Raw genomic sequence first — 57092 nt, forward strand, 5'->3', positions numbered from 1 at the left:
GGCAGCTCGCCGTCGAGCCACGCGCTCAGCGCGTCGTCGCGCTCGTCGGGGGTGGAGAAGGGAGGGGCAGCCATCATCGACATCCAGTTCAGGGGGTCCCGTTCAGACCACGCGCCGCAGCGCCTGCACCGCCGGCGCCGGTGCGTGGCCGTCGAGCAGCGCGCGCAGCGCGGCCCGCCCGCGCGAGATGCGCGACATCACGGTGCCGATCGGGATGCGCAGCACCTCGGCGCATTCGGCGTACGACAGCTCCTCGACCGACACCAGCAGCAGCGGCTCGCGCTGCTCGACCGGCAGCCGCCGCAGCGCGGCGACCAGGTCCATGCGCAGCCCGACATCGGCCCCGGGGTCGCTGCCGCGCAGGTCCTGTTCGACCTGCAGCTCGTGCGGGTCGACGATGGCCAGCCGCCCGCCGCGGCGCAGCGTGTCCATGTGGGCGTTGTGCGCGATGCTGATCACCCAGACCAGGATGTCGCGCTGCTGGTCGAACTGGTGCCAGTGCGACAGCGCGCGCTCCAGCGCGGTCTGCACCAGGTCGTCGGCCGCCGCCGCATCGATCAGCAGCGAACGCGCATAGCGGCGCAGCCGCGGGATCGTGCCGAGGAGCTGCTGGCGGAAGCTGGCGGGGACGCTCACCTGATGTCTACGCGGGGCATGGCGCGGCTATTCCCGCTCAGCCCTGCCAGATCGCGGCTTCCGTCACGCCCAGCGCGCGGAAATCGTCCTCGCGCCGCTCCAGGTCGTTGACGCAGAAGAACTCGTCGAGTTGCGGCGGTGCCACCGAGGTGCCGGACAGCATCGAATGCACCTGGCCGCGGTGGTGCACCTGGTGCTGGTAAAGGTGGGCCAGCAGCCGGTGCAGCGGCTCGCGGTCGATGCGCCGCGTGCGCGGCACCGCAATCACCCGCTCGAGCAACGCGACATCGGCCAGCAGCGCGTGAGCGATCGCGAGCAGGCACTGGTCCATGCGCTGCTGGGCCGCGGCGAGTTCCGCGCAGGTCGCGCACGGCTCCTCGGGGTCGAAGAACGAGCGCGGCTCGGGGTGCGGCGCATCGCCGCGCAGGCTGCGCTCGATCGCGTCGAGGTAGTAGTCGTCGACCGTCAAGGTGTGGTTGAGCGTCGCGCGGATCGACGGGAAGAAGCCGGTGCGCGGCGCGGTGAACTCATCTGGCGTCAAGCGCCCGCAGGCCTGCAGCAGCCGGTGGTTGGCCCAGGCGTTGTTGTGGGCGCTGGCGTACAGGTGGCGGGCGAGCGAGGTCATGCGGCGGGCTCCGGTCCGGGACTATCGATGTTCGCGCAGCGCCAGGCGCTCGTCCAGCCAGCGCAGCAGGTCGATCCACATCTGCCGCATCTCGGCGTCGGTCGGCGTGCGGATCGCGCTCGGCAGCTCGATCGTCACGACCGGCACGCCCTTGTGCACACCGCCATAGTGACCGAGCGAGCCGGGGAAGATGCCGACGCGGTCGAGGTAGAGGCGGCCGAGCCGCTGCGGCGGCACGCTCGGGCCGTCGAAGTCGAGCACGCCGTAGGGCGCGTGCACGGTGACGATCACGTCCGGCTTCCAGGCCTCGATCGTGTCGGTCACGAAGCGGCTCTCCGGCTCCGACAGCGGGCTCGGACCGGGCCAGCGGCGCGGGTCCTTCTTCGTGCGCTTCACCCAGTAGACCGGCGCGTCGCGGTCCCAGTGCGGCGTCGGGAAGTTGCGGTTCAGGTCGACGCCGTGCGCGTTGGTGCGCGTCGGCCGCGCCAGCAGCAGGCCGTCGGGATTCAGCACCGGCACGAAGCGCCAGTCCAGGCCGGCGCCGGTGTCGCCGGCCTGCGCGATCCAGTGGAAGGCGAGCGCGCTCGACGACAGCTCGTCGCCATGGATGCCACCCAGCACCAGCACGCGGCGCGGCGCCGGCGGCGGCTTGTCGTCGGGCAGCAGCAGCGGCTGCGGGGCCGGCACGTCGCGCAGGTACAGCGGCACGCCCTTCACCGACGCGGCGCCCGACGGCTTCAGCGCGGCGCGTTCGCACAGCGCGAGGCCCAGGTTCGGCAGGCGGCGCGCCAGCTCGGCGCACGGCCCGGCGGCCTGCGCCGCTGACGCGAACGCGACCAGCAGCGCCGCTGGAATCATCGAGAATCGTGTCATGCTGCACGAGTGTAGAAGCTGCCGGACCCCCTCAAATGGGAGTTGGCGGCACCTGCTGTCGCCCTCCACAATTCCGGCATGAATGCAATGCTGCGCCCCATGGCACCCAGTTTCTCGGCCCAGGAGTTCCGCGTTGCGCTCGGGATGTTCGCCACCGGCGTCACGATCGTCACCGCGCTCGACCTGCACGGCAACCCGGTCGGCCTGACCGCCAATTCGTTCAATTCGGTGTCGCTGTCGCCGCCGCTGGTGCTGTGGAGCCTGTCGCGGCGCGCCGGGTCGATGCCGGCGTTCACGCGCGGCTCGCACTACGCGATCAACATCCTCGCGGCCGACCAGCGCCCGCTGGCCGAGCGTTTCGCGTCGAAGGACATCGACCGCTTCGCCGGGCTGCGCTTTCGCGAAGGGGTCGGCGGCGCGCCGGTGCTCGAAGGGGTCGCGGCGGTGTTCGAATGCTTCAACCGCAGCCAGTACGAAGAGGGCGACCACGTGATCTTCGTCGGCGAGGTCGAGCGCTGCGAGCGGCGCGAGGGCGCGCAGCCGTTGATCTACCACGGCGGGCGTTATTTCACCGAGCTGCCCCTCTAGTCTGCGTTGCGTCGCCGCGCGAACTCGGCGAACCACGCGACGCTCGCTGCATTCGCCATCGCATCGAGCTTGAACACCTGATCGGCCGGCGTGCCCATCAGCAGCTTCTTGACCGGCAGCTCCATCTTCTTGCCCGACAGCGTGCGCGGGATCGCCTCGACCTGGAAGATCTCGTTCGGCACATGCCGCGCCGACAGCGCGCTGCGGATCTCCTGCTTCAGCCGCGCGACCAGCGCAGCGTCGAGCAGCCGGCCTTCGCGCAGCACGACGAACAGCGGCATCCAGCTCTCGCGGCCCAGGTACTCCAGGTCGACGACCAGGCTGTCGAGCACCTCGGGCAGCGCCTCGACCGCCCGGTACAGCTCGGCCGTGCCCATGCGGATGCCGTGGCGGTTGATCGTCGCGTCGCTGCGGCCGTAGATCACCGCACCGCCGCGCGGCGTGATGCGCAGCCAGTCGCCATGGCGCCAGACACCGGGGTACATGTCGAAGTAGCTCTCGCGGTAGCGCCGCCCGTCCGCATCGCCCCAGAAGTACAGCGGCATCGACGGCATCGGCCGCGTGCACACCAGTTCGCCCACCTCGTCGACCAGCGCCTGGCCACGCCCGGTCGCCGGGTCGGGCTCGCTCCAGGCCTCGACCGCCGCGCCCAGGCAACGGCATTGCATCTCGCCCTCGACCACCGGCAGCGTCGGCAGCCCGGCCACGAAGGCGCCGGCGAAGTCGGTGCCGCCCGACAGCGAGGTCAGCCACATCGGCCGGTCGTCGACGCGCGGCAGGTGCTGCGCCGCCCAGCGGTACACGTCGGCCGACAGCGGCGAGCCAGTGCTGCCGAGCGCGCGCAGACGCGCCAGTCCCGGCAGGCGCGCCGGCTCGACGCCGGCCTTCATGCAGCTGGCGAAGAACGCCGCGCCGGCGCCGAAGAAGGTGCTGCCCGAATCGGCGACGAAACGCCACAGCGTGCTCCAGTCCGGCTGCCCGCTGCGCCCGGACGGGCTGCCGTCGTACAGGCAGATCGTCGTGCCGTTCAGCAGCCCGGCGATCTGGCAGTTCCACATGATCCAGCCGGTCGCGCTGTACCAGTGGAAGCGGTCGCCGCCGCCGGCGCTCGGGCCGAGGTCGTTGTGCAGCCCCATGAACTTCAGGTGCTCCAGCACGACGCCGCCGTGGCCGTGCACGATCGGCTTCGGCAGCCCGGTCGTGCCGCTCGAATAGACGATCCACAGCGGGTGGTCGAACGGCAGCGGGTCGGCCTGCAGCGGCGGGTCGTCGCACAGCAGCCCGTCGAAGTCGAGCCAACCGGCCGGCAGCGTACCGCCGAGGTTGCGCCACAGCAGCACCTGCTTCAGCGTCGGCAACTCGCCGACCAGCCCCTGCAGCAGCGCGAGCCGGTCGTGCGTGCTGCCGCCGTGCACATAGCCGTCGCAGCCGACCAGCAGCGTCGGCTCGATCTGGCGGAAGCGGTCGAGCACCGCGACCGGCCCCATGTCGGGCGAACAGACCGACCAGACCGCGCCGAGGCTCGCGGCCGCGAGGAAGGCCACCAGCGTCTGCGGCGTGTTCGGCATGAAGGCGCAGACGCGGTCGCCGCGCACCACGCCGAGCCGCCGGTAGTGCGCCGCCAGCGAGGCGACCTGCCGGCGCAGCTTCGGCCAGCTCCATTCGAGCAGGCTCGCACAGTCGCGCAGCCGCTCGTCCTGGAACACCACCGCCGGGTGGCCGGCCGCATGGGCCGCATCGGCATGGCGGAACACCTGCTGCGCGTAGTTCAGCTGCGCGCCGTCGAACCAGCGCGCGCCGGGCATGCGCCCGTCGGCCAGCACCTGCGTGAACGGGGTCGGCGACTGCAGGCCGTAGAAGTCCCAGATCGAGCGCCAGAACGCATCGAGCTCGGTGACCGACCAGCGCCACAGCGCGTCGTAGCCGGCGTGCGTCGTCGCGTCGAAGCGCAGCCCGCGCTCGCGGGCCAGCCAGTCGGTGTAGTGCAGGATCTGCGGACGCGGGACAGCCATGGTCGACCTCACGAGATTCCGATTCCGATGTACTGCCAGGTGTCGCGCATGAACGGATGCCGCAGGTGCCCGATCACGCGCCGCTGCAGCACGTCGCTGACGACGGTGTGCACATGCGCCTTGTACGGCATGTACGCCACCAGCATGTTCTTCGCCTCGCGCATCAGCGCGGCACGCTCCGGCCCGTCGGGCAGCACGTTCTGTCGCTCGAACAGCCGATCGTAGGCCGGCAGCGCGAAATGCGCGTCGTTCGATTCGTTCGCGTTCGGGCCATAGCCGATGCCGAGGAAGAAGCCGTCGTCGGGCGTGCCGGCCACCCAGCTGAAGCCCCACATCATCAGCTTGCCGGCGCGCCCCATCTTCAGCAGGTCGGGCCAGCTCGCGATGTCGAACTGGATGCGCAAGCCCACCGCCGTCATGCACTTGTGCCACAGTTCGTTGAACTGGCGCTGCCGCTGCTCCGGCCGCGACGCGAGCCGCAGCACCAGCGGCCGGCCGTCGGGCAGCTCGCGCCAGCCGTCGCCGTCGCGGTCGACGTACCCGTAGAGGTCGAGCAGCGCCATCGCGCGCGCAATGCTGGTCTCGCTCATCGTGCTGCGGTAGTCCTCCTCGTAGCCGGAGGTGAAGGGCGCGACCACCGACTGCGCCGGGATGCCCTGGCCGTGGCGCAACTCCTCCAGGTCCTGCCGGTTGTCGTAGGCCAGGCAGATCGCGCGGCGCAGCGCCACCTTCCCGGGGGCGTTGCCGCCGACCACCGGGTCGTCCATGTTGAAGTAGGTCACCGCCATGTCGGCCTTCGCGCTGCGCTGCAGCCGCACGCCGTGGCGCGCGAGGTGCGGCGCGATGCGGTTGCCCGGCGCGGCGATCGGCGTGAACTCCACCGGCAGCTCCAGCACGTCGAGCGCGCCGTTGACGAACGCAAGCCAGCGCGGCTGCGACTCGGTGATCACGCTGACCTCGATGCGCTCGGCCAGCGGCAGGCGCCGGCCGGCCAGCTCGCGCGCGACCTGCTGCGCCTGCGCATCGTCGGGCGCCGGCTCGGCCTCGAAGTGCTGTACGCGGAAACGCGGGTTGCGCACCAGCTCGATGCGCGACGCGCGGCGCCAGGCCGCCAGCATGAACGGGCCGGTGCCCACCGGGTGCGCGGCGATCTCGGCGCCGTAGTGGTCGACCACCTCGCGCGCGACCGCGCCGACCAGCGCCCCCTGCGCGAACCAGTGGTGGAAGCGCGGGCTCGGCTCGGCCAGCCGGATGCGGAAGGTGTAGCGGTCGAGCGCGCGGATGCCGTCGACCTCGCGGTCGTAGTCGAACGGCTTGCCGCTGCGGCGGGCCTGCGCGCGCAGCTCGCTCAGGTCGCGCAGCTTCGCGTTCTCGAACACGTAGAGGTTCTCGCAGTTCAGCCGCGGGTCGTAGTAGCGCTTGACGCTGTAGACGTAGTCCTGCGCGACCAGCTCGCGCGGCGCGCCGCCGAAGACCGGGTCGTCGGCGAAGAAGATGCCGGGACGCAGGCGGAACGTGAAGGTCCTGAAGTCGTCGCCGATCTCCGGCAGCGCCGCGGTGTTCGGGCGCAGCTTCACCGGGCGCGCGAGGTAGTCGTAGCGCAGCGGCGGCTCGAAGATCGCGGACGCCACCTGCGCCGAGTTGACGTCCGAGATCTGGCACGGGTCGAAGCCGGTCTCGGCAGCGTCGAAGGCCAGGCGCAGCGTGGTGTCGGCCGCGCCCGCGCTGCCCGGTGCCGTGCACGACAGCGCCGCCGACGCGGCGATCCAGGCGCGGCGGGTCAGCTCCATGCCTGCCGCGCCGTGCCGCTCAATGCCCGACCCGGCGACTCTCGTCGATGTCGAGGTACTGCCAGAAACGGCTGACGAAGACCGGCCGCCGGTAGCCGATCACCCACGGCTGCGCCAGGTCGGTGATGATGCGGTGCACGTTGTACTTGTGCGGCGCGAGCGCCGTCGCGATGCGGTTCGCCTCGTCGAGCAGCGCGAGCCGCTCGGGGCCGTCGCCGATGCGCTGCATGCGCTCGTAGATCGCGTCGAAGCGCTCGTTCTTGAAGCGCCCGAGGTTCTGGCCGCCCGATGCCGGGCCGTACAGCAGCTGCAGCGCGTCCTGCACATCGGGCGTCGACGCGGTGTAGCCGAGCTGCCACACCATCAGCTGCCCGGCGCGGGCCGCCTTCAGGTTCTCCGGCCACTGCGCGGGCTTGATCTCGATGCGCACGCCGATCGCATCCATGTTCTTCTTCCACAGCTCATCGAACTGGCGCGACAGGCTGTCGGGCAAGGTGGCATAGCGGATCAGCAGCGGGCTGCCGTCGGGCATCTCGCGCCAGCCGTCGCCGTTGCGGTCGACATAGCCGTACATGTCGAGCAGCGCCTTCGCGCGGCCGACGTCGTAGTCGCTGTTCTCGGTCTTGTAGTTCGGGTCGTAGCCGAAGGTGCCGGGCGCCACCATGGTCTGCGCCGGGATCGCCTGGCCGCGGCGCACGCCGTTGATCTCGCGCTTGACGTCGGTGGCCAGCCGGATCGCGCGGCGCAGCGCGACCTTGTCGGCCGTGTAGCCGCCGACCGTCGGGTCTTCCATGTTGAAGTAATAGAGCGTGCGGTCAGGGTTGACGAAGCGCTCCATCTGGAGGCCGCGCTTCGCCAGGTTCGGCGCCAGCTTGCCGTTCGGCACCGCCTGGTTCGCAAACTCCAGCGGCACCGTGACGAGGTCGATCTCGCGGTTCAGGAAGGCCAGCCAGCGGGGCTGGCTCTCCTCGATGATCGCGATCTCGACGCGGTCGATCATCGGCAGGCGGCGGCCCTTGAAGCGCTGCAGCAGCGCCTGGCCTTCGGCATCGTCGGCATTCGGCTCGGCGTCGTAGAAGGCCTCGTGGAAGCCGGGGTTGCGCTCCAGCACGATCTGCGAGCTGCGCCGCCACGTGCCGAGCTTGAACGGCCCGGTGCCCACCGGGTGCTCCATCGTCTTGTCGCCGTACAGCTCGATGACCTCGCGCGCGACCGCGCCGTACAGGCTGCTGTCGGCCAGCGTGAACAGCAGCCGCGGGCGCGGGGTGTCCAGCTTGATCTGCAGCGTGTAGCGGTCGAGCGCCTTCAGGCCCTCGACCGGCTTGTCGTAGTCGAACGGCGCCTTCTTCGCGAGCGCCTGCTCGCGCAGCTCTTCCAGCCCGATGAAGCCCTGGTCCTTCATGTCGGAGTAGGCCGGGCTCTGGTTGGCCGGGTCGAAGAAGCGCTTGATCGAGAACACGAAATCCTGCGCGACCAGCTCGCGGCGCTGGCCCTTGAACGCCGGGTCGTCCTGGAAGTAGACGCCGGGGCGGATGCGGAAGGTGTAGGTCCGGAAGTCGTCCGACACCTCCGGCATCGCGGCCGCCGCCTCGGGCCGCAGCTTGAACGGGCGGGCCAGGTAGTCGTAGCGGACCAGCGCCTCGAACAGGTGCGTCGTGACGTAGCGCGAGTACAGGTCGCTGATCTTCACCGGGTCGAAGCCGGTCTCGGCGGCGACGAAGGCCCAGCGGAAGGTCTTCGCGACCGGCGCGCCGGCGGCGGGCGACGACGCGGCCGGCTGCGCCTGGGCGCCGCCCGCGAGGGACAGCAGCAGCGCGGCGCCGGCGGCGAGGAATCGGTGTCGTGGGGGCATCATGGAGCGGCAGGTCATGGCGAAGTGCGCGCGGCTTCGAGCGCGGTGTCGATGTCGAGGAATTTCCAGAACTCGCGGATGAACGGATTGCGCCGGTAGCCGATCACCCACGGCTGCATCAGGTCGGTCGCGATGCGGTGCGCGCTGATCTTGTACGGCAGGTAGGCCACCATCAGCTTGCTCGCTTCGCGCAGCACCGCTTCGCGCTCCGGCCCGTCGGGCAGGCGGCCCTGCTTCTCGAACAGCAGGTTGAAGGCCGGCAGGTCGAAGCGCGAATGGTTGGCGCCACCCTTGTTGGGGCCGTAGGCGAGCGCGAGGAAGGTGTCGGCGTCCGGCGTCGTCGCGCTCCACGCCACGCCCCACATCATCAGCTTGCCCGCCCGCGAGGCCTTCAGGTTCTCCGGCCATTTCGCGGCCTTGAACACCATGCGGATGCCGACCGCGCGCATGCTCTTGTCCCACAGCTCGACGAGTTGCCGGCTCAGCTGGTCGGGCTGCGTCGCGTACTCGATGACGAGCGGGCTGCCGTCGGGCAACTCGCGCCAGCCGTCGCCGTCGCGGTCGACATACCCGTAGGTGTCCAGCAGCGCGCGCGCCCGGTCGGGGTCGTAGTCGCTCATCTCGGTCTTCACGGTCGGGTCGTAGCCGTACACCGCCGGCGCGATCGCGGTCTGCGCCGGCACCGCCTGGTTCTTGCGCGCCAGCTGCAGCTCGGCCGGCGTGTTGTAGGCCAGCGAGATTGCCCGCCGCAGCGCGACCTTCTCGGGCGTGTAGCCGCCGACCACCGGGTTCTCGTGGTTGAAGAAGCCCGCGATCACCGCATCGACCAGCGGCGCCTGTTCCATCTGGATGCCGCGCTTCGCGAGGTTCGGCGCGAGCCGGTTGCGCGGGATCGCGATGCCCGAGAACTCGGCCGGCAGGCGGTCCAGGAAATCGTTCTGGCCGTTCAGGAAGCTCAGCCAGCGCGGCTGCGCCTCTTCGATGATCGAGATCTCGACGCGGTCGAGCATCGGGATGCGCTTGCCCTTCATCGAGCGGGCGATGGCCTGCGAGCGCGGATCGTCGGCCGGTGCTTCCTCGTCGTAGAACTGCTCGCGGTAGCCGGGGTTGCGCTCCAGCACGATCAGCGAACTGCGGCGCCAGTCGGCGAGCCGGAACGGCCCGGTGCCGACCGGGTGCGCCATGATCTTGTCGCCGTAGAACTCGACCGCCTCGCGCGCCACCGCGCCGAAGGCGCCGGCGTCGGTCAGGATCTGCTGGTGGAAGCGCGGCGACGGCTCGGCCAGCTTGATCTGGAAGGTGTAGCGGTCGAGCGCGCGCAGGCCGTCGACCTCGCGGTCGTACGGGAACGGCTGCTTCGACGCCAGCACCTGCCGGCGCAGTTCCGACAGGCCGAGCAGCTTCGCGTTCTCCAGCAGGTACAGGTTCGGGCTTTTCCACTGCGGGTCGTAGTGGCGCTTCAGCGTGTAGACGTAGTCCTGCGCGACCAGCTCGCGGCGCTGGCCCTTGAAGGCCGGGTCGTCCTGGAAGTAGGTGCCGGGCTTCAGGCGGAACGTGAAGGTCTTGAAGTCGGCCGAGATCTCGGGCATCGCCGCCGCGGTGTTCGGCTTCATGCGGATCGGGCGCGCGAGGAAGTCGAAGGTCAGCGGCGTCTCGAAGATGCCGGCGGTGACGGTGCGCGAATAGAGGTCGCTGAGCTGCACCGGGTCGAAGCCGGTTTCGGCGACCGGGAAGGCATAGCGCAGCACCTTCAGCGGGGCCGCAGGCTGGGCGGCAGGCGCCGGCCCGGCAAGCGCCGGCAGCGCGGCCGCCATCAGCACGAGGAAGGCGAGCAGCCCGGCTGCACCGCGTCGGATCATGGTCACGAACTCCTGGTGGGAGGGCACGCTGCCGGCGCTCGTGGCGCGGCGGCATGCCGAAGGCGCGAAGTCTAGGGCCTGCCCGGGGCGCTCGGCCTCCGGGCTTGCCCCGGCCCGTGCGCGGGAACTTTCGGGACCGGCATGCAAGTTGCGTGCGCTGCCGGTTCCTGAGGGCAAACGTGGGGCGGGGGCTGTCGGGCCGGGCCTTAGACTCGCGCCTGCCCAGATTCCGGCAACCGCGCCTCCCGACCCGGGCCGGCGGGGCGTGCCGGTCCTCTTTCTCGACCCGAGACGCTCACGACGATATGGCGGCCTACCTGATACGGCGCCTGTGGCAAATGATCCCGACCTTGATCGGGGTGGTGCTGCTGGTGTTCTTCCTCTTCAAGTACTTCGGCGGCGACCCGGCCGAAATCCTCGGCGGCCTGAACGCCACCCCGCAGCAGATCGACGCGATCCGCGAGCAGCTCGGGCTGAACAAGCCGGTGTGGCAGCAGCTGCTGATCTACTTCCGCAGCATCGCGACGCTGGACTGGGGCCACAGCTGGGCCACCCAGGAAGCGGTGAGCAGCATCTTCGCGACCCGCGCGCCGGCCACGCTGACGGTGATGCTGCCGATCCTCGCGCTCGACACGCTGCTCGCGCTGCCGATCGCGATGTGGGTGGCCTACCGCCGCGGCTCGCTGGCCGACCGCAGCATCATGGTGATCTCGACCGTCGCGCTGTCGATCTCGTTCCTGGTCTACATCATCGTCGGCCAGTACGTGTTCGGCTTCCAGCTCGGCTGGTTCCCGGTGCAGGGCTGGAGCGACAGCACCTGGACCAACCTCGCGGTCTTCGTGCCGCTGCCGGTGCTGCTGGCGCTGCTGGTGGGCCTGGCGCCGCAGACGCGGCTGTACCGCACCTTCTTCCTCGACGAGCTCGGCCACGACTACGTGCGCACCGCGCGCGCGAAGGGCATGACCGAGCGCACGGTGCTGTTCAAGCACGTGCTGCGCAACGCGATGATCCCGATCGTCACCAACATCGCGCTGGCGCTGCCCGGCGTGTTCGTCGGCTCGTTCCTGATCGAGGTGTTCTTCTCGATCCCGGGGCTTGGCCGCGAGATCATCCTCGCGGTGAACCGCAGCGACTACCCGGTGATCCAGGCGGTCACCGTCTACCTGGCGATGCTGACGATGCTGGTGAACCTGGGTGCGGACATCCTCTACAAGCTGATCGACCCGCGGGTGGTCCTCAAATGAGCGCCGTGCTTTCTCCTGCAGCAGTGCCTGCGCGGCAATCCTTGGGCGTCTGGCACGCCGCGTGGAAGCGGCTGCGCGCCGACCGCGTCGGCATGGTGGCGATGGTGGTGGTGGCCGCGTTCGCGCTGCTGGTGCTGCTGGGTTCGGTCGGCCTGCTGGCGCGCGGCTGGCAGAAGGAGGTCGGCGTGCCGAACGCACCGCCGACGTTCATGGGCCCGGCCCCGGCCGCCGAGCAGAGCGCGATTCCGGTGCCGAAGGGCCCGAACGTCGACCTGTCGGCGGTGGACCCGCTGGCGCCGCGCTACAAGGAATGGGACGAGCGCGCCGCCAAGTTCAAGACCGAGGACAGCGTGAAGCGCGAGACGCTGCCGTTCGGCGGCGACCGCATCGGGCGCGACGTGCTGACCAAGGCGCTGAAGGGCACGCAGACCTCGGTGTTCGTCGGGTTGCTGGCGGCCATCGCGGCCAGCGTGATCGGCACGCTGCTCGGCGCGCTGGCCGGCTTCTTCGGCGGCAGGGTCGGCGACTTCCTCGAGTGGCTGTACAGCGTGTTCACGTCGATCCCCGACATCCTGCTGATCCTGTCGTTCGCGGTGATCTTCGGGCGCGGCATTTCCAGCGTGGCGATCATCCTCGCGCTGGTCGGCTGGACCGGCATGTACCGCCAGGTGCGCGCCGAGTTCCTGAAGCATTCGGTGCGCGAGTACGTGCGCTCGGCCGAGGCGATCGGTGCATCGGCGGCGTCGCGCATGTTCCGCCACATCCTGCCGAACATCAGCCACGTGATCCTGGTGCGCATGTCGCTGCTGGTGGTCGGCTTCATCAAGTTCGAGGTGATCCTGTCGTACCTCGGTCTCGGCGTCGGCGTCGACGACGTGTCGTGGGGCACGATGCTGGCCGAGGCGCAGAGCGAGCTGATCCTCGGCTACTGGTGGCAGCTGGTGGCGGCGACCGCGTTCATGGCGGTGTTCGTGACGGCGTTCTCGCTGTTTGCCGATGCGCTGCGCGATGCGCTGGATCCGAAGCTGCGGGGACTGGAATGAGCTTGTTGACGATCAAGGACCTGCGCGTGTCGTTCCGCGTGGGCAACGACGGGGGCGTGGTGCAGCGCACGCAGGCGGTGGGCCGCGACATCGACGGAAAGCCGGTCGGCGTCAGCTTCGACGTGCCGGAGAACACCACGGTGGCGCTGGTCGGCGAATCGGGCTCGGGCAAGAGCGTGACCGCGATGTCGATCCTGAACCTGCTGCCGAGCAATGCCGAGCGGCAGGGTGCGATCAGCTTCCAGGGCCGCGACCTGCTGGCCGCGACGCTGCCCGAGCTGCAGGCGCTGCGCGGCAAGGACATCGCCTGCGTGTTCCAGGACCCGATGAGCTCGCTGAACCCGGTGTTCACCGTCGGGCAGCAGATGGTGGAACCGCTGGTGCGCCACCTGGGCATGACGCGCAGGCAGGCGCTGGCGCGCGCCGAGGCCTTGCTGGTCGAGGTGGGGCTGCCGGAGCCGAAGCGGCGGCTCAGTGCGTACCCGCACGAGCTGTCGGGCGGGCAGCAGCAGCGCGTGATGATCGCGATGGCGCTGTCATGCGAGCCGAAGCTCTTGATCGCCGACGAGCCGACGACCGCGCTCGACGTGACCATCCAGCGGCAGATCCTGGAGCTGCTCGCGAAGCTGAAGACGCAGCACCGCATGAGCATGCTGTTCATCACGCACGACCTGGGCGTGGTCGGCGAGATTGCCGACCAGGTGGTGGTGATGCGCCAGGGCACGGTGCGCGAGCACGGCCCGGTGGCGCAGATCTTCAGCGCGCCGCACGACGCGTACACGAAGGCGCTGCTGGCCTGCCGTCCGACGCTGGACCAGCGCGGCGCGCGGCTGATGGTGATCGACGACCACATCGCCGGGCGCGCGGCGGCCGCACCGCCGGCACCGAAGGATGCGCTGGCGCCGATCGTGATCGACGCCAGCAACCTGACGAAGAGCTTCTGGCTGCGCAGCGGCGTGTTCGGCCGCAAGGAATTCCGCGCGGTGAAGGGTGCGAGCTTCACGCTGCGGCGCGGGCACACGCTGGGCGTGGTCGGCGAATCCGGCTCGGGCAAGACCACGATGGGGCTGACGCTGCTGCGCCTGCACGAGGTGAACGGCGGGCCGGTCGGCGGCAAGGTGATGTTCGACGGCCAGGACCTGCTGGCGCTGAGCCGGCGCGAGCTGCTGCCGATGCGCCGGCGCATCCAGGTGGTGTTCCAGAACCCGTATGCGTCGCTGAACCCGCGCTTCACGATCGGCCAGACGCTGACCGAGCCGATGGCGATCCACGGCATCGGCGGCGACACCGCGGCGCGCGAGCAGCGGGCGCGGGCGCTGCTGACGAAGGTGGGGCTGGACGACAGCGCGATGCACAAGTACCCGCACGAGTTCTCGGGCGGGCAGCGTCAGCGCGTCGCGATCGCGCGCTGCCTGACGCTGGACCCGGAGGTGCTGGTGCTCGACGAGGCGGTGAGTGCACTCGACGTGTCGGTGCAGGCGCAGGTGCTGAACCTGCTGAAGGACCTGCAGGACGAGCTGGGGCTGGCCTACATCTTCATCAGCCACGACCTGGCGGTGGTGCGCTTCATGGCCGACGAGGTGCTGGTGATGAAGGACGGCGAGGTGGTCGAGCAGGCGAGCGTCGCGCAGATATTGGAGCAGCCGCAGCAGGAGTACACGAAGCGCTTGCTGGGGGCGATTCCGCGGGGGTATCGGGAGGGCGCCGCGCTGCAGGGCTGAGCTTGTCCTTGCACGCCGCAAGCTTCATCGCCCTTCCAGCGCGGCCTCCCGCCGCTTCACCCGCGCCAGCGGCAAGCCCACCCGCACCCGCGTCCCGCGGCCCGGCTCGCTCTCGACGTGCATCGCCGCGCCCATGCGCTGCAGCAATTGCTGCGTGATCACCAGGCCGAGTCCGCTGCCCGGCACCTGCGAGTTCTCCGCGCCCAATCGGTTGAACGGCTGGTACAACTGCGCGAGCTTGCCGGCTTCGATGCCGACGCCGTCGTCATGCACCGTCACCACCGCCTGCGTGCCGTCCTTCTCGCACTGCACCCAGGCCCGGCCGCCCGCGCGGTTGTACTTGACCGCGTTCGACAGCAGGTTCGTGAACACCTGCTCCAGCCGCCGTGGGTCGGCGTGCACCGCGAGCGCCTGCACGCCGTCGATCGACAGCGTGACGCGCATCGACGACGCGAGCGGCTCCACCTGCCGCAGGCTCGCGCCGAGCACCGCCGCGAGCGGGATGTCGCGGCTCGACAACGCGAGCGCGCCGTCCTCGATGCTGGTCAGGTCGAGCAGCTCGTTGATCAGCTCCAGCAGGTGCTGGCCGCTGTCGAGCACATGCTGCAGCCTCTCGGCCTGCCGCCGCGTCAGCGGTTCGCGGCCATCGGTCTGCAGCAGCTGCGCGAAGCCCAGCACCGCGTTCAGCGGCGTGCGCAGCTCATGGCTGACGCGTGACAGGAACTGCGTCTTGGCCTGGTTCGCGCGTTCGGCGGCCTGCTTGTCCAGGCGGAGCTGCTCGGCCTCGACGTCGTCGCTCACATCCCACAGCAGGCCGACCACGCGTCGGCCGCTGGCCTGTTCGCGACGCCGCGCATTCATCTCGAGGTGGCGCACGCTGCCGTCGGGCAGCCGCACGCGGTAGCGCAACGCGACCAGTTCGTCGGCCTGCGCCGCCCGTGCCAGCGCGGCGCGCAACGCCGGCACATCCTCGGGGTCGATCCGTTCGCCCGACAGCTGTGCACCGTCGCGCGGGCCCGACGCGTCGGCCAGCCCGTGGTGCGCCGCCGCGCGCGCATCGAGCTGCACCCGGTCGTGGTCGACGTCCCAGTCGAAGACGCCGATGTGCGCGCCCTCGGCCGCCGTCGCGAGCCGCTCGTTGCTCTCGCGCAGCGCCTGCTCGGCGCGCCGCTGGGCCTGGTGCATGCGCATCGTCAGCCACACGCCGACGCCGGCCAGCAAAGCGCCGAGCACCAGCGTCGCGGTGGTCACCAGCCGCCGCGTGATGCGCGATGCCTCGCCCAGCGAGTCCGAGAAGCGCATGCCGAGTTCGGTCAGCCGCTCGCTCAGCGGCGCGATCCGCCCCACCAGCAGGCGCAGCTCCGGCGAGTCGGTGTCGCCGGCCTGGAGGCGAGCATGCACGTTGCGCCCCAGCGCGCTCAGCTCGTCGATCTGCGCATCGCCTTCGACCCAGGTGCGGATCGCGTCCGCCATGAAGCCGACGTGGCGGAAACGGCGGTACAGGCGGGCCATCGCGTCGATGTCGTCGGGATGGTTGCCGCCCTGCAGGAAGCCCCGACGCACCACCGCCATGTCGGGCACCGGCTTGTCGAGTTCGAGCCGCGCGAGCCGGTCGCCCTGCGACACCGCGAGCGCCGCCAGGTGGCGCTGGTAGTCGGCCTCGGCGTGCGATTCGGTGTAGCGGAACAGGTGGTAGATCGCGTCCTTCTGGCCCTTCGACCAGTGGCTCTCGCCGCCGACATAGGCACGGGCGGCCGACAGCGTGTCGGCGCTGAAGGCGCTCAGCCCGGCCAGCAGCGCGACCACGACCAGCCACAGGCTGACCACCAGCCAGCGAATGCGCGATCCGTCGTCGGGCCTGGCCATCGATCGGTTCCTCTCCCTCGGTCGGTGCCTCATCGCCTCGGCGTGCACCGCCACGCGGTGTACCACGGCCTCGCAACACCTGTCGACGGGGACTTGACACTTCGCACGACCGTGCTAAATTTGCGCAATGGAAACCAAGACGGAGCGCAGCGGGTTGACCCTCGCGGCCATCCTCGACACCGCGCTCGGCATGGCCGCCTCCGACGGGCTCGACAGCCTGACGATCGGCGAGGTCGCCAAGCGCCTCGGGCTGTCGAAGAGCGGCGTGTTCTCGCGCGTCGGTTCGCGCGAGGCGCTGCAGATCGCGGTGATCGACGAATACGACCGCCGCTTCCTGCAAGACGTCTTCGTGCCGGCAATGCGCGAGCCGCGCGGCCTGCCGCGCCTGAACGCGATCATGCGGCTGTGGCTGCAGCGTGCCCGCGATGTCGAGATCCGCACCGGCTGCCTGTACTGCGCCGGCGCCTTCGAGTTCGACGACCGCCAAGGCCCGCTGCGCGACCTGCTGCTCGACCACGTGATGCGCTGGCGCAGTGCGCTCAAGCGCACCGTGATCCAGGCCATCGACGCCCGCCACCTGCGCGCCGACACCGACGTCGACCAGCTCGTCTTCGAGATGGACGGGCTGTTCGTCGCGCTGATGCGCGAAGCCCGCTTCCTGCGCGATCCGCGCGCCGCCGACCGCTGCTGGTCGGCGTACGAACGCATCATCCGTTCCCTGCAGGCCTGACATGCCCGCCTCTGCCACCACGTTCGCCCCGTCTCGTCGACACATTTCGCACGCACGTGCGAAATCAAGGAGATTGCCATGCTGATGCTTGTCCTGTCCGCCCTGGTCGTCGCCGTGCTGCTGCGCGGCGCGCTGTCGTTGTGGCGCGTGGTTGCCGCGGTGCCGCGCAGCAACGCCGATTTCGGCTGCTTCTGATGAGCACGCCCAACCCGGCCACCGCCTTCTACGCCGCCAGCCGCAGCGCCCGCTGGCTCGGCAGTGCGCTGCGCGGTCTGCAGTCGCTGTCGCCCGGGCTCGGCACGCGGCTCGCGCTGCGGCTGTTCTTCACGCCGCTGCCGTTGAAGCTCGCAGCGCGGCGGCGGGCCGTGCCGGCCGGCTGGCAGCTGTCGCACTGGCCGTTCGAGCACGGCACGGTGGCGGTGTACCGCCGGGCCGACCTGCCCGCCCGTCCTGGCGAAGAGCGGCCCACCGTGCTGCTGGTGCACGGCTGGGCCGGCGACGCCTTGCAGATGCAGCCGCTCGGCGACGCGCTGGCGGCGGCCGGCTTCGCGCCGGTGCTGCTGGATTTCCCGGCGCACGGCCGCAGCGCCGCGTGGCGTTCGACGCTGCCGCAGTTCGCACGCGCGCTGTGGGCGGCGTCGGCCCGGCTCGGCCCGCTGCACGCGGTGGTCGCGCATTCGCTCGGCGCGCTGGCGGCCAGCCACGCCGCCGCCAGCGGCCTGCCGGTGAAACGGCTGGCGCTGGTCGCGCCGTCGCCGCCGCCGGGGCTCTTCCTGGACTGGTTCAGCGGCAGCTTCGGCTTGGGCGCCGGACTGGCCGGGCGCATGCGCACCGCGATCGAGCGCCGCGAGGGCGTGCCGTTGCAGCAGTTCGAGCCGGCTTGGCTGGGCGCGCGGCTGGACCAGCCGACACTGCTGCTGCACGACGAGGGCGACCGCGTCGCCCCACTGGCCGGCAGCCAGGCGTTGCAGCAGGCCCTGCCCGACGCCCGGCTGGCGACGACCCGCGGCCTGGGCCATCGGCGGGTGCTGTCGGATGCTGAAAGCATCGCGGCCGTCGTCGAGCACGTGCGTGCCAAATAGACGAGTGGTGCGCAACGGCCCCTGAGCGGTCGTTGCCGAGCCCTGTAACCGTGGTTGGAAACCGCCGTTGAAATAAGTGCGGCCGATCGACAAATCCGGTCAAGTCTGTAACGGCGACCTTACCGTCTGGCCACAATTCGGCTGGCGCAGCGTTCGTCGCGCGGCATTTTTGGTCCGAAGGCGCGTCGCAAGACCCGAAACCGGGTTGGCATGGAAGCTGCGCTTGAGTGCGCACAGACTGCCAGTCCGGTGACTCTCCCGCTACACGCCGGCAGCAGCTCCAACACAAGGACGTCGTTGCCATGCCGCTGTTCCATCGTCGTACACCTTCATCCCGCCGGGCCCGCCCGGCGACCCCGAGCTGCCGCGGTGGCGCCTCGTCGCTGCTGCGCCTGGCCCAGCCGGCGGCCGGTCACGGCGGCGGCAACGTGCGGCACTGGCTGGCACGCGCGGCCAACGTGCTGTCGCCGGCCGCGGCCGAGATGGTCACCGTGCGCCCGAGCGAATTCGCCCCCAGCCAGTGGCTGGTCGGTCACTGAAGGGGGCTGGCCATGGCTCCGCGCACCGAACACCTGATGGTCCGCCCGACGACGACGCCGAGCGTGACGCGCATCACACCGCAGGCCGGCAACAGCACCGACCGCTCGTTCAAGGTCCTGCAGTCCAGAAGCGCTCCGGCGCAGCTGTCGTTGTTTCCGCCGCCCGGCAGCGTCCGCGCCGCGCGTTGATTTCTCGACGTATGTGACGTCCAAGGGGGAACGGGCAAGCCGGGGTGGATGAGAGCGAGCCCCCGGCACCTGTCCCGTTTCCCCTCTTTTTTTCACATTCGTCCCGCGTTCCTCCGCCACCCGGGCGGTGCCGACCATCGGTGCCGGCCCGGGTGACTCGCTTCTGCCGCGCTCCTACACTGCGTCGCGCACCGCCCCGGGTGCGCATGACCAGAAGAACCGAGGAGCCAAGCGATGTCCCTTCCCACCTGGCGCGTCAGAAGTGCCCAACCCGGCGTGGTCGTCGCGCCCGATGAGCGCCTGCCCTGGCCGCAGACCTTCGCGATGGGCGTGCAGCACGTGATCGCGATGTTCGGCGCCACCGTGCTGGCGCCGCTGCTGATGGGGTTCGACCCGAACGTCGCGATCCTGATGAGCGGCATCGGCACGCTGATCTTCTTCGTCGTCGTCGGCGGCAAGGTGCCGAGCTACCTCGGCTCGAGCTTCGCCTTCATCGGCGTCGTGATCGCCGCCAGCGGCTACGGCGGCCATGGGCCGAATGCCCACCTCGGCGCGGCGCTCGGCGGCATCGTCGCCTGCGGCGCCGTCGTGCTGCTGATCGGGCTGGCGGTGACGGCCGCCGGCACCGCGTGGATCGAATCGCTGATGCCGCCGGTCGTCACCGGCGCGGTGGTCGCGGTGATCGGCCTGAACCTGGCCGGCGTGCCGATCAAGAACATGGCGCCGACGCCGTTCGACGCCTGGATGCAGGCCGTCACGTTCCTGAGCGTCGGGCTGGTCGCGGTGTACACGCGCGGCATGACGCAGCGCCTGCTGATCCTGGTCGGCCTGCTGGTCGCGAGCGTCGTCTACGCGCTGCTGGCCAACGGCCTCGGGCTGGGCAAGCCGCTCGACCTGTCGGGCGTCGCCGCGGCCGCCTGGTTCGGGCTGCCCGGCTTCGCGGCGCCGGTGTTCCAGGCCGACGCGATGCTGCTGATCGCGCCGGTCGCGGTGATCCTGGCGGCCGAGAACCTCGGCCACCTGAAGGCGGTCGGCGCGATGACCGGCAAGCCGCTCGACGCGCTGATGGGCCGCGCCTTCATCGGCGACGGCCTCGCGACGATGGTCAGCGGCGCGAGCGGCGGCACCGGCGTGACGACCTATGCCGAGAACATCGGCGTGATGGCCGCGACCAGGATCTACTCCACCGCGATGTTCGTGGTGGCCGCGTTGATCGCGATCGTGCTCGGCTTCAGCCCGAAGTTCGGCGCGCTGATCCAGGCCATCCCGCTGGCGGTGATGGGTGGCGTCAGCATCGTGGTGTTCGGGCTGATCGCGGTGGCCGGCGCCAAGATCTGGGTCGACAACCGGGTCGACTTCGGCGACAACACCAACTTGATCGTCGCCGCGGTCACGCTGATCCTCGGCACCGGCGACTACACGCTGAGGTTCGGCGGCCTGACGCTCGGCGGCATCGGCACCGCGACCTTCGGCGCGATCGCGCTGCACGCGCTGCTGCGGCGCCGGCCCGGCCGTTGAGCGGCCGGCGCGCCCGTCGGTGCATGCGACGATGGTGCGCGGCCAGTCGGCGTGAGATGCTGCCGCAGCGGTCGTGCCTCAGGTCCGCCCCTTGCTGGTCGATATCCACCGATGCGTCCGATTTCGCGTGTTCCCGCGGCACTTCCTGTGCGCCCCACTCGCCCAAGCCTGCGCCTGAGCTGGGTGCTGCTGGCCGCATTGGCGTGCGGCGGCGTACGCGCCGCGCCGGCCTCGGGAGCGGCCTCCGCATCGCCGTCGATGGCCGCATCGGCCGCCGCATCCGACACCGGCGTGGCCGCCGAGCTGGCCGATTTCGAATCGACCGGCCGCGCCCATCCATCCGACACCGCGGCCGCGCTGCGCACGCGCGTCGGCACGCTCGCGGCCGGCAGCGCCGACTGGATCGACGCGTTGACGCTGCAGGGCCTGATGCACACCGAGGCGTCGGAGTTCGAGGCCGCGTCCGATTGCGCCCGCCGGTTGCGCGAGCAGTCGACGCCCGCCACCGAGGCCGCGGCGCGGCTGATCCAGGCCAGCATGATGCTGAAAAGCGGTGATGCGCGCGAGGCCGACAAGCTGCTGACCGCCGCCGCCGCGCAGTTGCCCGCGGCGACACCGGCCACCAGCCGGCTGCGCTTCCTGGCCGCGCATTCGAAGGCCCTGCAGCGCGCCGGCAAGCTCGACGACGCGGTGCGGCTGCACCTGCGGGAGATCGACCTCGCCGACCACCTCGGCATCGCCTGGCGCCGTGCCGAGGCCCGCACGCGTGCCGCCTACTCGCTCTACAAGGCGCAGCAGCCGGAGCGGGCGCGCAGCACCAATGCCGAGGCGCTGGCGATCGCGACCGCAGCCGACGACAAGATCTCGCTGGCCCGGGTGCACAACATCCAGGGCATCCTGCTCGACGGACCGGGCGAGGTCGCGGCCGAGCTGCATTCGATGCAGTCGGCGATCAACTACGCCCACGAGGCCGGCGCCAAGCTCGACGAAGCGCTGCTGCTGGCCAACATGTCGGACTTCTTCCTGCAGCGCGGCGACTATCGCACCGCACTGCGCCGCGCGCAGGAGGCGCTGCCGCTGACGCGCGAGGTGCGCGACACCAGCAGCGAGATCATCGCGCTGTGGAACATGGGGCTGGCCCACATCGGGCTGGGCGAGGTGGCCGAAGGCAAGCGGCACGTCGGGCTCGCGCTGTCGATGGCCGAGCACCGCGGCGACGCGCCGCTGGTGTCCGACGTGCTGCTGGAGTTCGGCACCGCGCTCGAGAAGGCCGGCGACGCGGCCGGCGCGGTGCAGGCGCTGCACCGGCACCGCTCGATCGCCGACAAGCTGGTGCAGCGCGACCAGCAGAAGGCCATCCTCGAGCTGCAGGAGCAGTTCGACAGCGACCGCCGCACCCGCGCGCTCGCGCTGCTGAACAGCGACAACGCGATCAAGGGCTCGCAGCTGCAGCGCCGCGACCTGCAACAGCGGCTGTGGTGGCTGCTGGCGGCGACCTTCGTGCTGTCGTTCGCGGTGGTGCTGCTGATGATGCGCCGCGTGCGCCGCACCAACCAGGCGCTGGCGCACAGCAACGCGCAGCTGAAGGTGCAGAGCGAGCGCGACCCGCTCACCGGCCTGGCGAACCGGCGCTATTTCCAGGCGGCGATGAAGCGGATGTCGGTCGACGGCCAGCTGGCCGGCACGGTGTACCTGCTCGACATCGACCACTTCAAGCGCATCAACGACGAGCACGGCCATGCGGCCGGCGATGCGGTGCTGGTCGCGATGGCGCAGCGGCTGGCCGATGCGCTGCGCGAGCCCGACCTGGTGGTGCGCTGGGGCGGCGAGGAGTTCCTGGTGGTGGTGCAGTCGCTGTCGCGCGAGCAGGTCGACGCACTGGCCCAGCGGCTGCTCGACGCGGTCGCGCAGGCGCCGGTCGCGTGGCAGGGCCGCGAGATCGCGGTCACCGGCTCGATCGGCTATGCGAGTTTCCCGATCGAGCCGACCGGGCTGGCGGTCGCGTGGGAGCCGGCGATCAACCTGGTCGATACCGCCCTCTACCTGGCGAAGGCGCACGGCCGCAACCGGGCCTATGGCGTCGGGCTGATGCATGCGCAGACGGTGCAGGGGCTGCAGGCGATCGCCGCGTCGCTGGAGTCCGCCTGGCGCGACGGGCAGGTCACGCTGACGCTGCTGCGCGGGCCGGTGCGCGAGGGCCGCGCATGAGGGCGTTGCGCGATTCGTCCGGACCGAGCTTGTCCTTCGACAGGCTCAGGGCGAACGGTGTGTTGCTGCTGCTCGCAGCAACCTGCGCCGGCCCGGCCGCCGCCGGCGTCATCGAGCAATCGGACCGCCTGGTGCGCCAGGGCTACGACCGCCCGGAGCCGGCGCTGCAGGCGCTGCTGCAGCTGCAGCGCGAGCAGGAGGCGCTGACGCCGCGGCCGGCGCAGACGGTGCGCCGGCTGCAGCTCGCGCGCGCGATCGTGCTGGCGCAGAACGGCCGCGTCGCCGAAGCCGGCATGCTGGCCGAAGAGTTGCGCACCGGCACGGCGGGCAGCGAACCCGACGAGGCCGACGGCACCGCGCGGGCCAACCTGGTGCGCGCGCTGGTGGCCGAGAACGACGGCCAGCTCGACGTGGCGGCCGCGCTCGCGCAGGCCGCGGTGCCGGTGCTGCAGCAAGGCTGCCCGGGGCCGGACGGCGCGCCATCGACGACCTCGGCCGATTGCGACTACCGCGCCGCGTGGCGCGCGCTGCAGGTGATCGAGCGCCATGCGCAAAGCCGCGCGCTGTGGGCCGAGGGCGCGCGCCACCTGCGCATCGCCGCGCAACTGGCAGAGGCGCAGCACGACAGCTACCGCCAGGCGCTGGTGCTGGGCCTGCTGGCGCTCGACATCGCGCGCCAGGGCGACATGCCCGGCGCGATGCGCACGCTGCAACAGGCACAGCGCGTCGCGGCCCCGCTCGACGACCCGGACGTCCAGGTGCGGCTGCGGCTGCACGAAGCCCGGCTGGCCGACATGCGCGGCGAGCACCAGCAGTCGCTGCGGCTGGCCGAAGACGCCTTGCCGATCGCCCGCAAGGCCGATTCGCCGCGCCTCGAATCGTTGCTGAACGCCAACCTCAGCGACCTGTACGCGCGGCAGAACCGCCCGGCCGACGCGCTGCGCGCCGCCGAGGCCGCGCTGCCGGTGGTGCGCCGCCACGGCGACCAGCGTGCCGAGCGGGTGCTGATCAACAACGCCGGTCTCGCGAAGATCGGCCTCGGCCGCATCGCCGAAGGCAAGCTCGACCTGGCGCGCCTGGCCGAGCTGTGGCAGCGCAGCGGCGCGCCGGGCAGCGAAGCGCAGTCGCTGCGCGAGTTCGGCGAGGCGCTGGCGGCGGCCGGCGATGCGCGCGGCGCGCTGGAGCTGTTCCACCGCGAACGCAAGCTCAGCGCCGAAGTGATGAAGGCCAACCGCGCCGCGGCGCTGAAGGACGTGCAGCAGCGCTACGACACCGAGAGCAAGCAGCGCGAGATCGAGCTGGTGAGCCGCGACAACGCGCTGAAGACCGCTGCGCTCGCGAACCGCGAACTGCAGCAGCGGGTGTGGGCGCTGATGGCGGCGGTGATGGCGCTGTCGGTCGGCGTCGCGGCGCTGCTGTACCTGCGGGTGCGCGAGATCAACCGCCGGCTGCAGGCGAGCCACGCCAACCTGCGGCTGCAGAGCGAACGCGATCCGCTGACCGGGTTGTCCAACCGCCGCCAGTTCCAGGCCGCGATGGCGCGCGGCGGCGAGCGGGGCGTCGAAGGCGCGCTGCTGCTGGTCGACATCGACCACTTCAAGCATGTGAACGACGGCCATGGGCATTCGGTGGGCGATGCGGTGCTGGTCGAGGTCGCGCGGCGGCTGGCCGGCTGCGTGCGCGAGAACGACCTGGTGGTGCGCTGGGGCGGCGAGGAGTTCCTGATCCTCGCGCCCGCGGTCAGCGCCGAGCAGGCCGAGCAGCTGGCCGCGCGCGTGCTGGAGCAGATCGGCCGCGAGCCGGTCGACAGCGGCACCGGTGGCGGCAGCGAAGACGTGTTGCGCGTCACCGCATCGATCGGCTACGCGCGTTTCCCGCTGCCGCCCGACGACCTGCCGGTGCCGTGGGAGCAGGCGGTCAACCTGGCCGACATGGCGCTCTACACCGCGAAGGGCCAGGGCCGCAACCGCGCGATCGGCGTGATCGGCGCGCAGCTGCGCTCGGCCGACGAACTGAAGGCGATCGAGAACGACTTCGACAGCGCGTGGCGCGACGGCCGCGTGCGCCTGCACGAGCAGCCCGGCCCGCAACCCGACCTCTTTTCGTAGCCCGGATGCCCAACGGGATCAGTGGAATCCCCCCGGATTGGCATCGGCGCCACGTTGCTCGTCCAGGCAGCGCAGCAACTGCGCCACGTTGACCGGCTTCGTCAGGTAGCCGATGAAGCCGGCCGCGCGCGCCGCCTCGGCCTGTTCCGGCGTCGCATCGGCCGACAACGCGATGCGCGGGCAGCCGAGCGCCGCATCGAGCTGGCGCGACACCTCGACGCCGCTCATGTCGCCCAGGTGCATGTCGAGCAGCAGCAGGTCGGGCCGGTGCTGCAGCCCCATCTCGACCGCCTGGCGCCCGTTGGCGGCCACCAGCAGCCGGCAGTCGGGCCGCATCTTCATCACCTGGCGCACCAGTTCGACGTTCATCGGGTTGTCTTCGGCATACAGCACCGTGTACGGCGCGGCCGGCGTCGCGGCGTCGACCGGGTCGGCCGGCATGAAGCCAGGCCCGGCGCCGCCGTCCACCGTGGCCACCGGCACCCACGGCAGGCTCGCGGTGAAGACGCTGCCGACGCCCGGCTCGCTCTCGACCGACAGCCGGCCGTTCATCAGCTGCACCAGGCGCTGCGTGATCACCAGGCCGATGCCGGTGCCCTCGACCCCGCTGCGCTCGGCGCCGAGCCGGTTGAACGGCTCGAACAGGTGCGCCGCCTGCGCGGCGGTGAGCCCCACGCCGGTGTCGCGCACCTGCAGGTGCACCAGGCCGACGCCCTCGTCGGCCGGCCAGCGCAGCACCACCTGGCCGCCGCGGCGGTTGTACTTGATCGCGTTGCTCAGCAGGTTGACCAGCACTTGGCGCAGCCGCAGGTGGTCGGCCAGCACGCAGGTGCGCGGGTCGGCCGAATGCGGCGCGGCGCGGTCGATCAGCAGCTGCACGCCGGCCTCGGCTGCGGCCGGCGCGACCATCGCGAGCGCCTCGTCGACGACCCGGCGCAGCACCACGCTGCCCGACAGCAACGCGACGCCGCCGCTCTCGATGCGCGACAGGTCGAGCACGTCGTTGATCATCGCGAGCAGGTGCGTGCCGGCCTGCGTGATGTGCCGCACCCGCGCCTGCTGCGCGGCATTCAGCGGCTGCTGGGTATCGAGCTCGAGCAGCTGCGCGAAGCCGAGCACCGCATTCAGCGGCGTGCGCAGCTCGTGGCTCATGCGCGACAGGAACTCGGTCTTCGCGGCGTTCGCGCGCTGCGCCGATTCGGCCGCCAGCACCGCTTCCTCGACCCGCTTGCGCTCGGTGATGTCGATCATCAGCCCGCGCAGCAGCCGGCGGCCGCCCTCGGGACGGAACACCGTGACCCAGCTGCTCATCCAGCGCACGCTGCGGTCGGCCGCGTAGAAGCGGTACTCGATCGCACTGACCGAGCCGGTGAGCTGCGAATCGGCCACCTCGCGCAGCGCGCGGTCGCGGTCGTCCGGGTGCAGGTGCAGCGCCCAGAAGCGCGGCTGCATCCAGTCGGCCAGCGGGTAGCCCAGGAGCTGCTTGGCCTTGTCGCTGACGAAGGTGAAGCTCTCGGTGCGCGGGTCGCCTTCCCAGAAGATGCCGTCGACCGAGTTCAGCAGGTCGACGAAGCGCTGGCGGCTCGCGCGCAGTTCGGACTCGGCCTGCTTGCGCTCGGTGATGTCCTGCACCACGCCGATCAGGTAGTCGGGATGGCCGTCGGGCTTGCGCACCAGCGTCACGTTGAGGGTCGCCCAGACGACGCGGCCGTCGGCATGCAGGTAGCGCTTGTCGGCCCGGTAGCGCGGGATCTCGCCGGCGAGCAGCTGGCGGCGACGGCGGCGCTCGCCGGCCAGGTCCTCGGGGTGCGTGACGTCTTCGGTGCTGAGCGCGAGCAGCTCGGCGCGGCTGCGCCCGAGCATGTCGCACAGCTGCTGGTTCAGGAACAGCGGGAAGCCGTCGAGCCCGATCTGCACGATGCCGGCGCCGGCCATCTCGAGCACCGCGCGCAGCTGGGTCTCGCTGGCGCGCAACGCGTTCTCGGCCTCGCGCCGCTCGCGGTCGTGGCGGACCGCGCCGAGGATCGCGCCGACGCTGGTGAACAGCGGCTGCAGCCGGTCGACCAGCGCCTGGTCGAAGCCGCCCGGCCGGTTCGCGAGGCCGACCATGCCGAGCATCTCGCCGCCATGGAACAGCGGCACGCCGAGGAACGAGCGCATTGCCGGGTGGCCGGGCGGCAGGCCGCCGCGCCGCGGGTCGGCGTCGGGGTCGTTGCTGATGACCGGCGCGCCGCCGAGGATCGCGGCCCCGAACAGCGTGCGCATGTTGTGGAACTCGATCGTGTGCTCCGGGCCGCCGTGCATGTGGCGCTCGTACAGCGCGCGGGTCGCGTCGTCCCACGAGATGTCGGTCAGCACGTAGAAGCGCAGGTAGGGCGCGCCGTCGCCGTCGTGCAGCACCTCGGCGATGAAGCCGTACTCGCAGGCGGTGCTCTCGAGCAGGTCGGTCAGCAGCGGCGACAGCATCTCGCGCGGCGGCGCGGCGCGGATGTAGCGGGACTGGACGCGGGCGATGATCGCGCCGAGGTCGTCGGCAGGCGGGAACGGAGGGGGCACGGTCGTCGGTTCCGGTGGGCACGAGAGCGTGCTGGCGCTGGTGGACGCAGCCGGATCGTGGCACAGCGCCCGGGTGGTGAGAAGTAGGGCGAGCGCGGGTACGGGGCGGCGTTGCGCTGCCGCACACTCGCTGCCTGCCGCCTCGTCCGCCCTCGAATTTCCGGAGCTTCCATGACCTGTCCGACACGCCGCCAGCTGCTGGCCGCCACGGCCGCCGCCGTCACCGCCGGGCTCGCGCTGCCGCTGCGCGCCCAGGGGGCCTGGCCGACCAAGCCGGTGCGCATCGTGGTGCCGTTCGCGCCGGGCGGCACCACCGACATCCTGGCGCGCGCGCTCGCGCCCGAGCTGAGCCGCGTGTTCGGCCAGCAGTTCATCGTCGACAACAAGCCGGGGGCCGGCGGCAACGTCGGCGCCGAGCAGGTGGCGAAGTCGGCGCCGGACGGCTACACGCTGCTGATGGGCACGGTCGGCACGCACGGCATCAACCAGTCGCTGTACCCGAAGCTGCCGTTCGACCCGATCAAGGATTTCTCGCCGGTCACGCTGGTGGCCGGCGTGCCGAACGTGCTGGTGATGAACCCGGCGAAGGCCGAGGCCGAGAAGATCAACAGCGTGGCCGACCTGATCCGCTATGCGAAGGCGCACCCGGGCAAGCTGAACATGGCCTCCAGCGGCAACGGCACGTCGATCCACCTGAGCGGCGAGCTGTTCAAGAGCATGACCGGCACCTTCATGCTGCACTTCCCGTACCGCGGCTCGGGGCCGGCGCTGCTCGACCTGATCGGCGGCACGATGGACCTGATGTTCGACAACCTGCCGTCGGCGATGCCGCAGATCAAGGCCGGCAAGCTGAAGGCGCTGGCGGTCACCAGCGCGCAGCGCAGCGCGGCCTTGCCCGACGTGCCGACGATCGCCGAGGCCGGGCCGGTGAAGGGCTTCGACGCGAGTTCGTGGTTCGGGCTGCTGGCGCCGGCCGGCACGCCGGCGGAGATCGTCAACCGGCTGCAACAGGAGAGCGCGAAGGCGCTGGGCACGCCGGCGCTGAAGGAGCGGCTGCTGGCGCAAGGCGCGATCCCGAGCGGCATGCCGCCGGCGGAGTTTGCGGCCTACATCGCGGCGGAGACGAAGAAGTGGGCGCAGGTGGTGAAGGTGTCGGGCGCGAAGGTCGACTGAGCCGCCTGCGGTCTAATGCGCGGCCATGGCCGCCTCGCTGACCGATCTGTTCTCCCGCTTCCTGCGCTACGGCCTGGTCGGCGTGCTCGCGACGGCGGCGCACTATGCGCTGCTGGTGGCGCTGGTCGAACTGATGCAGGCGCCGGCGTGGATCGCATCGGGCCTCGGCGCGGCGCTCGGCGCGCAGGTCGCGTTCTTCGGCAACCGGCGCTTCACGTTCGATCACCGCGGCGCGCTCGGGCCGGCGTGGCTCAAGTTCCAGGGGACCGCGCTGATCGGGGCGCTGGTCGGCATGGCGATCGTCGCAGGTGGCGTTGCGCTAGCGTGGCACTACCTGATCGCGCAAATCGTCGCGACGCTGACCGGACTGGTGCTGACCTTCCTGATCAATCGGCGTTGGACGTTTGGGTGACGGCGATACGCCACATACTCCACGATTGGCAGCGCGCAGATCGCGAGTAGACGGGAACGAGCCGACACATCCCGTGCACTCAGCTTGCGTGCATTGCGGGAATCGTCTCCAACCGAGCGAAGCCCCTATTGCACGGCACTGCGCGCTCCACGGCGTGCAGGAATATGACGAATCCATTCACGGAGCAGTAATCGTGATCAATCGTGCATCCATCCATAGCGCCTTCGTTCGCAAGACCCAAAAGGCTGAGCAAACACTCCACACTGCCCGCCAGAAGATCAAGCATGGGATGCATAAGGCCCAGACACTGGTTCAGAAGGTCGTCAGCGGAACGTCTCAGGATCCTCTCGACAATGAAGCGTTCCGACGCCAATTGATCGACGCAAACCGTGCCGCCCAACCTCGTTCAGCACCGGTCATCAGGTTCGGCAAAAACCAGATTCAGCGAACCGTTACCGGACATCAGATGGCTCGCCGAATAGAGCGGGAAAAGGTTCAAGCAGCTCGCGTTTCCAATACCAACACCTCTGCAAGCCAGGCAAATCCCTTTGACGCAGCATCAGATGCTGCATGCCTGATTGCTCAGGATAGCGAGTTTTCCGAGCGTGTAAGTGCGATGAGAAAGATTCATCAGGACCTTCAGGCAGGCAGGCACTTCGATGCCATTGATGCAGGCACCATGGATCTCATTGAGGGCCACCTGAGCGACGGATCCGTTGCCAGCTACGCCATGAGCCTCAGCGCATTGGCAAGCGCCACGTAGCGGTTCCAGCAGGCCAAGCTTAGAGGCCCCGCCGCCACACCCGCCCCAGCTTGACGTTCGCCGCCGCCAGATCGTCGGCGAACGCCCAGCTTTCCAGGTAGGCCAGCTCGCGCTGTCGCGCCCCGGCGATCGCATCGCCGGCCGACTGCGCATCGATCTCGCCAGGGTGGCAGAACACCAGCCCGCCTGCATCGGGCAGCGCGCGCAGCCAGCGTTGCATCCACCCGCGGTAGTCGGTGTCGATGAAGTCGTAGACGCCCAGCAGCGCCGCGTTGTGCAGCCAGCCGCGGCGCAGCAACTCGCGGTGCAGCCGGCGCCCGCCGGTGCCGGCGATCAACTGCCGCTTGATGCCGAAGCCCGGCCCCGGCAGCACGCCGGTGTCGCGCACCGCCGGTGCCGGCAGCAGTTGCTCGATGCCGCGCAACACCACCTCGCGCACCTGTGGCAGGTGGTGCACATGCTGGTGGCCGTCGATGGTCTGCGGCACGCGGCCGGTCGCCTCGGTGAAGGCCGCCACCTGCGCCTGCCATTCGGCCCGCAGCGCATCGACCGGCAGCCGCCGCAGGTGGGCCTGCGCGATCAGTGCCGGCAGCGCCGGCAGCACCGGCCACGCGCGCGCCAGCTCGGCGCTCAGCGGCAGCCCTTCGGTCAGGTTGAAGTGCAGGCCGATCTCGACGCTGTCGGGCAGGTCGGCCAGCAGCGGTGCGCTGGCCCGCCACGCATCGCCGCTGGTGATGCACGACACCACCGTCAGACGCTGCGCGCGCGCCAGCCGCGCGATGCCGCGCGAGACCGACGGCCACAGCCCGAAGTCGTCGGCACACAGGCCGAGCGTACGCACGGCGCCGGTCATCGGGCGTCGGGCTCCGCCAGCCCCTGCCCGGCTTCGCTCGCCACCAGGTAGATCGGACGGCGCTTGACCTCGTCGAAGATGCGGCCGACGTACTCGCCGAGGATGCCGATCGACAGCAGCTGCACGCCGCTGAAGAACATCAGGCTGCACACCAGCGTCGCCCAGCCCGGCACGTCGTGGCCGTAGATGAAGTGCTGCGCGATCACCAGCAGCCCGAAGCCCATGCCGCCGAACGCGATCAGCGCGCCGAGCGCGCTCCACAGCCGCAGCGGCACGTTCGAGAACGCGGTGACACCGGTCAGCGCGAGCCGCACCAGGCTGCGCATCGAGAAGCTGCTGGTGCCGGCATGCCGCTCGGCCGGCGTGTAGTCGATGATCTCGGTGCGAAAACCGACCCAGGCGTACAGCCCCTTCATGAAGCGGTTGCGCTCGGGCAATGACTTCAGCGCGTCGACCACGCGGCGGTCCATCAGCCGGAAATCGCCGGCATCCACCGGGATGTGCACCGAATGCTTGGTGTTGACGAGCCGGTAGAAGGCCCAGGTGCCCAGGCGCTTGGCCCAGGTCTCGTCGGCCCGCGACGCGCGCGCCGCGCAGACCATGTCGGCGCCGCCCACCCAGGCCTGCACCATGCGGTCGATCAGGTCGACCGGGTGCTGCAGGTCGGAATCCATCAGCACCACGACCTCGCCGTGCGCGAGGTCGATGCCCGCGGTCAGCGCTTGTTCCTTGCCGAAGTTGCGCGACAGCCGCACGTAGCGCACGCCGGGCGTCGTCAGGAAGGGGGCGACTGCCAGAGCGGTGCCGTCGGTGCTGCCGTCGTCGACGACGATGACCTCCCAGCGGTCGGTCAGCTCGGCCAGGTGCGCGCTCAATTGCGGCAGCAGCACCGGCAGGTTGGCGGCCTCGTTGTAGGCCGGCATCACGCAGCTGATGGCGGGGCGGGGCGGTCGCGTGGTAACTGTAGAGCGCATGGACAGGCTGTTCACCGGAAACAGCCCGCGACTTTACGCCGGGAAGCTCAGCGCCGGCGTGGGCCCGCAACGGCAGACGCGAGTTCGGGGTAGTGCGCGAGCAAGGCCTGCAGCTGCGAACGCGCCTCGTCGGCCGTCGGCGGCAGCGGCACCTGGCCCTGCTTGATGCGCTCGATCCGGCGGCCCATCTCCTGCAGCTGCGCGAGCGCATGGCGAGCCTCGTCGTCGAGGGCTTCGGACGGCAGTTGCCCGGCCAGCCCGAGCACCAGGTCGCTGAGCACGCCGATCTGCTTGCCGTACGACGCCACCTCGCGCAGCACGCGCAGCTCGGTCTCGTCGTTGCCGGCCCGGGCGAGCAGCGACGGGTGGATGTCCTGCACCACCGAGCCGCTGAACGGCCAGTTGAACTGCGGGTTGAAGTTGAGCCACCACATGGTCGTCGCCTCCCTGGCCGCCTGCGGCAGCCTTGCGCGGCCAGTGTTGGGCCTGCGGCGGTCGAAGGCAATCCGCTGCCTTGGGGATGGCACCAGGGCCTGTCAACACGACGGACAATCGGCCGATGCAGTTCACTTCCTGGCGCCGCAACTGGCGTGCCGACCTCAGCGACCAGCTCCGCCACTACCGCCGCGACGCCCTGCGCGACGACCTGGTCGCCGCCTTCGTCATCAGCGTGCTGCTGATCCCCCAGAGCCTCGCCTATGCGCTGCTCGCCGGGCTGCCGGCGCAGGTCGGGCTGTATGCCAGCCTGCTGCCGCTGGTCGCGTACGCGGCGCTCGGCTCCAGCCCGGTGCTGGGCGTCGGCCCGGCCGCGGTGCTGGCGCTGATGATCGCGCAGGCCATCGGCCAGGCGCCGCCAGGCGTCGGGGCGCCGGCCGTCGCGCTGGTGCTGGCGGCCGAGGTCGGCCTGTTGCTGCTGCTGGCGGCCTGGCTGCGGCTCGACGCGCTGGCCGCGCTGCTCAGCGTGCCGGTGCTGCACGGTTTCGAGACCGGCGCGACGCTGTCGATCGCGCTCAGCCAGCTGCCGGTGCTGCTCGGCTCGTCGGCCCGCGGCGCCGATGCGGTGCAGGTGCTGCACAGCTGGTGGCAGGCGGTGCGGCCATGGGCGCCGCTGACGGCGGCCTACGGCGTCGGTGCCGTCGCGCTGCTGTGGTTCACCCGACGCCATGCGCAGCCGTGGCTCACCGCGCGGTTCGGCCGGGCGCGCGCGGTGCTGGTCGGCCGGCTGGTGCCGCTGGCGGTGCTGATCGGCGCGATGGCGATCGCGATGCTGACGGGGGCCGACCGGCACGGCGTGACGCTGGTCGGCGCGCTGCCGACGCTGTCGCCGACGCTCGCGCTGCCGCTGCTCGACGCGGCGCTGTGGTGGGGGATGCTGCCGCAGGCGCTGCTGATTGCGCTGGTCGCCTATGTCAGCAGCCTGGTGGTCGCCGAATCGCTGGCGCGCCGGCTCGGCCAGCGCGTCGCGCCGCGGCGCGAGCTGGCGGGACTCGGCGCGGCCAACCTGGCGGCGGCGCTGACCGGCGGCATGCCGGTCAGCGCGAGCTTCTCGCGCAGCATCGTCAGCCTGGAGGCCGGCAGCCGCACGCGCATGGCGGGGGTGTTCACCGCCATCCTGATGATGCTGGCGATGCTGCTGCTGGCCCAGCCGCTCGCCTGGCTGCCGACGCCGGTGCTGGCCGCGACGATCCTGGTGGCGGTGCTGTCGGGCCTGGCGCTCGGGCCGTTCCGCGAGGCCTGGCACTACGCGCGCAGCGAATGGGCGGTGATGGTGACGGTGGCGCTGCTGATGCTGCTGTTCGGGGCCGGGTGGTCGCTCGGCGTCGGGGTCGCGGCGTCGATCGCACTGCTGTTGCAGCGCACCGCGCGGCCGCACGTGGCGCTGATCGGTCGCGTGCCTGGCACCGAGCACTACCGCAACATCGACCGCTACCAGGTCGAACTGACGCCGGGCGTGCTCGCGCTGCGCATCGACGAGAGCCTGCTGTTCACCAACGCCCGCCAGCTGGAGGACGTGGTCGCGCAGCACCTGGCGACGCACCCGGACACACGGCGCGTGCTGCTGCAGATGGCGCCGGTGAACCGCATCGACCTGAGCGGCCTGGAGGCGCTGCGCGCGCTGCAGGACATGCTGGCCGCGCGCGGCATGCGGTTGGACCTGTCGGAGGTGAAGGGGCCGGTGATGGACGGGCTGCGCGCCGGAGGATGGCCGCAGTGGTTCAAGGGGCAGGTGTTCCTCAGCGTGCACCAGGGGGTGACATGGAGCCCCTCGTCCGGTGGGTACACCGGGCGGTCCCCCGAGGGGACGCGGGCCGGCTTGGGGCGGCCCGGCGCTCGGCCCGCTTGACGCCGCACATGGAACCTACAGCACCACCACGCGCTGCTCGCGCCGCAGCAGCGAGAGCTGCACCAGGTCCTGCGCCTGCCCGCCCCACCAGCCGGCCTCGCGCAGCAGGCCTTCGCGCACGAAGCCGAGGCGCTCCACCAGCTTCAGCGACGCGAGGTTGTCGGGGTGCACCTGCGCCTCGACGCGGTTCAGCTGCATCTGCACGAAGCCGAAGCCCAGCACCGCGAGCAGCGCCTCGCGCATGAAGCCCTGCCCCCAGGCGTCGCGCGCGAGTTCGTAGCCGACCATGCAGGCGCGCCACTGGCGGTTCCAGCGGAACATGCCGCAGGTGCCGATCAGCCGGCGGTCGGCGCGCCGCTCGATCCCCCAGCGGATGCCCGGATTGGCCAGCGTGCGGGCCGTCGCCCAGCCCTCGATCACCTTCTGCGCGGCCTGCTCGTCCGGCAGCGGCTCGGTGCCGAACCAGCGCATCGCATCGGCATCGGCATGGATCGCGAACAGCACCGGCGCGTCGGCGAGCGAGGTCTCGCGCAGCAGCAGGCGCTGCGTCTCGAGGACGGGGAACTGGCTCGACGAACGGCTCGGCGGCTCGGACATGACGGACCTGGCAGCCCCCGGTGGGGGCGGTCCGTCGAGTCTACGTCTGCGGCCCCAGCATCTGACAGCTGACGCGGCTTTCCATCCGCCAGTCGCGGCCCAGCGTGCGCACCGTGCCGGTGACCTGCACGCTGGTGCGCAAGCGGATGTCGGCACTCGACGCGCCGACCTGCAGTTCGAACGCGCCCGGCTCGACGATGCGCGCGCCGCTCGCGCCGGTGAAGTTCAGCATGTCGACCGGCAGGTGGAAACTCACGCGCGCCGATTCGCCCGGCGCCAGCGCCACCTGCGCGAAGCCCTTGAGCTCCTTCACCGGCCGCACCGCCGACGCCAGCACGTCGCGCACGTACAGCTGCGGCACCTCGACGCCGGCGCGCGTGCCGGTGTTGGTGATGCGGCACGACAGCTCGACCTCGCCGTGCTCGATGTCGACCGTCGGCTGCGCCAGCTGCAGCTCGTCGTACGCGAACGCGGTGTACGACAGCCCATGGCCGAACGGGTAGCGGCTGCCGAAATGCAGCGCGATCGGCGTGCCGGCGCTCTTCAGCTTGTGGTTGTAGAAGTACGGCATCGCCCCGGCGCTCTTCGGCACCGACAGCGTCAGCCGGCCGGACGGCTCGACCGCGCCGGCCAGCACCTCGGCGATCGCGGTGCCGCCTTCCTGGCCGCCGGCGAAGGCCATCACCAGCGCGGCGAGCTCCTGCTCGCGCCCGCCGAGCGTGTAGGGCCGTCCACCGGTCAGCACGACGACGGTCGGCGTGCCGCTGTCGAGCACCGCATCGAGCAATGCCTGCTGCACGCCGGGCAGCGCGAGCGAATCGGCGTCCGAGCCCTCGCCGACGGTGCCGGTCTGGAACAGACCCGCGAGATCGCCGACGAAGACGATCGCGACATCGGCAGCCTTCGCGCGGGCCGCCGCCTCGGCGATGCCGTCGCGGCGCTGCGAGACGCGCGAGACCCGCTCGCCGTTCACCGCCTCGGCAACGTCGCCGGGGAACACCGGCGCGCCGGCGCTGCGCTCCTCGAGGATCGGGCAGCCCTGGGCGTAGCGCACGTTCGCGGCACCGAACGCCGCCTTCAATGCCGCGAGCGGCGTGACGACCTGCGAAGCGCCTTCGGCCTGGTCGTTCAGGATCAGGTGCACCGGAAAGCTGTAGCCGCCGAGCAGCGCCAGCGGGTCGTCGGCGGTCGGGCCGATCACCGCGATGCGCCGGCCGGCGCGCGCGTCCAGCGGCAGCACGCCGTCGTTGTGCAGCACGACGATCGACTGCCGCGCCACCTCGCGCGCCAGCGCGACGGTGTCGGGCTGCTGCAGCGCAATGCCGGCCTCGTCGGCATACGGCCGCTCGAACAGCCCGAGCCGGAACTTCTCGGTCAGCACGCGGGCGACGACCTCGTCGATCTTCTGCGCGGTGATCAGCCCGCGCTCCAGCGCCTGGCGCAGTTGCGGTGCGCAGTCGTCGCCCGGCAGCTCGATGTCGAGCCCGGCGTTGAAGGCCTGCGCCGCGGCCTCGGCCCGGTCGGCCGCGACGCCGTGGTGCTGGTACAGCAGGCTGATGCCGACGTAGTCGGCGACGACCAGCCCGTCGAAGCCCCATTGGCCGCGCAGCACCTCGGTCAACAGGTGGTGCGACGCATGCGCCGGCTCGCCGTCGATGTCGTGGTAGGCCGGCATCACCGAGCCGGCGTTCGCCTGCTTCACCGCCATCTCGAACGGCAGCAGGAACACGTCGTTCAGCTCGCGCCAGCCGAGGCTCACCGGCGCATGGTTGCGCGCGCCTTCGCTGGCCGAATGGCCGGCGTAGTGCTTCAGCGTGGCCAGCAGGTCGCGGCGCGGCCCCTGCAGCCCGCGCACATAGCGCGTGGCCAGCACGCCGACGAGGTACGGGTCTTCGCCGAAGGTCTCTTCGGTGCGGCCCCAGCGCACGTCGCGCGAGACGTCGAGCACCGGCGCGAGGCCGTGGTGGCAGCCGACGCTGCGCGCCTCGCGGCCGATGGCCTGCGCGGCGTGCTCGATCAGCTCGGGGTTCCAGGTCGCGCCGTACGACAGGGCCGACGGGAACAGCGTGGCGCCGCGGCCCATCAGCCCGACCAGGCATTCCTCGTGCGACATCGCCGGGATGCCGAGCCGGGTCTCCTCGACGAGGAACTTCTGCAGCCGGTTCAGCGCGCGCACGCCGGCAACCGGATCGACGCTGTGGCTGCCGAGCGGGCGCGAGATCTGGCCGAGGCCATGGCGCAGGCCGTGCTGCACCGCCTCGGCGTCGCTGCCGCCGGTGAAGCTGTCCATGCGCGGCCGGTGCCTGCCGTCTTCCGACAGCAGCAGCCAGAAGGCATGCAGCTGCGCGATCTTCTCGTCGAGCGTCATGCGCGCGAGCAGGTCGGCCACGCGCTCGGGAACCGCACGGGCGGCGTCTTGGTAGGGCAGGGTCATCGGCTTGTCTCGGTTATTTCGGTTGTGTTCGGCAGCATCGACAGCGCTGCGCGACGTCGCCGGCCGATCAAGCGGAGCCCGTCACGTCAGCTGCACCAGCTTCATCCGCCCCGATGCACCGCTTCGGATCTGCACCTGCGACTTGCGCAAACCGAAATGTTCGGCGATCAGCGCGATCAGTTCCTGATTGGCCTTGCCATCTATCGGCGGCGATTTGAGGTGCGCGAGCCAGCTGCCGTCTGCCTGGGCTTCGAGCTGGCGGATGCGGGCGTTCGGCTTGACCTTGACCTGCAGCGTCGTCATCGCACCGGCACCGCGGGAGCGGTGTCGGGCACCACCGGCGCCGGCTTCGCGACCGCGACCAGCGTGACCTCGTAGGCCTTGCCGTCCGGCCGCTTCAGCGCCAGGCGCAACGACTGGCCGACCGTCTTGTGCATCACCGGTTCGAGCTCGCGGGCCTTGCGCCCGGCGATCGTCAGGCCGTCGGCGGCGATCACCTGGTCGCCGACCGCGATGCCCTTCTGCGCCGCCGGCGAGGCGGGCGCCACGCGCGCGATCGTCACGCTCTGCAGCTTCGGGTTCCACGGCATGCCGCCGTCGGTTTTCACCGAGATGCCGATGCCGTAGTAGCCGGCCGACGGCGCGTCGGCCGCGTGCGCGGCCGGCAGGCACAGCAGCGCGGCTGCGCCGGCGGCGATCAGCAGCTTGCGGTTCATGGGCCGACGGGAGGTTGCAGCAGCGGCCGCAGCGCCAGGCGCACGCCGTCCGCGGTTTCGGCATCGGACGCGAACAGGTCCGGGCGCAGCAGGTACCTGCCTTCGCGCACGTCCGCCACATACGGCAACGCGCTGCCGCCATAGCTCTTGAGCAGCGGCTCGCCGTCGGCGGACAGCACCAGCAATTGCACCGAGAGCGCGGTGGTCGTGCCGTCGAAGCGGTACGTCGACCCGTAGGCGCGGACCGTCGTCTGGGTGCGGCGCTGGCCGTCCCATTCGACGTCGCTGCCGGAGGATTGCGCGCGCCGCGTCATCAGGCGGTGATCGATCACGGCCACGGCGTGCGTGTCCTGCGCCACGCGTTGCGCCAACCGCGACAGCACCCTGCCGTAGGCGCCGGTGCGCAATGCGCCGGTGACCGGGTCGTACAAGCCGCCGACCGCCTGCACCTCGCGCGACCAGTCGGCGTCGAACCGCGCGGCGTCCGCCGTCACGACGCGAAAGCCCGCGGCACCGAGCTGCGCCTGCAATTGCTTCAGCACCAGCTGGTCGCCCGCGGCCAGGTCGGTCGGCGGCGACTTGACGGGCAGCAGCGCCACTGCGCTTCCCGGCGGCAGCGCATGCAACGCGGGCGACGTGAACTCCTCGGTGCTGCGCGGCGGCGCCGCGGCGCAAGCGCCGAGGATCGCGGCGCAGGCGAGCAGCCCGGCCGACCCGGCACGACGAAGCAACCCCATGTCAGCTGGCGGCGCGCGGCGCGACCGGGATCTCGCACGACGCGGCGGCGCCCAGGCCCTTCAGGAAGGCGCGGCGCACGGTGCCGGCGGCGATCGCGGCGGCGACATCGCGCGAGTAGCGCTCGGCCCCGCTGAGCTTGCGGATCCAGCCGCGGAACGGCACCACGCCTTCGGCGGCGCTGCGCAGGTTGCCGACCGCCATGCCGCTGGCGGTGCCGGCGCCGCGCTCGATCAGGCTCGGGTTGCCGGCCGATGGCGGCGTGTCGAGGTCCGGGCCGAGCACCGCGTCGAGGGCCTGCACGTCGGCCGTCAGTGCGGCGCAACCGGCCGGCGACGGCACCGCATACGGCGCCTTCTGTGCAGCCACCAGCGGCGCCGGGATGTCGGTGCGGACCAGGTTCAGGTCGTTCAGCGGCGTGACCATCGCCTCGCCGGCCTGCGTGAGCGTCTGGCGCGGGGCGTCGGAGGCGCAGGCGGTGAGGGCGAGCGCAAGGCAGGTGAGGGCGAGTTTGGTCATGGTGGCAGTCTAGTGGCGAAATCCGATGGCACGGCGTGGCGGCATCAGGCCTGGTGCCACAGCACCGCACGCCCCGCCCGCGACCAGCCTTCGAACAGCGTCCCGTAGGCCTCTTCGATGCGGTTGCGCTTGACCTTCAGCGTCGGCGTGATGAAGCCGTTGTCGACCGTCCACGGCTCGCTGACCGTCACCAGGCAGTCGAGCCGCTCGTGCGGGTCGAGCCGGTCGTTGACGTGGCGCAGGTGCACCTCGAACGAGGTCTCCAGGTCCTGACGCGACAGCGGGTTGCCGGCCTGCCGTGCCGCGGCCGGCGACAGCATCAGGATGCCCATCGGCTGGCCCAGGTTCGCACCGATCACGCAGCAGGCCTCGACGGCCGGGTGCATCACCAGCTGGTCCTCGATCGGCGCCGGCGACACGTACTTGCCCTTGCTCGTCTTGAACAGGTCCTTCACGCGGCCGGTGATGCGCAGGTTGCCCTGCCCGTCGATCTCGCCCTTGTCGCCGGTGCGCAACCAGCCGTCATCGGTCATCGCCTCGCGCGTCAGCCCTGGCGCCTTGTAGTAGCCCAGCATCAGCCCGGGGCTGCGCATCTGGATCTCGCCGTCGGCCGGGGCGATGCGGCATTCGACGCCGTCGTACGGCGGGCCGACCGTGCCCGGGCTCGCGGAGCCCGGCTGCGTCGCATGCGACACCCCGCAGTTCTCGGTCATGCCGTAGGCGTCGAGGATCGGCAGGCCGAGCCCCTGGTACCACGCGCGCAACTGCGGCGGCAGCGGCGCCGCGCCGCAGGCGGCGACGCGACACTGGTCGAGCCCGAGCGCGCGCAGGATCTTGCGCCGCACCAGCGTGCCGACCAGCGGGATCTTCAGCAGCCGCTGCAGCCGGGCCGGCGGCATCTTCGCGTGCACGCCCTGCTGGAACTTGACCCACAGCCGCGGCACCGAGAAGAACACCGTCGGCCGCGCGCGCTGCAGGTCGCTCGCGAAGGTCTCCAGGCTCTCGGCGAAGAACAGGTGCATGCCGGTCGCGAGCTGCCCGTGCTCGACCAGCGCGCGCTCGGCCACGTGGGCCAGCGGCAGGTAGCTCAGCATGCGGGTGTCCGGGTCGAGCGCGTCGAGCCGCTTCAGCCCGGCGCGGATGGACCATGCGAACGCACCGAAGCTCTGCATCACGCCCTTCGGCACGCCGGTGGTGCCGGAGGTGTAGATGAGGGTCGCCAGTTCGCCGGCCTCGCGCACCGGCTCGCCGTCGAGCGGCGCGGTGGCCGCGACCAGGTCGTCCCATTGCAGGTACGCGTTCGCGGGCGCGAGCGGCAGGCCGATGCACGGCAGCTCGGCGGGGATGCCGGCCTTCATCGCGTCCCAGCCGTCGAGCTTGCCGACGAACAGCAGCCGGGCCTCGCTGTGCAGCAGGATCTGCCGGATCGTCGCCGCCGACAGCGTCGGGTACAGCGGCACCGAGACGCCGCCGGCCATCCAGATCGCCCAGTCGGCCATCAGCCAGTGGGCGCAGTTCTTCGACAGCAGCGCCACCTTCACGCCGTCGCGCACGCCGCGCTCGCGCAGGTGGGCGGCCATGCGCCGCACCTCGGCCATCGCCTGCGACCAGGTGAACTCGCGCAGCACCCCGCCGCCCTGCGGCTGCGTGAAGCACACGCGGTCCGGCGCGCTGCGCTCCCAGTGGTACAGGCGCTGCAACGCAAGGTGCTCCGGCAGGACGGGATCTGGCATGGACGACTCCAGCATCGGCGCGGTGGCACCGGTGGCCGACGATAGGAGCGGCGCGGTGCCGGCGCCTAGAGGGTGACTACCGATCGCGCCTCGGTCACCCGCGAGCGCGGGGGCCGGCACGGGCGCGCGGATTAAACTGCGGCGCCCTGTCGGCAGCCCGGCTCCTCCCCACCATGGCCCTCTCGTCTCCCGCCTCCGATCGATCCCGGGCCGCGTCGCACCTGCCGCTGCCGCCGGCCTTGCTGTTCGCGCTGGTGTTCGGCATCGGCTGGGCGATGTTCGGCGCGCTGCTGAACCCCGGGCAGGCCGGCGACCACTTCGAGCAGTTCACCTGGTCGCACAGCTTCGAGGGCGGCTACCACAAGCATCCGCCGCTGCCGACCTGGATGCTGGCGGCAGCGATCCGCGTCTTCGGCTTCTGGCCGCTGTGGCCCTACGTGCTGGCCGCGCTGTGCGTGGCCGGCACCGCCGTGTTCACCTTCCTCGTCGCGCGGCGCCTGCTCGGCGAGCGGCTGGCCGGCGTGGCCATCGTGCTGTGGGGGCTGCACTTCGCGTTCAGCTGGAAGGGCCAGCTGTTCAACCACAACACGGTGATGATGCTGTGCCTGGCGGCCGCGGCCTGGGTGGCGCTGCGTGCGGCCGAGCCGCGCAGCGGCTGGTTCGGGTGGATCGCGCTGGGCATGCTGGCCGGGCTGGCGCTGCTGTCCAAGTACCAGTCGGCCGTCGGGCTGGCCGGGCTGATCCTCGCGCTCGGGCTGAGCGGCATGCTGGCCACGGTGCGCGCGCGCATCGGCCTGGCGCTCGCGGTGGTGATCTCGCTGGCGCTGTTCGCACCGCACGTCGCGTGGGTGTTCCACCACCAGTTCTCGACGCTGCGCTATGCGTCGACCACCGCCTTGCAGCTCGACGCGGCCGGGCGCGTGCACAAGCTGCTGTCGTTCACCGCGGTGCACCTGCGCATGCTGCTGCCGGTGCTGGTCGCGATGCTCGGGCTGCTGGGTTGGCAGCGCGTGGCGCCGGTCGCCGCCGAGCCTGTCGATGCGGCGCCGCAACGCGTGCGCCGCGCGTGGATGTTCGGGCTGCTCGGCTTCCCGCTCGCGGTGCTGGTCGTGATGTGCTTGGTGTTCGGCGTGCGGCTGCAGGACCATTGGGGCTTCCAGAGCGTGCAGTTCATCAGCCTGTGGCTCGCGTGGCTGCTGCGCGGGCGCATCGGCGCGACGACGCTGCGGCGGCTTTGCGTGCTGGCGCTGGCGATCCACCTGGCGTTGATGGCGGCTTACGCACGCTCGGTGGTCGACCCGAGCTCGCTGGCCGGGCGCGGCCGGCCCGACCAGTTCTATCCGGCGCAGCACCTGGCCGACACCGTGCTGGCGGCCTGGCGGCAGACGACGACCTGCCCGCTGCGCTTCGTCGTCGGGCCGACCTACGAAGGCGGCATGGTGTCGGTGTACTCCGGCAGCAACCCGGCGGTGCTGGAGTCGGGCGATCCGCTGAAATCGCCATGGGTCGACCTGGACGCGATGCGCGCGGCCGGCTCGGTGCAGCTGTTCCACAGCGCCGACGAAGCGCCGGCGGGCACGCCGCCGCTGCGCACGCTGGCGTTCATGCCCGGCACGTCGACGACCTCGAGCTACGACATCCTGTGGACCATCGTGCCGCCGCGCGACCCGGCCTGCGTCAAGTGAGCCCCTCGGTCGATGGGTACATCGTCCGATCCCCCGAGGGGATGCGGGCCGGCTTGGGGCGGCCCGGCGCTCGGCCCGCCGTCAGGTGAGCCCCTCGGTCGATGGGTACATCGTCCGATCCCCCGAGGGGATGCGGGCCGGCAAGGTCCACGACGTGGGCCTCTTCGTGGCCATGGCGGCCCGGCGCTCGGCCCGCCGTCAGGTGAAGCGCCGCCGGTAGTCCCGCGGGCCGACACCGACGCGCCGTGCGAAGGCCCTTCTCAGCGCGTCGGCATTCGCATAGCCGACGGCATCGGCCAGGCGCTTCAACGGCAGGTCCGAGGCCTCGAGGCGCCGGCGCGCCTCGTCGATGCGCGCGATCTCGACGAACTCGGCCGGCGTCAGGCCGACCTCGTCCTTGAACACCCGCGCGAAGTTGCGCTCGCTCATGCCGGCCCGCACCGCGAGCGCGGGCACCGACAGGTCGCCGCGCAGGTTCGCCAGCACATGGTCCTGCAGCGCGCGGATGGCGGACTTCCCGGCCGTCTGCGCGGCCAGGTGCGCGCTGAACTGGCTTTGCCCGCCGGGCCGCTTCAGGAACATCACGAGCTCGCGCGCGACGCGCAGCGCCAGGTCGCGGCCATGGTCTTCTTCGACCATCGCGAGCGCGAGGTCCATGCCGGCCGTCACGCCGGCCGAGGTGTAGAGCGGGCCGTCCTTCACGTAGATCGCATCGGGCTCGACCCGCGTGCCGGGGTTCTCGGCGGCGAGCTGGTCGACCGCGTTCCAGTGCGTCGCGACGCGCCGGCCCTGCAGCAGCCCGGCGGCCGCGAGCACGAAGGCGCCGCTGCACACCGAGCCGATGCGCCGCACCGCCTTCGCCTGGCGCTGCAGCCAGCGCTGCAGGTCGTCGCGCGCGACGATGGCCGCCACGTCCGGCCCGCCGGCCACCAGCAGGGTGTCGAGGCGTCCGCGGTGGTTCGCGATCGTCGCGTCGACCAGCAGCCGCGGGCCGCTGCCGCTGCACAGCGCGCCGGCCTCGGTGCCGATCACCTGCATCTGGTACGCCTTCAGGTCGCCGAGCTGGCGTGCCGCCTCGACGAAGACATCGGCCGGGCCGGCGACGTCCAGCAGCTGGACGCCGGGAAAGACAAGGATCCCGATGCGCATGGCAGAGGCTCTCGCATGTTTGGCGGGATTCGGCGGACATCGCCGGCCCGGTCGGCGCCAGTGTGGCCGAAACTTACTCGCCCGGCAATTCCAGCCATCGGAGCCTGCATGTCCTTTCCGTCCACGCCCCTCCATCCACCCGCCGTCGTGCTGACAACCACCCCCAGCCTGCGCCACCTGCCGGTCAACCTGTTCGCGTCGGTGATGGGCTTGTCGGGCCTCGCGCTCGCGTGGCGCCAGGCGGCCGGCCAGTTCGGTGCGCCGGCGGTCGTCGGCGAAGCGATCGGCGCGTTCGCGCTGGCCGTCTTCGGCGTGCTCGCCGCGGCCTACCTCGCGAAGCTCGCGCGGCATCCGGACGCGGTCGTCGCCGAGTTCCGCCACCCGGTGGCCGGCAATTTCTTCGGCACCATCGCGATCGCGGTGCTGCTGTTGTCGGCGGTGCTGCAGCCGTACGGCAGCACGCTCGCCGGCGTGGTGTGGACGCTGGGCACCGCGGCGACGTTCCTGCTGAGCGGCGTGGTGGTGTCGCGCCTGCTGCGCGGCGGCATCGACGCGAAGCTCGCGGTGCCGGCGTGGGTGATCCCCGGCGTCGCGACGCTGGACATCGCGGTCACCGGCGCACGGATGCCGATGGCCTGGGCGGCCGAGGTCAACTGGGCGGCGATGGCGCTGGGCACGGTGCTCGCGCTGGTGCTGCTGGTGATGGTGCTGTCGCGGCTGGTCCACCACGACGCGCTGGCCGGTGCGATGGTGCCGTCGCTGATGGTGCTGATCGGGCCGTTCGCGGTCGGCTTCCTCGCGTACACCGCGATGACCGGCGCGGTCGACCGCTTCGCGTCGATGCTCTTCTACTTCGCGCTGTTCATCTTCATCGTGCTGGCGCCCAAGGTGTTCCGTCGCGACGTGCCGTTCGCGCCGTCGTGGTGGGCCATCGGCTTCCCGCTGGCGGCGCTGGGGAATGCGGCGCTGCACTATGCCGCGGCGCATGCCGGCTGGCCGCTGCAGGCGCTCGCGCTGGCGCTGCTCGCGTTCCTGACGGTGGTGCTGGCCGTGCTGACGGTGCGCACGCTGCGCATCGCCATCGACGGCCGCCTGCTCGCTGGTTGAAACCCAGCCGATGAAGATCGGAGCCCCGGGCCGAGCGCCGGGCCGCCATGGGCCACGAAGAGGCCCACTTCGTGGACCTTGCCGGCCCGGATCCCCCCGGGGGATCGGACGATGTACCCATCGGCCGAGGGGCCGTCATCCACCACGCAAAAAGGCCCGGCACAAGGCCGGGCCAACGCTCTTGCTCGGATCCCCACCGCCGTGGAGACCCCGCGGATCACTGCGCCGAGGCGCCGAGCCCGCGTGTCGGGCCGCACACCGGGGGAGTCGGGCAAGCACGATCCCCCAACCGCGGCAAAACCTGTCCTACCGGCGGCGGCCCGGGCCGATCACCACCAGGTCTCGCCTTGGATCCCGACGGAGGTGCCGGCTTTCTTGTCGCCGAAGACGGCCTGCGTGGTGCCGCCGAGGTTCAGGCGTGCCGCTTCGTTCCACGCGGCATGCGTGACGAACAGCCGCACGGTCGGGCGCGACCACGGGTCCTTGCCGGCCGACGCGGCCAGCGTGCCGGTGATCTTGGTCATCGTCAGGTTGCCGGTGCTGCCGGCCGCGGCCGCGATGCTCGAGCCGGCGTCGGGCTTGACCTGGTCATGGCCGACCTCGAGCAGCGCGCGGAACGGCCCGCCGAGGTAGGTGTCGGTGCGCGCACCGATCGAGAACCACTTGTTGCCGCCGTCATTGATCTGCTTGTTGATGCGGTATTCGGCAATCGCATCCCAGCCGGTGGCTTCGCCGAACTTGCCGGTCTGCTGGATCACGACACGGCTGTTCTTGGTCTCGCCCAGCTTGTCGAACTTGGCACCGAAGATCGTCGCGCCGCCGAGCGTGCCGTTGATGGTCTGGTACGCACCCACCGCGAGGCCCTTGGGCTGCTTGTCGGCTTCGACGCCGTTGGCGCCGCCGGTCTTCGACTGCATCGAGCCGGTCACGTAGATCGACAGGTCGCCGTTCGGGATGTCCTTGATGCCGGTCAGGCGCACGGGAATGCTGAAGCGGTTGTTCTTCACCGACGTGTCGTTGGCGGCACCCGGCACGCCGTAGTTCGGGTCCATCATGAACGCGATGCTGAGCTTGCCGATGCCCACCTCCATGTCCTCGACGCCGGCACCGTTGCCGTCGTTGTTCTCGAGGAACTGGTCGTTGATGCCGAGCTGCAGGCGGTTGTAGAAGCGGCGGCCGGCCCAGACCTTGCCGTTGGCCAGCTGGCTGATGTGGTCGCCGTAGGTGTAGATCTGGCCGAAGCGCGTGGTCAGTGCATCCGGCTGCGACTGGCCGGCGTCCCAGGCCTTGTAGACGCTCGGCATCACGTGCACGTGCCAGTCGGAACCCTCGAACTCGGCCAGCTTCGCGTTGATGTTGGGCTCGACCACGTAGTCGCACTCGTTGCCCAGGCGCCATTTCGTGTCGGCGCCGGCCAGCTGGTAGCAGACCTGGTTGCCGCCACGCGTGTTCAGGCCGACGCCTGCACGCATGTAGCCCGAGAAGTCGATGGCGGGTCCGGCGGCGGCCGAACCGACGGCGCCTGCAAGCGCCATCGCGAGGAACAGAGGTTTCTTGTTCATGGTGTCTCCTGGTCTCCTGTTGGGGTGGAAAAGAGGTCGTTCGCCGAAGCGGCGGCTTTTGGCCTATGGAGTGGCAGGCCAAAACGGGGGCGCGACGCTGCCGCCGGACACCGGGCGGTCCGTGCGGAAAACGTCGCGGACCCGGTCCGAGAAATCGTTTTCATCACGGCGGTGACCAGCAGGGGCAGCGAGGCGGGCATGGGGGGCCTCAGTGGAGGGCGAGGGCGGCGCCGCTGTCGCTGAACAGCAGCGCGCGCGAGGCTTGCGGCACGAGGCCGATGTCCTGGCCGGCGCCGAGCCCTTCATGGTCGGCGGGCACGCGCAGCGAGACGGTGTTGGCGGTGCCGCGCAGCGTGGCATGCACGATGATCGAATCGCCGAGGTGCTCGAGCAGGTCGACGCGCGCGGCGAGGCCGTTCTCCACGCGGCCGATGCCGAGGTGTTCCGGGCGGATGCCGAGCACCAGCTGGGCCGAGGCGCCCGACGGCAGCCCGCCGGGCAGGCTGAGCGTGCCGGCCTGTTCGACGCGCAGCTGCACCGCACCGGCGCCGGCGGCCGCGGCGACGCAGGGGATGAAGTTCATGCGCGGCGAGCCGAGGAAGCCGGCGACGAACTGGTTGGCCGGCTGTTCGTACAGCGACATCGGCGTGCCGACCTGCTCGATGCGGCCGGCATTGAACACCGCGATGCGGTCGCCGAGCGTCATCGCCTCGACCTGGTCGTGGGTCACGTAGATCATCGTGTTGCCGATTTCCTTGTGCAGCTTCGACAGCTCGATGCGCATCTGCACGCGCAGCGACGCGTCGAGGTTCGACAGCGGCTCGTCGAACAGGAAGACGCGCGGCTTGCGCACGATGGCGCGCCCGATCGCGACGCGCTGGCGCTGCCCGCCGGACAAGGCCTTGGGCTTGCGTTCGAGCAGGTGCGTGATCTGCAGGATCTCGGCGGCGCGGCCGACGGCCTTCTTCACGTCGTCCTTCGACTGCCCGGCGAGCTTGAGCGCGAAGCCCATGTTCTCGGCGACGGTCATGTGCGGGTACAGCGCATAGCTCTGGAACACCATCGCGACGCCGCGGTCGGCCGGCGGCACCTCGTTGATCAGGTCGCCGCCGATGCGGATCTCGCCCTGGTCGATGTCCTCGAGGCCGGCGATCATCCGCAGCAGCGTCGACTTGCCGCAGCCGGACGGACCGACGAAGACCGCGAATTCGCCGTCGGCGATGTCGAGGTCGATCCCGCGGATCACCTCGACCTTGTTCTCGTAGCTCTTGCGCACGCCGCGCAGGGTCAGGGTTGCCATCTCAACTCTCCGTCTTGTCTTGGGTGCGGGCGATGAACTCGCGGTACCAGTGCGCGCTGTCCTTCAGCGTTCGCTGCTGCGTCGCGTAGTCGACGTGCACCAGCCCGAAACGCTTCGCGTAGCCGGAGTTCCACTCGTAGTTGTCCAGCAGGCTCCAGTAGAAGAAGCCGCGCACGTCCACGCCTTGCGCAATCGCATCGCTCACCGCGCCGAGGTGGCTGCTCAGGTAGTCGATGCGCTGCGGGTCGGCCACCTTGCCGCCGTCGAGCTGGTCGGCGCAGGCCGTGCCGTTCTCGGTGATCCACACCGGCGGCAGCGGGTAGTCCTGGTGGATCTTCACCAGCAGCTCGGTCAGCCCCTGCGGGTAGTTCTCCCAGCCCATGTCGCTCTCGCCGCGCAGCTTCGGCGCCGGGCGCGGCGGCTCCTCGCTCGAGGCCCAGATGCGCGTGTAGTAGTTGACGCCGATGAAATCGAGCTTCTGCGCGATCACGTCGAAATCGTTTTCATGCGTGACCGGGTAAAGGTGCAGCCCGGGGGCCGTCGGGTAGCGCTTCAGGAAGATCGGGTCCATGTACCAGCGCACGAAGGTCGCGTACTCGCGCTCGGCCAATGCGATGTCGGTCGCGCTGTCGGTCGCGGGGGTCGCCGGCGACTGGTTCAGCACGATGCCCAGCGGCGCCTTCACGCCGGCCGCGCGCATCGACTGCAGCGCGAGGCCGTGCGACAGCAGCAGGTGGTGCGCGACCTGCACCGTGAGCTGCGGGTCCTTGTAGCCGGGCGCGAACTGGCCGTTGCCGTGGCCCAGGTAGGCGGTGCACCACGGCTCGTTGTGCGTCGCGATGCTGGCGACGCGGTCGCCCAGGCGGCGGCCGATCACCGCGGCATAGTCGGCGAAGCGATGCGCGGTGTCGCGCGAGCCCCAGCCGCCGAGGTCCTGCAGCCCTTGCGGCAGGTCCCAGTGGTACAGCGTCAGGTGCGGCGCGATGCCGCGCTCGAGCAGGCGGTCGACCAGCCGGTCGTAGAACGCCAGGCCCTTGTCGTTCCACGCGCCATGGCCGAGCGGCTGCACGCGCGGCCAGGCGATCGAGAAGCGGTAGCTGTCGACGTTCAGGCCGGCGATCAGCTCGACGTCGTCGGCCCAGCGGTGGTAGTGGTCGCAGGCAACGTCGCCGGTGTGGCCGTCGAAGGTCTTTCCCGGGGTGTGCGAGAAGGTGTCCCAGATCGACGGGCCGCGGCCGTCTTCACGGGCCGCGCCTTCGATCTGGTAGGCGCTGGTCGCGACACCCCACGCGAAGCCGCGGGGAAATTTCGGGTCGGTCACGGGTCGGGATCCTTGAAGAGAACGTCGGTAGAAACAGGCGTTGAAAGCGATCAGGCCTTGACCGCGCCGGCGGTCAGCCCTTCGATCAGCCGGCGCGAGGCCAGCACGAACATCACCAGCAGCGGCAACACGGCGATCGACGAGCCGGCGCAGATCGCGCCCCATGGCGTCTGGCCGGTGCCCTGCAGCGAACGCAGCGCCAGCGGCACGGTGAACATCTCCATGTCGCGCATCACGATCAGCGGGCCGAGGAAGTTGTTCCATGCGCCGATGAACGTGACCAGGCCGAGCGTGCCCAAGGCCGGGCCGATCAGCGGCACGACGATGCGCAGGTAGATGCCGAACTCGCCGCAGCCATCGATGCGCGCGGCATCGACCAGGTCGCGCGGGATCGCCGAGCCGATGTACTGCCGCATCATGAAGATGCCGAGCGCGCCGCAGGCCGCCGGCACGATCAGCGCCTTCGGCTGGTTCAGCCAACCGAGCCAGCTCATCGTCAGCGCGGTCGGAATCATCCCGACGAAGCTCGGCAGCAGCAACGTGGCCATCACGAAGCCGAACAGCCGGTCCTTGTGCCTGAAGTCGTACATCGCGAACGCGAAGCCGGCCAGCGAGCAGAACAACAGGTTCAACGCGGTGATCGCCACCGCGATGTAGACGCTCCAGCTCAGGTTGCGCCAGAAGAACGGCAGCCGGTCGAGCAGCAGCTTCACGTTGTCGATGAAGGCGTTGCCGAACCACAGCGGCGGCGGCACCGACAGGATCTCGTGGTTGGTATGCGTCGCGAACACGAACATGAAATAGAACGGCGCCAGCATCAGCAGCGCGCCGCCGAGCACCACGGCGTAGGCGCTCGCGGCGCTGGCCGGGTTGGCGAAGCGGATCGAGGTCGAGCTCATCGCGTCAGGCCTTCTTTTCGCCGAGCAGGCGGTTGTTGCCCCAGGTGACCAGCGCGATCACCATGAACAGCAGCCAGGCGATGCTCGACGCGGTGCCGAAGTCGTTGTCGATGAAGGCCGTCGCGTACATGTGCATCGCCGCCGTCTTGCCGGCCTGGTCGAGGCCGCCGGTGCCGCCGGTCAGGATGAACGGCTCCTCGAACAACTGCAGGTTGCCGATGATGGTCAGCGTGACCGCGAAGAAGATCATCGGCTTGAGCATCGGCAGCGTCACGTAGCGGAACTGCTGCCAGGCCTTTGCGCCGTCCATCGTCGCGGCCTCGAACAAGTCCTTCGGGATCGTCTGGATCGCCGACAGGTACAGCACGGTGTTGAAGCCCACGTAGCGCCACCACACGACGAACGAGATCATCCACTTCGTGTAGTAGGGCTGGCCCCAGTCGATGTTCTGCGACGGGAACAGCCAGCCGATCACCGGCACCTGCGACATCGCGCCGAGCGCCGCGTTGACCACGCCGTAGTCGCGCGAGAACAGCGACGAGAACACCAGCGAGATCGCCACCGTCGACGTGATGAACGGCAGGAAGTACGCGCCGACCACCGCGTTGCGCCAGCGGCCGAACGCGGTGTGCAGGAAGAACGCCAGCGGCAGCGCGACCGCATGCTGCGGCACGCCCGACACCACGGCCATCCACACCGTGTTGTAGAGCGACTTGCGGAACCAGTCGTCGCTGGTGATGACGTAGACGTAGTTCTCCAGCCCCACCCACTGCATCGCGTCGAGGCCGGCCGCCGGCTCCCAGCGGTGGAACGACATGTAGATCGAGAACAGCAGCGGAAACAACCCGAACACCAGGAACAGGATGAAGAACGGGCTGATGAACACGTACGGCGCGATGTCGCGGAAGCTGCGGCGGCGCTTGCGCACGCCGGGCTGGGCAGCACCGAGTGGCGTCGTGGTCGTCGGGACCGTGGATTTGGGCATGGCCTGCATGGTGTCGAGTGCAATCCGGACGCGGCGGCTCGCGCCGCGTCCGGTTGCTCAGTCAGCGTGAGTCGATCAGCGGGGAATCAGGCGGCGGCAGGGGTCAGCGGCGCACGCGCTTCTTGACCTGTTCCTGCGCATCCGCCAGGGCCGTCTTGATGTCCTTGTTCTGCTCGAGCACCTTGTCGAGCTCGGCATTGACGACGTCGTTGGCCACCGGGTCGTACTTGTCGACCGCGATCGCCTTGATCTTGTCGGCCGACACCTTCCACATCTGGCGCGCCTTCTGGCCGCCCAGGTACTCGATCGGCTGGTCGAGGAAGGGATCGCTCTGCGCTTCGATCAGCGACGGGAAGGCGTCCAGGCTGCGGAAGGCCTCGATCTGCATGCCCTTGTCCAGCGTCATGAACTTGATGAAGTCCCACGCCGCGGCCTTGTTCGCCGCCTTCTTCGGGATCGCATAGAACGAGCCGCCCCACGAGGCGTAGGCGCCGTTCGGCAGTTGCGCCGAACGCCACTTGCCCTTGGACTCCGGTGCCAGCCAGTTCGACAGGTGGCCGGCCAGCCAGGCGCCCATCATCTGCGAGGCGACCTTGTCGCGCTTGAAGCCTTCGCTCCATTCGTTGGACCAGGCGGTGATCTTGCCGTCGATGCCGGCGGTGCGCGCGGCCTTGGCGAGCTCGAAGCCCTTCTCGAAGCGCGGCGTGTTGATCAGCGGCGTGCCCTTCTTGTCGAAGAAGATGCCCTCGCCGTCCTTCAGGCCGGAACGGATGTAGATGTCCTTGATGTCGACCGCGCTCGCCAGCAGGTAGGCGCCGGTCGCGGCCTTCACCTTCTTGCCCGATTCGATGTACGACTCCCAGCTCTTGGTCAGGTCGGCTTCGCTGACGCCGGCCTTGTCGAGCAGGTCCTTGCGGTAGAACAGCGCGCCCGGGCCGATGTCGGCCGGCATCGCGGCCAGCACGCCGCTGCCGCTCATGCCCTGCGGCACGGTGAACTTGGCGATCTTCGACGTGTACTGCATGCCGTTGTACGGCGCCTTGCCCAGGTCCTCCAGGCCGCCGGATTCGGCGAACTTGCCGATGAAGCCCACTTCCACCGCCATCACGTCCGGCAGGTTGGCACCGGTGGCCAGCGCCGTCGTCATCGCGGTGTGGTGGTCGCCGAACGCCAGGCTGGTCAGCTTGATCTCGACCTCGGGGTGCAGCTTCTTGTAGAGCGGAATCGCCGCCTTGACGGCCAGGTCGAAGCTCGGGAAGGACGCCACCGTCAGCGTCGTCGTGGTCTGGGCCGAAGCAGCCGAGGCCATGGCCAGCGCCGCGCTCAGCAGCAGGGGGTTCATCAGTCGTGTCACGTCGTGTCTCCTGAGGTCTTTGTGGAACGCCGGGCGGGCTGCCTTTCGCTCCGTCGGCTGTTGTACAGGCTCGTGCCTGACGCGGGTCGAACTTCGGCCAGATCGGTTCGGCTGAAATCGATTTCACATCTGCAAACGATTTCAACCGTGCCACAACGGGGTGTCAATCGACAAAACCCGGAGTGCCGCACCAGTGAGGGAAAGTCCTCTCCGGAGTCACCCTGAGGGGAATCCGGACAGTCCTCGCTGACCGATTCATGGCGTCATTGCTGAAATCGATTTCAAGACAAGTAGGATTAGAAACGGGGGGCAAGCGGTGGTCAAGATGGTCCGGCTTGGGGAAATCCCCGAGATGGCGCAACTTGTTCCGGGCGCGTAACTGGCTGCCAGATAGCGCTGCAGACCAGCATTGGCGCCATTCCTGATATTTCGCAGGTCGGTGGCCGACGCCGCCTGCCCGCATTTCGTACCGGTGGAGACCGGCCATCTGTCCCGATCATGGTGCCATCTGGTTTTGGCAAGGTCATGAAAACGTTGCCATACTTGAAACCCCATGCAAAATCGCGAATCGCCCTATCGCCACCGCACACCGTGACCCGTCCGAATGCCCGTTCGCCCCTGACCGTCCCGGCTGCCGTGACCCTGCTCGACGTGGCACGCGAGGCCGGCGTCTCGCCGAGCACGGTGTCGCGCATCCTGAACGGCACGGCCCGCGTCACCTCCGACAAGCGCCAGGCGGTCGAATCCGCCATCAGCAAGCTCGACTTCAAGCCCAACCTGTTCGCGCGCAGCCTGAAGACCGGCACCACGATGACCATCGGCATCCTGGCGCAGGACATCGAGAGCCCGTTCTACACGCGGGCGATGAAGGGCATCGAGACCGGGCTGCTCGGCAGCGGCTACGCGCCGATCATCGTCAGCGGCCACTGGGATGCGCGCGAAGAGGCCGAACGGGTGCGGCTGCTGATGACGCGCCGCATCGACGGCGTCGTGATCCTCACCGGCCACATGGACGATGCGCAGATCGTCGAGTTCGCGCGCCACCAGCCGATCGTCGTGACCGGCCGCCACCTCGACAGCCACAACATCATCGCGATCAAGCTCGACCAGGTGCGCGGCGGCTACCTCGCCACGCGCCACCTGATCTCGCTCGGGCACCGGCGCATCGCCCACATCGCCGGCGTGCGCGACCACGACGACGCGAAAGACCGCTACCAGGGCTACCTGCAGGCTCACGAAGAAGCCGGCCTGACGCCCGACCCCGAGCTGGTGGTGCAGGGCGACTTCACCGAGCCGGGCGGCCTGCTCGCGATGACGCGGCTGCTCGACGGCGGGCGGTCGTTCACCGCGGTGTTCTGCGCGAACGACCAATCGGCCTTCGGTGCGCGGGTGGTGCTGTACCGGCGCGGCATCCGGGTGCCGGACGACGTGTCGCTGGTCGGCGTCGACGACCTGCCGGCCGCCGCCTACCTGACGCCGCCGATCACGACGGTGCGCCAGCCGATCTACGAGATGGGCTTGTACGCGGCGAACGCGCTGCTCGGCATGCTGGGCCACACCGCCGAAGAGGTGCAGGTGCCGCCGCTGGAACTGATCGTGCGCGAGACGACGCGCCGGGTGTGATCCGTGGGCCGAGCGCCGGGCCGCCCCAGCCGGACCGCGCAGGCGGGCTTGGAGCCGCGGCCATCGTTCCCCGCGGAGGATCGGTCGATGTACCCATCGACCGAGGGGTCGTCATCTACCTGGCTTCGGCGTCTTCGATCTGCTGTTTGACTTTCCGGGCACCGCGCAAGACCAGCGTCTCGTCGAGCAAGGCCTGCGGCGCCACCGCGCGCGCCACTTCCTCGAGCGAATCCGGATCGGTCATCAGCGCATTCGCCAGCGCCGACAGCGCGCAGATCGAGCGCCGCGGCACCTGCGGCGGCAGTTCGCGCGTCGCGTTCACCGTCACATGGTGGCGCACGCTGGCCACGGCCGCCTGCGCCAGTCCCCAGCTTTCGCACAGTGCCGCGCCGAGCAGGTCGTGGCTGACGCCGAAGGCCTGGCTCTCGAGGTACATCAGTTCGGTGTCGTCCGCGGCCGACGCGAGCATCGGCTGGTAGACCGCCTGCGCGTGCTTGAACAGCACCGCCTTGCCGCATTCCTCGAACAGCCCGGCCGAATGCGCGCCCCACGGGTCGACGCTCAACACCTGGCCGATGCGGCCCATCAGCAGGCCGCGCACGCTGGCGCGTTGCCACATCGGTTCCAGTTCGGGCGCCGGCGGGAACACCGCGCGCAGGCCCATCTCGAAGGTGACGGCCGCGACCTCGCGCGTGCCGAGGTAGGTGACCGCCTGCTGCACGCTCTGCACGCGGCCCTTCAGGCCATACAGCGACGAGTTGACCGCCTTCAGCACGGCCGAGGCCAATGCCATGTCGCTTTCGATCAGCCGGGCCAGCGCCTGCAGGTTCACCTCGTCCTCGGCCAGCAGCAGGGACAGCTTGACCAGCGCCTCGGGCTGGGCGGGCACGTCGATGTTCAGCGAACGCAGCTTGGGGTCGATGACAGGCATGGCGGAATCCGGGTCGTAGAGCAGTTCTTCACGTTCGATGCTACGCAGCGGGGCCGCCGCCGATCCGTCGAACAGGCAGGAATTCCAGGCGTTGTTGGCACCTTTGGCGACTCGGCGACGATCTGCCGCACGGATTCGCCGACACTGCACGGGTTCATCCGCCGCCCACGACAGGCGGAGAACTCGATCGCGCATGAGCCGCGCCCTGGAGGGGGATGTCCTGATGTTGAACTTTCGCATTCGCGGGCTGCCGAGCCTCGTCGCCGGCCTGCTGGTCGGTGCCACCGTCGCAGTCGCCGCACCGGCTGCCGATTTCTCGGTCGCCGCCCCACCGGCCTGGGTCGAGGCCATCGCACCGGACATCGCGGCTTCGGTGCCCACCGAGCAGTTGAGCGCCGGGGTGCATTACCTGCTGACCGACACGCAGACGCGCGTCGACGCCCAGGACCGCACGACCTACCGGCATATCGCGATGAAGGCGGCGAACCAGTCGGGGGTCGAATCGGTGGCGCATGTGCAGATCGGCTTCGATCCGGCCTACCAGGTCCTGACCTTGCACTCGATTCGCTTGCACCGGGACGGCCGCACCATCTCGAAGCTGAATGCCGCGGCCGTCAAGGTGCTGCAGCAGGAAAAGGAACTCGAATACCGCATCTTCGATGGCAGCAAGACGGCGCACGTCTTCCTCGAAGACGTGCGCGTCGGCGATGTCGTCGAGTACGCCTACTCGGTGCGCGGCAGCAACCCGGTGTTCGGCAATCGGCAGTTCGGTCGCATCGAGCTCCAATGGAACGTGCCCGTCCATCAACTGGTCGCCCGGTTGATGTGGCCCGCGGGGCGCAAGCTGGCGCTGCAGCCGCTGCGCACCGCGTTGCGCCCTGTCGTCACGGAGCACGACGGCCTGATCGACCAGCGCTGGGAAGTGCGAGACGTGGCGCCGCTGGTCGTCGAGGCCGGCGCCCCGGACTGGTTCGATCCCTACCCCTTCGTGCAGTGGAGCGAATTCGCCGACTGGGCCGCCGTGGCCCGTTGGGCCGAACCGCTGTACCGCAGGCCCGTCGTCCTGGGGCCGGCCTTGCGTGCGGAAGTCGACCGCATTGCGGCCGCCGGCGGCAGCCTGCCGTACAAGGCCGCGAAGGTGCTGCGCTTCGTGCAGGGCGAGATCCGCTACCTGGGGGTCGAGGTGGGCCCGGGCTCGCATGCGCCGACCTCTCCCGACACCGTGCTGGATCGGCGTTTCGGCGACTGCAAGGACAAGTCGCTGCTGACGGTCACGATGCTCGAGGCGCTCGGCATCGGGGCGCGCCCGGCGCTGGTGCACACCGCTTCGCGCGGCACGATCGCCGACCTGCAGCCGACACCCGGCGCCTTCAACCACGTGGTGGTGCGGGCCGAGGTGGACGGTGCGACCTACTGGCTCGACCCGACGCGGTCGCCGCAGCCGGGCACGCTCGACACGCTGGTGCAGGCCGGCTTCGACCGCGCGCTCGTCATCGGCGCCGGCACCACCGGGTTGAGCGACATGCCGGCGGCACCGCAGCAGCATCGCGAGGTGCGCATGCTGATCGACGCCAGCGACGGCCTCGACAAACCGGTGCGCATGACGGTCGTGACCATCGCCGACGGCTCCTGGGCTGAGTCGATGCGAGACAGCCTCGCCACGACCAACCGCGACGACCAGCAGAAGAACTACCTCAACTTCTACGCGCGCTACTACCCGGACCTCGCGGTCGAACGCCCGATCACGGTGGCCGACGACGGGTATGCCAACCGGGTCACGGTGACCGAGAGCTACCGCATCCCCACGTTCTGGACACGCAACGAGGGCAAGAAGCGGCTGGAGGCCGGCGTGTTCGCGCCGGACATGGAAGACGCGCTGCGCGGACCGCGCCAGACGCGCCGCGACGCCCCGCTGGCGCTGGGCCTGCCGACCGAGTTCCTGCACACGGTGGAGGTGCGGCTGCCCGAGGACTGGCCGATCTAGCCGGAACACACCGAGGTCAAGGATGCGGCCTTCCGCTTCGAGCACACCGTCGGCGCCAGCACCGATCGCCGGACGGTCAGCCTGCGCGAGCGGCTGGTCTCGCAGGTCGATCACGTCGCCGCCGCCGATGCGCAGCGCTATGCCGGCAACCTGGAGCGCGCGCGCGGCAGCCTCGGCTACAACTTCTACAAGTACGACGCGGCGGCACTGCCGGCGGCCGCTGGCGGTTCGGGCTTCAACTGGCTGGTCGCCTTCCTCGGCGTCATGTTCGCCGGTCTCTGGTGTGCGCTGGCGTGGAAGCTGTACCAGTGGGATCCGCTGCCCCGGCCGTCGGTGCAGGACCCATCGCTTGCCGGCATCAGCGGCTGGCTGGTGTTCGCGGGCCTGTCGCTGGTGGTCGCGTCAGTGCGGCTGGCGCTCGACATCAGGGAACTCCTGCCGAGCTATTCGCTGCAGACCTGGAACGCGGTGACCGCCGTCGGGCAGAGCGCCTACGACCCGATGTGGGCGCCGTTGCTGCTGATGGAACTGGCCGTCAACCTGGCCAAGTTGATCTTCTTGATCCTGATCTTGGTGCTGTTCTTTCGCCGCCGCAGCAGCCTGCCCACGGTGATGATCGCGTGGCTGGTGTTGTCGCCGCTCGTCCATGCAGCCGATCTGCTGCTGGTCGCCCAGCTGGACAAGCACGACGCCGGCCAGTCGATGCGCGACTGGGCCGAGCTCGGCCGCACCGTGTTCTTCAGCCTGCTGTGGACCCTGTACTACCTGCGTTCCAGACGGGTGGCGGCAACGTTCACCCATCGCCTTGGAACCGGGCTCCGAGCGGCCCCCGCCATCGCCGAAGGCGTCAGCGCAGAAACGCGTCCCAGCCCGTCTTGAGGATCAGCGCCGACACGACGG

The 57092-nt window shown here is 70.4% G+C and carries 49 protein-coding genes (2 of these 49 cut by a window edge); 20 read left to right on the forward strand and 29 right to left on the reverse strand.

Annotation, left to right across the window (positions count from 1 at the left end):
• The 4 genes in view from FHT26_RS21870 to FHT26_RS21885 are tightly spaced (at most 37 nt apart) and all read right to left on the reverse strand, a layout consistent with a single transcriptional unit that may run on beyond the window.
• Nucleotides 1-74, reverse strand: partial view of an anti-sigma factor family protein gene (locus tag FHT26_RS21870; protein WP_168562207.1) — the beginning only. 790 nt of this gene lie to the left of the window's left edge; only the first 74 of its 864 coding nucleotides appear in the window; the start codon lies at nt 72-74; the stop codon falls past the left edge of the window.
• A gap of 28 nt (nt 75-102) precedes the next feature.
• The gene (locus FHT26_RS21875) at nt 103-636 is read right to left on the reverse strand and encodes a sigma-70 family RNA polymerase sigma factor (protein WP_168562208.1); all 534 of its coding nucleotides are present in this window, start codon (nt 634-636) and stop codon (nt 103-105) included.
• Between the two features lie 37 nt (nt 637-673).
• Nucleotides 674-1261 carry a DinB family protein gene (locus FHT26_RS21880; RefSeq protein WP_168562209.1) on the reverse strand — a complete coding sequence of 196 codons (588 nt, stop codon included), beginning with the start codon at nt 1259-1261 and terminating at the stop codon, nt 674-676.
• Nucleotides 1262-1282: 21 nt separating this feature from the next.
• On the reverse strand, nt 1283-2134 hold the full coding sequence (locus tag FHT26_RS21885) for a M14 family zinc carboxypeptidase (protein ID WP_168562210.1): 852 nt from the start codon (nt 2132-2134) through the stop codon (nt 1283-1285).
• Between the two features lie 99 nt (nt 2135-2233).
• Between FHT26_RS21885 and FHT26_RS21890 the strand changes: the two genes are divergently transcribed.
• On the forward strand, nt 2234-2722 hold the full coding sequence (locus FHT26_RS21890) for a flavin reductase family protein (protein ID WP_246868037.1): 489 nt from the start codon (nt 2234-2236) through the stop codon (nt 2720-2722).
• On the opposite strand, the gene FHT26_RS21895 is transcribed toward FHT26_RS21890, so the two are convergent.
• The 4 genes from FHT26_RS21895 to FHT26_RS21910 are packed head-to-tail and all read right to left on the reverse strand — an operon-like array spanning nt 2719 to nt 10235.
• Complete coding sequence (locus FHT26_RS21895) at nt 2719-4734, reverse strand: acetoacetate--CoA ligase (protein WP_168562212.1); 2016 nt, start codon at nt 4732-4734, stop codon at nt 2719-2721. The two genes, FHT26_RS21890 and FHT26_RS21895, sit on opposite strands and share 4 nt — an antisense overlap.
• An 8-nt stretch (nt 4735-4742) precedes the next feature.
• Entirely contained in the window at nt 4743-6524 is a 1782-nt protein-coding gene (locus tag FHT26_RS21900; RefSeq protein ID WP_168562213.1) for an ABC transporter substrate-binding protein, read from the reverse strand.
• A 19-nt stretch (nt 6525-6543) separates the two neighbouring features.
• On the reverse strand, nt 6544-8379 hold the full coding sequence (locus FHT26_RS21905; RefSeq protein WP_246868038.1) for an ABC transporter substrate-binding protein: 1836 nt from the start codon (nt 8377-8379) through the stop codon (nt 6544-6546).
• 11 nt (nt 8380-8390) lie between these two features.
• Complete coding sequence (locus tag FHT26_RS21910) at nt 8391-10235, reverse strand: ABC transporter substrate-binding protein (protein ID WP_246868039.1); 1845 nt, start codon at nt 10233-10235, stop codon at nt 8391-8393.
• 305 nt (nt 10236-10540) lie between these two features.
• Between FHT26_RS21910 and FHT26_RS21915 the strand changes: the two genes are divergently transcribed.
• The 3 genes from FHT26_RS21915 to FHT26_RS21925 are packed head-to-tail and all read left to right on the forward strand — an operon-like array spanning nt 10541 to nt 14243.
• Nucleotides 10541-11479: an ABC transporter permease gene (locus FHT26_RS21915; RefSeq protein ID WP_168562214.1), complete on the forward strand. Its 939-nt coding sequence runs from the start codon at nt 10541-10543 to the stop codon at nt 11477-11479.
• Nucleotides 11476-12522 (forward strand): ABC transporter permease, encoded by a 1047-nt coding sequence (locus tag FHT26_RS21920; protein WP_210427522.1) that lies wholly within the window; start codon nt 11476-11478, stop codon nt 12520-12522. The genes FHT26_RS21915 and FHT26_RS21920 overlap by 4 nt, the downstream gene beginning before the upstream one ends.
• Nucleotides 12519-14243: an ABC transporter ATP-binding protein gene (locus tag FHT26_RS21925; RefSeq protein WP_168562215.1), complete on the forward strand. Its 1725-nt coding sequence runs from the start codon at nt 12519-12521 to the stop codon at nt 14241-14243. Before FHT26_RS21920 ends, FHT26_RS21925 begins: the two co-directional genes overlap by 4 nt.
• Before the next feature lie 24 nt (nt 14244-14267).
• On the opposite strand, the gene FHT26_RS21930 is transcribed toward FHT26_RS21925, so the two are convergent.
• Complete coding sequence (locus FHT26_RS21930) at nt 14268-16109, reverse strand: sensor histidine kinase (RefSeq protein WP_168562216.1); 1842 nt, start codon at nt 16107-16109, stop codon at nt 14268-14270.
• A gap of 127 nt (nt 16110-16236) precedes the next feature.
• Between FHT26_RS21930 and FHT26_RS21935 the strand changes: the two genes are divergently transcribed.
• From FHT26_RS21935 to FHT26_RS21965, 7 genes are all read left to right on the forward strand, one after another.
• A complete protein-coding gene (locus tag FHT26_RS21935; protein ID WP_168562217.1) occupies nt 16237-16839 on the forward strand; it encodes a TetR/AcrR family transcriptional regulator in 603 nt (200 codons plus the stop codon).
• 194 nt (nt 16840-17033) lie between these two features.
• On the forward strand, nt 17034-17921 hold the full coding sequence (locus tag FHT26_RS21940) for an alpha/beta fold hydrolase (RefSeq protein WP_168562218.1): 888 nt from the start codon (nt 17034-17036) through the stop codon (nt 17919-17921).
• 302 nt (nt 17922-18223) lie between these two features.
• Complete coding sequence (locus FHT26_RS21945; protein ID WP_168562219.1) at nt 18224-18460, forward strand: hypothetical protein; 237 nt, start codon at nt 18224-18226, stop codon at nt 18458-18460.
• 12 nt (nt 18461-18472) lie between these two features.
• Complete coding sequence (locus tag FHT26_RS21950) at nt 18473-18649, forward strand: hypothetical protein (RefSeq protein ID WP_157597827.1); 177 nt, start codon at nt 18473-18475, stop codon at nt 18647-18649.
• 234 nt (nt 18650-18883) lie between these two features.
• Nucleotides 18884-20167, forward strand: a complete 1284-nt coding sequence (locus FHT26_RS21955) for a solute carrier family 23 protein (protein WP_168562220.1) — start codon at nt 18884-18886, stop codon at nt 20165-20167.
• Between the two features lie 147 nt (nt 20168-20314).
• Complete coding sequence (locus FHT26_RS30530; protein ID WP_168562221.1) at nt 20315-22375, forward strand: diguanylate cyclase domain-containing protein; 2061 nt, start codon at nt 20315-20317, stop codon at nt 22373-22375.
• A 62-nt stretch (nt 22376-22437) separates the two neighbouring features.
• Nucleotides 22438-24483 (forward strand): GGDEF domain-containing protein, encoded by a 2046-nt coding sequence (locus FHT26_RS21965; RefSeq protein ID WP_168562222.1) that lies wholly within the window; start codon nt 22438-22440, stop codon nt 24481-24483.
• Between the two features lie 18 nt (nt 24484-24501).
• Here the strand turns inward: FHT26_RS21965 and FHT26_RS21970 are convergent, their stop codons facing one another.
• Complete coding sequence (locus FHT26_RS21970) at nt 24502-27039, reverse strand: PAS domain S-box protein (protein WP_168562223.1); 2538 nt, start codon at nt 27037-27039, stop codon at nt 24502-24504.
• A 171-nt stretch (nt 27040-27210) separates the two neighbouring features.
• Here FHT26_RS21970 and FHT26_RS21975 point away from each other — a divergent pair, with 171 nt between their 5' ends.
• The 3 genes from FHT26_RS21975 to FHT26_RS21985 all read left to right on the forward strand — a co-directional run bounded on the left by FHT26_RS21975 (nt 27211) and on the right by FHT26_RS21985 (nt 29387).
• The gene (locus tag FHT26_RS21975; protein ID WP_168562224.1) at nt 27211-28212 is read left to right on the forward strand and encodes a Bug family tripartite tricarboxylate transporter substrate binding protein; all 1002 of its coding nucleotides are present in this window, start codon (nt 27211-27213) and stop codon (nt 28210-28212) included.
• 25 nt (nt 28213-28237) lie between these two features.
• On the forward strand, nt 28238-28624 hold the full coding sequence (locus FHT26_RS21980) for a GtrA family protein (RefSeq protein ID WP_168562225.1): 387 nt from the start codon (nt 28238-28240) through the stop codon (nt 28622-28624).
• Between the two features lie 193 nt (nt 28625-28817).
• Nucleotides 28818-29387, forward strand: coding sequence for a hypothetical protein (locus FHT26_RS21985; RefSeq protein WP_168562226.1), 570 nt, complete (start codon nt 28818-28820; stop codon nt 29385-29387).
• Between the two features lie 19 nt (nt 29388-29406).
• On the opposite strand, the gene FHT26_RS21990 is transcribed toward FHT26_RS21985, so the two are convergent.
• From FHT26_RS21990 to FHT26_RS22000, 3 genes are read right to left on the reverse strand one after another with little or no spacing between them, the layout of a single operon-like run.
• The gene (locus FHT26_RS21990) at nt 29407-30240 is read right to left on the reverse strand and encodes a ChbG/HpnK family deacetylase (protein ID WP_168562227.1); all 834 of its coding nucleotides are present in this window, start codon (nt 30238-30240) and stop codon (nt 29407-29409) included.
• Complete coding sequence (locus tag FHT26_RS21995) at nt 30237-31214, reverse strand: glycosyltransferase family 2 protein (RefSeq protein WP_168562228.1); 978 nt, start codon at nt 31212-31214, stop codon at nt 30237-30239. Before FHT26_RS21995 ends, FHT26_RS21990 begins: the two co-directional genes overlap by 4 nt.
• 47 nt (nt 31215-31261) lie before the next feature.
• On the reverse strand, nt 31262-31648 hold the full coding sequence (locus tag FHT26_RS22000) for an ATP phosphoribosyltransferase regulatory subunit (RefSeq protein WP_168562229.1): 387 nt from the start codon (nt 31646-31648) through the stop codon (nt 31262-31264).
• Between the two features lie 125 nt (nt 31649-31773).
• Here FHT26_RS22000 and FHT26_RS22005 point away from each other — a divergent pair, with 125 nt between their 5' ends.
• Nucleotides 31774-33558 (forward strand): SulP family inorganic anion transporter, encoded by a 1785-nt coding sequence (locus tag FHT26_RS22005; protein ID WP_168562230.1) that lies wholly within the window; start codon nt 31774-31776, stop codon nt 33556-33558.
• 15 nt (nt 33559-33573) lie between these two features.
• On the opposite strand, the gene FHT26_RS22010 is transcribed toward FHT26_RS22005, so the two are convergent.
• From FHT26_RS22010 to FHT26_RS22040, 7 genes are all read right to left on the reverse strand, one after another.
• Nucleotides 33574-34155, reverse strand: coding sequence for a GNAT family N-acetyltransferase (locus FHT26_RS22010; protein WP_168562231.1), 582 nt, complete (start codon nt 34153-34155; stop codon nt 33574-33576).
• Between the two features lie 40 nt (nt 34156-34195).
• The gene (locus FHT26_RS22015; protein WP_168562232.1) at nt 34196-36589 is read right to left on the reverse strand and encodes a glycoside hydrolase family 3 N-terminal domain-containing protein; all 2394 of its coding nucleotides are present in this window, start codon (nt 36587-36589) and stop codon (nt 34196-34198) included.
• 81 nt (nt 36590-36670) lie between these two features.
• Nucleotides 36671-36892 (reverse strand): DUF167 domain-containing protein, encoded by a 222-nt coding sequence (locus FHT26_RS22020; protein ID WP_168562233.1) that lies wholly within the window; start codon nt 36890-36892, stop codon nt 36671-36673.
• Nucleotides 36889-37305 (reverse strand): PDZ domain-containing protein, encoded by a 417-nt coding sequence (locus tag FHT26_RS22025; RefSeq protein ID WP_168562234.1) that lies wholly within the window; start codon nt 37303-37305, stop codon nt 36889-36891. The genes FHT26_RS22020 and FHT26_RS22025 overlap by 4 nt, the downstream gene beginning before the upstream one ends.
• Entirely contained in the window at nt 37302-38042 is a 741-nt protein-coding gene (locus FHT26_RS22030) for a hypothetical protein (RefSeq protein ID WP_168562235.1), read from the reverse strand. Before FHT26_RS22030 ends, FHT26_RS22025 begins: the two co-directional genes overlap by 4 nt.
• 1 nt (nt 38043) lies before the next feature.
• Nucleotides 38044-38559: a hypothetical protein gene (locus tag FHT26_RS22035; protein WP_168562236.1), complete on the reverse strand. Its 516-nt coding sequence runs from the start codon at nt 38557-38559 to the stop codon at nt 38044-38046.
• 44 nt (nt 38560-38603) lie between these two features.
• Nucleotides 38604-40292 carry an AMP-binding protein gene (locus FHT26_RS22040; RefSeq protein WP_168562237.1) on the reverse strand — a complete coding sequence of 563 codons (1689 nt, stop codon included), beginning with the start codon at nt 40290-40292 and terminating at the stop codon, nt 38604-38606.
• Between the two features lie 173 nt (nt 40293-40465).
• Here FHT26_RS22040 and FHT26_RS22045 point away from each other — a divergent pair, with 173 nt between their 5' ends.
• Nucleotides 40466-41977, forward strand: coding sequence for a glycosyltransferase family 39 protein (locus FHT26_RS22045; protein WP_168562238.1), 1512 nt, complete (start codon nt 40466-40468; stop codon nt 41975-41977).
• A gap of 198 nt (nt 41978-42175) precedes the next feature.
• On the opposite strand, the gene FHT26_RS22050 is transcribed toward FHT26_RS22045, so the two are convergent.
• Entirely contained in the window at nt 42176-43126 is a 951-nt protein-coding gene (locus tag FHT26_RS22050) for a GlxA family transcriptional regulator (RefSeq protein ID WP_168562239.1), read from the reverse strand.
• Between the two features lie 108 nt (nt 43127-43234).
• Between FHT26_RS22050 and FHT26_RS22055 the strand changes: the two genes are divergently transcribed.
• Nucleotides 43235-44233 (forward strand): SLAC1 anion channel family protein, encoded by a 999-nt coding sequence (locus tag FHT26_RS22055; RefSeq protein WP_168562240.1) that lies wholly within the window; start codon nt 43235-43237, stop codon nt 44231-44233.
• A 329-nt stretch (nt 44234-44562) separates the two neighbouring features.
• On the opposite strand, the gene FHT26_RS22060 is transcribed toward FHT26_RS22055, so the two are convergent.
• From FHT26_RS22060 to FHT26_RS22085, 6 genes are all read right to left on the reverse strand, one after another.
• The gene (locus FHT26_RS22060) at nt 44563-45795 is read right to left on the reverse strand and encodes a carbohydrate porin (protein WP_168562241.1); all 1233 of its coding nucleotides are present in this window, start codon (nt 45793-45795) and stop codon (nt 44563-44565) included.
• A gap of 208 nt (nt 45796-46003) precedes the next feature.
• Nucleotides 46004-47095: an ABC transporter ATP-binding protein gene (locus FHT26_RS22065; RefSeq protein WP_168562242.1), complete on the reverse strand. Its 1092-nt coding sequence runs from the start codon at nt 47093-47095 to the stop codon at nt 46004-46006.
• Nucleotide 47096: 1 nt separating this feature from the next.
• Nucleotides 47097-48416: a GH1 family beta-glucosidase gene (locus FHT26_RS22070; RefSeq protein ID WP_349238200.1), complete on the reverse strand. Its 1320-nt coding sequence runs from the start codon at nt 48414-48416 to the stop codon at nt 47097-47099.
• Nucleotides 48417-48466: 50 nt separating this feature from the next.
• Nucleotides 48467-49315: a carbohydrate ABC transporter permease gene (locus FHT26_RS22075; protein WP_168562244.1), complete on the reverse strand. Its 849-nt coding sequence runs from the start codon at nt 49313-49315 to the stop codon at nt 48467-48469.
• A gap of 4 nt (nt 49316-49319) precedes the next feature.
• Nucleotides 49320-50300 carry a carbohydrate ABC transporter permease gene (locus FHT26_RS22080; RefSeq protein WP_168562245.1) on the reverse strand — a complete coding sequence of 327 codons (981 nt, stop codon included), beginning with the start codon at nt 50298-50300 and terminating at the stop codon, nt 49320-49322.
• Nucleotides 50301-50403: 103 nt separating this feature from the next.
• Nucleotides 50404-51654: an ABC transporter substrate-binding protein gene (locus FHT26_RS22085; protein WP_349238201.1), complete on the reverse strand. Its 1251-nt coding sequence runs from the start codon at nt 51652-51654 to the stop codon at nt 50404-50406.
• Nucleotides 51655-52290: 636 nt separating this feature from the next.
• Between FHT26_RS22085 and FHT26_RS22090 the strand changes: the two genes are divergently transcribed.
• A complete protein-coding gene (locus FHT26_RS22090; protein WP_349238202.1) occupies nt 52291-53277 on the forward strand; it encodes a LacI family DNA-binding transcriptional regulator in 987 nt (328 codons plus the stop codon).
• A 115-nt stretch (nt 53278-53392) separates the two neighbouring features.
• On the opposite strand, the gene FHT26_RS22095 is transcribed toward FHT26_RS22090, so the two are convergent.
• Nucleotides 53393-54208, reverse strand: coding sequence for an HDOD domain-containing protein (locus FHT26_RS22095; protein WP_056804679.1), 816 nt, complete (start codon nt 54206-54208; stop codon nt 53393-53395).
• 223 nt (nt 54209-54431) lie between these two features.
• Here FHT26_RS22095 and FHT26_RS22100 point away from each other — a divergent pair, with 223 nt between their 5' ends.
• Together FHT26_RS22100 and FHT26_RS22105 are read left to right on the forward strand one after the other, a co-directional pair.
• Nucleotides 54432-56192 (forward strand): DUF3857 domain-containing transglutaminase family protein, encoded by a 1761-nt coding sequence (locus tag FHT26_RS22100; protein WP_168562247.1) that lies wholly within the window; start codon nt 54432-54434, stop codon nt 56190-56192.
• A 264-nt stretch (nt 56193-56456) separates the two neighbouring features.
• Nucleotides 56457-57071: a DUF2569 family protein gene (locus tag FHT26_RS22105; RefSeq protein ID WP_168562248.1), complete on the forward strand. Its 615-nt coding sequence runs from the start codon at nt 56457-56459 to the stop codon at nt 57069-57071.
• Here the strand turns inward: FHT26_RS22105 and FHT26_RS22110 are convergent.
• Nucleotides 57040-57092: the end of a TSUP family transporter gene (locus FHT26_RS22110; protein WP_168562249.1), read on the reverse strand. It continues 709 nt past the right edge of the window; 53 of the gene's 762 nt are visible here — the last part of the coding sequence; its start codon lies off the right edge, out of view; the stop codon is at nt 57040-57042. The genes FHT26_RS22105 and FHT26_RS22110 overlap by 32 nt on opposite strands.

Origin of the sequence: Rhizobacter sp. SG703 (assembly GCF_012275445.1) — a bacterium.
Taxonomy (GTDB): domain Bacteria; phylum Pseudomonadota; class Gammaproteobacteria; order Burkholderiales; family Burkholderiaceae_C; genus Rhizobacter.

Coding starts and splice junctions, on each gene's coding strand:
- FHT26_RS21880 (WP_168562209.1), bottom strand. CDS start 1,261: ATGACCTCGCTCGCCCGCCACCTGTACGCCAGCGCCCACAACAACGCC.
- FHT26_RS21885 (WP_168562210.1), bottom strand. CDS start 2,134: ATGACACGATTCTCGATGATTCCAGCGGCGCTGCTGGTCGCGTTCGCG.
- FHT26_RS21890 (WP_246868037.1), top strand. CDS start 2,234: ATGGCACCCAGTTTCTCGGCCCAGGAGTTCCGCGTTGCGCTCGGGATG.
- FHT26_RS21895 (WP_168562212.1), bottom strand. CDS start 4,734: ATGGCTGTCCCGCGTCCGCAGATCCTGCACTACACCGACTGGCTGGCC.
- FHT26_RS21900 (WP_168562213.1), bottom strand. CDS start 6,524: ATGGAGCTGACCCGCCGCGCCTGGATCGCCGCGTCGGCGGCGCTGTCG.
- FHT26_RS21905 (WP_246868038.1), bottom strand. CDS start 8,379: ATGATGCCCCCACGACACCGATTCCTCGCCGCCGGCGCCGCGCTGCTG.
- FHT26_RS21910 (WP_246868039.1), bottom strand. CDS start 10,235: ATGATCCGACGCGGTGCAGCCGGGCTGCTCGCCTTCCTCGTGCTGATG.
- FHT26_RS21915 (WP_168562214.1), top strand. CDS start 10,541: ATGGCGGCCTACCTGATACGGCGCCTGTGGCAAATGATCCCGACCTTG.
- FHT26_RS21920 (WP_210427522.1), top strand. CDS start 11,476: ATGAGCGCCGTGCTTTCTCCTGCAGCAGTGCCTGCGCGGCAATCCTTG.
- FHT26_RS21925 (WP_168562215.1), top strand. CDS start 12,519: ATGAGCTTGTTGACGATCAAGGACCTGCGCGTGTCGTTCCGCGTGGGC.
- FHT26_RS21930 (WP_168562216.1), bottom strand. CDS start 16,109: ATGGCCAGGCCCGACGACGGATCGCGCATTCGCTGGCTGGTGGTCAGC.
- FHT26_RS21935 (WP_168562217.1), top strand. CDS start 16,237: ATGGAAACCAAGACGGAGCGCAGCGGGTTGACCCTCGCGGCCATCCTC.
- FHT26_RS21940 (WP_168562218.1), top strand. CDS start 17,034: ATGAGCACGCCCAACCCGGCCACCGCCTTCTACGCCGCCAGCCGCAGC.
- FHT26_RS21945 (WP_168562219.1), top strand. CDS start 18,224: ATGCCGCTGTTCCATCGTCGTACACCTTCATCCCGCCGGGCCCGCCCG.
- FHT26_RS21950 (WP_157597827.1), top strand. CDS start 18,473: ATGGCTCCGCGCACCGAACACCTGATGGTCCGCCCGACGACGACGCCG.
- FHT26_RS21955 (WP_168562220.1), top strand. CDS start 18,884: ATGTCCCTTCCCACCTGGCGCGTCAGAAGTGCCCAACCCGGCGTGGTC.
- FHT26_RS21975 (WP_168562224.1), top strand. CDS start 27,211: ATGACCTGTCCGACACGCCGCCAGCTGCTGGCCGCCACGGCCGCCGCC.
- FHT26_RS21980 (WP_168562225.1), top strand. CDS start 28,238: ATGGCCGCCTCGCTGACCGATCTGTTCTCCCGCTTCCTGCGCTACGGC.
- FHT26_RS21990 (WP_168562227.1), bottom strand. CDS start 30,240: ATGACCGGCGCCGTGCGTACGCTCGGCCTGTGTGCCGACGACTTCGGG.
- FHT26_RS21995 (WP_168562228.1), bottom strand. CDS start 31,214: ATGCGCTCTACAGTTACCACGCGACCGCCCCGCCCCGCCATCAGCTGC.
- FHT26_RS22000 (WP_168562229.1), bottom strand. CDS start 31,648: ATGTGGTGGCTCAACTTCAACCCGCAGTTCAACTGGCCGTTCAGCGGC.
- FHT26_RS22005 (WP_168562230.1), top strand. CDS start 31,774: ATGCAGTTCACTTCCTGGCGCCGCAACTGGCGTGCCGACCTCAGCGAC.
- FHT26_RS22010 (WP_168562231.1), bottom strand. CDS start 34,155: ATGTCCGAGCCGCCGAGCCGTTCGTCGAGCCAGTTCCCCGTCCTCGAG.
- FHT26_RS22015 (WP_168562232.1), bottom strand. CDS start 36,589: ATGACCCTGCCCTACCAAGACGCCGCCCGTGCGGTTCCCGAGCGCGTG.
- FHT26_RS22020 (WP_168562233.1), bottom strand. CDS start 36,892: ATGACGACGCTGCAGGTCAAGGTCAAGCCGAACGCCCGCATCCGCCAG.
- FHT26_RS22025 (WP_168562234.1), bottom strand. CDS start 37,305: ATGAACCGCAAGCTGCTGATCGCCGCCGGCGCAGCCGCGCTGCTGTGC.
- FHT26_RS22030 (WP_168562235.1), bottom strand. CDS start 38,042: ATGGGGTTGCTTCGTCGTGCCGGGTCGGCCGGGCTGCTCGCCTGCGCC.
- FHT26_RS22035 (WP_168562236.1), bottom strand. CDS start 38,559: ATGACCAAACTCGCCCTCACCTGCCTTGCGCTCGCCCTCACCGCCTGC.
- FHT26_RS22040 (WP_168562237.1), bottom strand. CDS start 40,292: ATGCCAGATCCCGTCCTGCCGGAGCACCTTGCGTTGCAGCGCCTGTAC.
- FHT26_RS22045 (WP_168562238.1), top strand. CDS start 40,466: ATGGCCCTCTCGTCTCCCGCCTCCGATCGATCCCGGGCCGCGTCGCAC.
- FHT26_RS22050 (WP_168562239.1), bottom strand. CDS start 43,126: ATGCGCATCGGGATCCTTGTCTTTCCCGGCGTCCAGCTGCTGGACGTC.
- FHT26_RS22055 (WP_168562240.1), top strand. CDS start 43,235: ATGTCCTTTCCGTCCACGCCCCTCCATCCACCCGCCGTCGTGCTGACA.
- FHT26_RS22060 (WP_168562241.1), bottom strand. CDS start 45,795: ATGAACAAGAAACCTCTGTTCCTCGCGATGGCGCTTGCAGGCGCCGTC.
- FHT26_RS22065 (WP_168562242.1), bottom strand. CDS start 47,095: ATGGCAACCCTGACCCTGCGCGGCGTGCGCAAGAGCTACGAGAACAAG.
- FHT26_RS22075 (WP_168562244.1), bottom strand. CDS start 49,315: ATGAGCTCGACCTCGATCCGCTTCGCCAACCCGGCCAGCGCCGCGAGC.
- FHT26_RS22080 (WP_168562245.1), bottom strand. CDS start 50,300: ATGCCCAAATCCACGGTCCCGACGACCACGACGCCACTCGGTGCTGCC.
- FHT26_RS22095 (WP_056804679.1), bottom strand. CDS start 54,208: ATGCCTGTCATCGACCCCAAGCTGCGTTCGCTGAACATCGACGTGCCC.
- FHT26_RS22100 (WP_168562247.1), top strand. CDS start 54,432: ATGTTGAACTTTCGCATTCGCGGGCTGCCGAGCCTCGTCGCCGGCCTG.
- FHT26_RS22105 (WP_168562248.1), top strand. CDS start 56,457: ATGTTCGCCGGTCTCTGGTGTGCGCTGGCGTGGAAGCTGTACCAGTGG.